Source organism: Haloferax namakaokahaiae (assembly GCF_042663225.1).
Classification (GTDB): Archaea; Halobacteriota; Halobacteria; order Halobacteriales; family Haloferacaceae; genus Haloferax; species Haloferax namakaokahaiae.
In genome coordinates, this window is the sequence record NZ_JBHTAA010000001.1 from 1046491 (window position 1) to 1091177 (window position 44687).

Genomic DNA, 44687 nt, shown 5'->3' on the forward strand with positions numbered 1-44687 from the left:
CTCTTGATGCCGAGGTGATTGGGGTAGGCGTGTCGCAGGCGAAGTTGGGTCGTGTAGCCGTACGGCACCCACATGACGGTCCCGTCCAGATTCTCGGTGAGTTCGGTCTGTTCCTGCGGGACGTAGTAGCCGTCGCCGCGAATCTCTTCGAGACCCAGCGCGCCCGACGCGGGCGCGGCGTACGCCAGCAGCGCGAGCATGACGAGACCGACGACGAGCGCGTTGTTTCGCATCTCGGCACCGCCGTCGGTGAGCGCGAGACGCGAGCGCGCCGACGTGGTCTTCGGCCAGCCAACGCGATTTTTCGGCCCGGAGAGGGCGGTTTCGAGACCCGCACCGAACAGGATGCTCAGACAGACCAGCAGCGGGTATTGCAGTTTCACCGGGTTGCGGAGCGACCAAACGGGCGGAAACACCTCGAAGAGGAACGTCGTCGCGCCGTACTTGGTCAGTACCATGAACGCGATGATGCTCCCGGCGATGCCGTAGTAGACGTGGAGACGGCGCTGGCGAACGGCGAGGAGGGCGATGCCCGGAATGACCAGGCCGACGAGCATCGCGGGGTCGGTGTTGTATCCGAGTTTGTTCATCGCCATCACGCCGTGGTTGCCCGCGAGGCGAGCGACCGAGAGGACGCTGGCTTCGGTGTAGTTCCACGCGAGGGTGGTCTCCAAGACGCTCTGGCCGGAACTGAATCCGAGCGCGCGCTGGAGCATGTGGTGGACGCTCGGCAGCGACAACAGGACGCCGAGCACGCCCGAGACGCAGAGTTTCAGGATAGTTCGCGGCGCGTCGCGGGCGCGGTAGACGAGGTAGCCCGCGAAGGGCGCGACCATCCAGAAGCCCAGCCACGGACTGACCGTCGTCGCCCCGAAGACGGCCCCCGTCTTCAGCGTCGCCTCCCACCCGTCGGTATCGACGATATCGTACAGGTAATGCAAGAGGAGCGGGAGTGCGGCGTAGCCGATGAGCGCCGCCATGCCGCCGTTGACGAACTCGCCGATGGTCAGCGGGTTGATGGCGTAGACGAACGCCGCGAGGTGCCGAACCGGAATCGACCCGACGAATCGCCGGGCGAACACCACGAACGCGAGGTAGCCCATCGGGAGGAACGACAGGAACAGGAGGTTCTGTGCGAGCACGCCGCCGACGAGCGTCACCGCGCCCATATAGAGCGGGAGGACGTGGTAGATGTACGAAAAGCCCAGTCCTTGTTCGACCCACACCTCGGTGAACTTCTCGATGCCACCCGTGCCGTAGAACGGCGGGAAGTCGCCGAACGTGTACAGTTGCCCGATGGTGATGCCGCGGAGCAAGTAGGCGTAAACGAGGAGGAAGACGGCGAAACACAGTGCGTGGACGTGTCTCGGAGCGATTCGAGGGTGTCCGCGCAAGTCGTCGAGTCGCCGGGTCATCTACAGGTAGCCGAGGTTCTTGAGTTTCTCTTCGACGGCCGCGTCGTGTTCGACGACGCGCTCGACGTTGCGGTCGGTGGGCACGTCCCGGCGTTGGCTGTTCGACCCGAGCAGACCGGTGCTCTCGCCGCGCATGCCTTCGGGGATGTCGATACCGAAGCCGTCGAGAATCGTCGGCGCGAGGTCGTAGAGTCTCGGTTCGTCGAACTCGACGTCTTCCACGTCCGGACCGCGAGCGGTGAGAATCCCGTTGCGGCGGTGGTGGGCGGTATTGTGGTGTCGCCAGTCGCCGTCGTACTCGAACAGCACGCCGGGCTTGACGATGTCGCTGATGCCGTAGTCGGTGTGTTTGATGACGAGGTCGGGCACCCGCACGTCGGCGTCGGGGTAGACGTTCTCGCCGTAGTACACCTCGTCGATGATTTTCTCGCCGTGTCTGTCGGTGACTTCGAGGAGTTTACTCCGAATCTCGTCCGCGACGGCTTTGTTTCGGGTGTAGATGAGCGGCGCGAGCGCGACGGCGTCGGCCTCCCAGTCGATTTTGTCCTGTAAGCCCTCCAGTTTCCGGTTCCCGGGCATCTGGCGAGCGACTTTTCGGAGGAAGCTCTCGGGGAGCGTTTCGAGGACGAGACCCGAGAGTCGGAGTTTCTGCATGAGCGCCAGCGACCGGTCGTAGTCCAGTCCGACGAGTCCGAACAGGTCGCCGAAGTCGAAGCCGTCGTCGTCGATGTGGATGTAGCCCTCCTGTTCGAGCCACGTGTTGAGGTAGAACCGCCCCTCCGTGTAGCCGAATCCGTGGTCGGACATGAGGACGACGTTCCAGTCGTCGCCCAACTGGTCGAGGAACCACGCGAGTTTCTCGTCCACCGACTCCCAGAACGACTTGCACACTGGCGAGTCCCACTCGGTGTGCTGGACCGTGTCGGTGAGATAGAGCGTCGTGTGGACGAAATCGGCCGTCTCGGTGAAGCCGAGCGCTGTCTGGAGTTTCGTCTCGACCGAATCGACCGCCTCGTCGATGTCGTCGGGGTCGCGCGAGAGGTAGTAGTCGGGGAGGATGGTGTACCCGTTGCGGTCGAGGGTGCGCCCGAGTTCGGCGGGGCGGGTGTAATCTTCCTGTTTGCCCGAGAAGGGACCGCTGATTTGCCACCCGTCGATATCGCGCGGCGGGTACGTCGTCGGCATGTTGACGACGGCGCTCTTGTGGCCGTGTTCGCCGAGGTAGTCCCAGAGTTCGCGCGTCGTGAACGACTCGTTCGTGACGGTCTTGAAGCGCTCTTCCTCGAAGTCGGGTTCGACGAAGGTGAACACGCCGAGGTCGCCGGGGTTCATCCCCGTCGAGTAGACCTTCCACGCCGGCATCGACAGCGGCGGAATACAGCTATCGAGCGTCGTCCGTCGCTCTTCGGCGAAGGACTTGATGGTCGGCAGGTCGTCGAGCCACGGGTCCAGTAGGTCCCACGTGGCACCATCGAGACCGACGACGCAGACTTTCATCCGCGCACCTCGGTCGGGTCGGCGGTAGTCGCCCGTGGGGTATTCGTCGTGCGGTTCTCGTGGGTGTTCGTCGTTCGGTTCTCGTGATTCGTGGTCGTGTGTTGGTGTTGCATTGGGTCGAAATTCAAACGTAGCCGAGGTCTTCCAGTCGCTGCTGGGCCATTCCCGAGACGCGAACGTCCGCTTGCTCGCCGTCCGGCCACGCGGGGAGTGCCTCTGTAAGTTGGCGTTCGACGTCGCTCGGAAGGTCTGTCGGCACTTCGTCGGGGAGTCGGAAGCCGACCGATTCGTCGTCGCGCCGCGAGACGACGAGTTTCCAGTCGGCCAGATAGGCGGCCTTCTTCTCGTAGCCGTAGCGGGCGCTCTCGACGAGCGCGATTCGGTCGGCGGGAACGCCCGACTGGAGCGGGACGCCGGTCGTCTCGAAGGCGTCCGAGAGCCCGGTCACATCGAGGATGGTCGGTGCGAGGTCGATGAGCGAGGCGAGACCGTCGTCGTTGTCGGTACCGGGGCTATCGTCGCCAGATTCGTCGTCGCCGGTCCCGAGGTCGAGACCATCGACTGCGAGGGGGACGCGAGCCAGCGACTCGTATGGCGTGCCGCCGTGGTCAACGCAGTAGGCGGGCCGGGAATCGACGAAGTGGTCCGCGTCGAACGCGGTGTGCTCCCAGAACGCTTCGCCGTGGTCGCCCGTCACGACGAGCGCGACGTCGTCGCCGAACTGGCGAGTGAGGGTGTGGTGGAGTCGAGCGAGTCGGTCGTCCACGTAGGCGAGCGCGGCCCGGTAGAGGCGCTTTCGGTGGTCGCGGTAGCGCTCGCCCTCGGGACCGGGGTCGGTGACCTCCTCGTAGTCCCACGTCGTGAGATGGGGAATCTCGCGGTCGATGTCGTACCGGCCCCAGTAGGGAAGCGGCGGCTCGACCGGTTCGTGGAGGTCGCCGACGTGAAGGTACGAAAACGTCCTGTCGCGGGGGCGTTCGTCGAGCCACTGTTCGTAATCGCCGAAGACCTCCTCGACGGCCGCCTTGTCGTAGACGGCGTGGGATTCGAACCGCCCACCGATGGCGAAAAACGGCATGTGGAACGCGAAACCACCGTAGGTGTCGTAACCCGCGCTGCCGAGTACGTCCGAGAGCGTCTCCCGGTCGTCGGGGAGTTTCGGCGGGATGACGAGGTCGGTCGAGCCCGTGTCTGACTCGTCGGACTGCCGAACCGCCCCGTGTTCGTGCGGATATTCGCCGGTGACGAGCGACGAGACGGCGGGGAACGTCCACGGTGCTGGCGTCACGAGGTCCCGCTGCAATCGTTCGTGGAGGAGCGGACTATCTTCCTCCGTGACGGCGTCCGCCCGGAGCGCATCGACGACGACGCAGACGACGTGACTCGGCGCGTCGGGAGCGGGGGTCCGCGACGGGAGTCCCCGCTGGCGATTTCGGTACTCGCGGTTCGCCTTAACCGTCAACACGCGGTTGTACGGGCCCACGAGTCGGCGTTTGAGGCTCTCGGGAAGCGACTCCATGAGACGGCGTTTCGCCGAATCGACGCCGTCGGCGACGACGGCCGAGGGGGGTCTCCCGTCGGTGGCGTCGCCCGTCACGGCCGACCACCCGAGTCGTGGCCGCTCATACGGCAACCCCCCGTACGACCACCTGCGGACTCATCGCGCAGTCACCTGCTCTCTGAGGAGCGAGACCATTCGCGCGGCAGTGTCGCTGATGGTGTAGGAAGACGCCGCTTCGGAGTTCGCGTGCGCGAGGCGCTGGAGGCGTTCGTGGTCGGCTTCGAGTTCGAGGAGCGTGTCCGCGAGTGCCGACGCGTCGCCTGGCGCGTAGAAGGCGGCGTCACCGCCCGTTTCGACCGTCGAGGTTCGCATCCCATCGACGTCTGAACTGACGACGGCCGTTCCGTAGGACTTGGCGAGTTGGAAGACGCCGCTGACGCCGGTACAGGTCTTGTAGGGCATCACGACGACCGAGGCGTCCTGCCAGACGCGGTCCATGTCGTCGTCTTCGATGTAGCCCGCGAACTCAACGCCCGGTCGGTCGCCGTACGTCGCTTCGAGGGTCTCGCGGTGGTTCGGAAAGCCCGGATGCGACCCGCCGGCGACGACGAGTTCGGCGTCGGGAATCGCCTCTCTAACCTGTGCGAACGCCTCGACGACCGTTTCGATGTCCTTGGTCGGACTGAGGTGGCCGAACACCATGACCCTGAACTGGTCGGGGAGCGTCGGCAGGCCACCGTCAGCGTAGGCGAACGTGCCGTGGGGGACGTGGTGGACGTTCGAGGCGTAGTAGCGCTCGTCCACGATTTCTTTGTACTCCGAAGAGGTAACCGTCGAGGCGTCGCCCATGAAGGCGACTTGCGTGGCGAGGCGAGCGCCGGCCCGTTGAACGAAGCCGAAGTCTTCGTCCACGGCGTCGGCTTCGACCACTTCCATCAGGTCGTGCATCGTCGTCAACACGGGGATGTCGTAGACGTTCGTGAGGAGTGCCGGAAGGGTGAGACCGATGAAACGGTGGACGTTCTCGTCGCCGAAGTACGTCATGTGAATGTTGAACTGGACGGCGTCGTAGTCGCCGGCGAGGAGTTCGTCGAGGAGGGCGCGGGCACCGTCGAACGAGTCGCGGTCCCAGACGCGCCGCACCTCGTAGCCACGGCGGAACTCGACCGGCGGGGCCGAGTCGCTCCGTTGTGCGAGGACGGTCACGTCGATGTCGTCGCGGCGGCCGTAGGCCCGGGCGAGTTCCTCGCCGTACTCGGCGAGGTGGCCGCGGGTCGGGGGATGTGACGTGACGAGCGCGACGTTGGGCGTGTCGGCGTCAGAGGAGCGAGGGGCCGACGGGCCGCGAATCGACGCTCGAATTCTGTAGAGCGACCGGAGCATGTCGGGGACGTCTCGCGTCGGCGAGACGCTGCTGTCGCCGGGGTCGTCCCAGTCGATGGACAGCTCTTCGACCTCGTAGCCGTTGTGGTGGACGCGAGCGACGAGTTCGGTGTCGAAGGCGAATCCCGTCTCGCTCATGCGACCGGCGACGCGCTCCCAGACTTCCGCGCGGAAGGCTTTGGCCCCGCACTGGAAGTCTTCGAGCGGCGCGTTGGTGACGCGTCGAGCGAGCGAGCGGTAGCCGACCGCGAGACACTGTCGGAGCGGGGTCTGTGTCTCTCGGCAGTCGCCGTCGAGGTCCCGAGAGCCGACGGCGACGGCCGCCGACCCGGATTCGACCGCGTCGTAGAGACGGTCGAGTTCGGCGACCGGGATGGCCCCGTCGGCATCGACGTAGCCGACGATATCGCCGTCGGCGACGTTGAGACCGTCGATGAGCGCGCCGCCTTTGCCGCGGCGGGCGTCGCTCACGCTGGTGGACGTTCCGGAGTCGGTCTCCAACGAGTCGAGCATCGCCCGCATCGCGTCGTCGGGGTCGTCCGCACAGACGACCACCTGATGCCACCCAGCATCGTGGAGGTCTTCGACGAGCGAGACGACGGTCGCAGGCGTTTCCGCGTAGACCGGTATTACGACTGACCGGGTGAACTGGTCAGACGGCGATTCGAACTGATTTGAGGGTTGTGTCGTGTGTAAACTCATGAGTGCACCTCGATGATTCCGAGGACAACGAGCGTCGCGTTGCCCGCGAGTAGGATGTGCAAGAACTGGAGCGGAGATGCGTGGAAGACTCCCATGAGAGCGATTTCCACCACCGAAATGAGGGTAAAGACGTAGACGAACCGGTTCCGCGAGCGGGCCAGTTCGAAGTTGAGGACGACGCTGGCGAGCGCGAACGCGAGTATCGAAATCCCGTACCACTGGAGCAGCGGCACCGCATCGGCGTACGCCGCGCCGTAGAACGTGGTGAGGACGAACTCGGGGACCACCCAGTAGGTCACAGCCCCGAGTCCGGCGATGACGGCCGTATAAAGCATCGCCCGGTTGAGCAACGCGTTCGTGGCCGTCTCGTCTCCTCGCTGTGTCGAGACCTTTGGGAACAGCGCGGTGCTGATTCCCATCGGCAGAAAGATGAGAATCTTCCCGAGCACCGAGGCCGCGACGTACAGCCCCGCGAGTCGGGAGGGGAAGAATGCCTTCGCTAAGAGGACGTCAACCGTCGTCGGGACGGTAACACAAAAACCGGTGAGGATAGCTGGAAGCGTGTAACGGTACGCCCGACTGAAGTCGAACGAGGACGTGGAAGGAATGGTGTCCGGCAGTCGCCGGCGGACGTGCAGCGTCGTCAACCCGAAGACCACGACCGAGGCGAGAACGAGTGCCGTGAAGGCACCGAACACGCCGTAGCCGAGGAGCACGAGCACGACGCCCGCTGCGAGTTTGACGCCGGCGAGCAGGACCTTGTAGCCGCCGAGTGGGGTGAACCACTGGACTCCCTGGAGCGTGCCGAAGTTCACGGTGAGCGCCAGACCGAACGGCGCGGTGCCCGCGATAGCGACGACGAGCAACGTCGGAGAGACGTCGAGGAAGTCGCTCAGAATGGGGGCGGCGGCGACGAGTGTGACGAAGATACCGATGCTGAACAGCATCGACTGGCGCAGGAACTTCCGATGGAAGGAAGCCAGCGCGGGGCCGTCATCGACGAGTTCTGCGGTGAACCGAGTGGCGCTGAACCGGATGCCCCGGCCGAAGACGTTGACGATGTAGAACAGCGCGAACAACGCGCCGAACACGCCGTACTGCTCCGGACCGAGCGCGCGGCCCATGAACACCTGAAAGGCGTAGTTGAGCGCCCCGCTGGCCACCGTTGCGATGGCGATGATGCTCCCGTGGGCCAGGAGGTCGTCGCCGAGGACGTGTTGACGGATGACGGTGACCGGAGACGTGGCGAACTGTCGAATGCCGAAGTCATCGGTATCCTGCGACATTACTTACCGACCGACGCCTCCGTCGAAGCCCCACCCGTAGTGGCGGTTGTCGTCCCAGTTGTCGAACCAGTGGTGACGAGCGTCGTTCCAGTGGTATCGGTCCTCGTACCAGTCGTGGCGGTCGTCCCAGCCACGGTGGTCGTCGCGGTCGTCGCCACGGTCGTCGTCTGAGTCGCCCCAGTCACGGTGGTCATCGTCTGAATCGTCCCAGTCGTGACGGTCGTTCCAGTCACGCCGGTCGTCCCAGTCGTTCCACCTGTGACGGTTCTTGTTCCACTTGTCCCAGCCGTCGCCCCAGTCGTGGGACGGACGGACGACTTCGAACTGGAACTCGTCGGAGACGAACGACGTTTCGTCGCCAGTATCGACGCCGACGCGACCGCTGAACGTCTCGCGGTCAAGCGCCGTCGCGTCGAAGGCAATCTCGTACTCGAACTCGGTGGCGTCACCGGTGCCGTAGCCGAATCCGTAGCCGTAGCCGTACTCACGGGTGAGACCCGCTCGCTCGTCGTAGCCGCTACGGTAGCCGTAGCCGTACGACGCGCTGTTCGAAACCGGCGTGATTTCGAGCGACTTGGTGAACTGTCGGATTCGGATATCGCCGCGGTTTATCGTGCCTCGTTCGGGCGTCACGTCGAGGACGGTCCCGTTCGGCGCGAACGTCACCGTCAGCGGTTCGTCACCGTCGGTGTCACTGGGTGAGAGCGTGAACTGGAACGCTTCGACTGGAACGCGCTCACCGTCCTGGAGGTCGATAGTCGCAGTGACCGTCATCCGGTCGTTGCGGTCAACCTCGTCTGGTCCGGTCACCGTCGTCTCGACTGCACTGGAGGGCATCGCGGCCGCGGCCAGTGAGCCGAGCATCAACACGGTGAGGACGAGACTCAGGAGCGTTCGTCGGTGTTCCGAGAGTGCTGATTCGAGCGTGTCTCGGTTCATACACTCAGCACCGCAGTTGGGTCGCTTCCGGTCGGAAGTCGAGAGCCACACGGTGAGTTCGCACTCGTCGAACGTCCGATGTGTGGGGTGCCGAGAATCCGCCCGGCGCGTCGGCTAGTGGTTCGAGTTCGCTCTTGCATAGTTATCGTATCACCATCAACTGAGCAGTGAGCGTCCGACACCATATTATTAATTCACTTACTAAAGAAAAATCACTAATTTAGTTGAAAAAGAGTGAGCAAATGATATTATTATGAACATAATATCACTTCATGAACCGAGATTCACACGATGTGCATCGTTTCACAGAGTGAACGGACGGTCTGTCACTGTGGCAACACTCCAGTCGGCACTGTCGCTCTTCCGTAGACTCGATGAGGAACAGGTGTTACGAACAGAGACGGCGACTGTCGGTGCTCAGTGAACGTTCGGGTCGGGATATCGCGCCTGCGTTCGGTACTGCTCGTACAGGTTACGACCCCATTCGACGGCGTCGGGGTTGTCGTTCTGGATGACGCCTCGAAGCGTGCCGTTGTCGTCAACGATAACGCACACCGCCTCGTCGGGTTCCTCTGCGATGAGTAGTCCGAAAGGAAAGGAGTCCTCGACGACGAGGTATTCGAGACCCGCGGCGATTGCTTCTTCGAGTTGGTCCTGCCAGTGGACGGACGTGTAGTCGAACACCGGCCGCGACGTGAGAATCTCCGCGTCGAGCGACCGAGAGGTCACCTGATCGTGAAACAGCATCGCGTATCGCTCCACGATGAACGGCGTGAACCCGCGGACGGTGGTGGCCCCGCGAACGAACGCTTCGACCTCGGAAATCGGTTTCTCGGGCGCAAACGGGACCGACTTGGTGTAGGTCGCTCCCTCCAGTAACGAATCGCAAATCGACGACGCATCGTCCAGTCCCATCAAGAGTTCGCGGTGGTCTTCCATATCGCCGAACTCCGAGAGGAACGAGCGATACCGTTCGAAGAGGAGTTCACCGTACGAGGTCACGACGTACCCACCCGTCGTCTCGGCGACGATATCGTGTTCTTGTAACTCCTTGAGGCTGCGGTGGACGGTCGGACGAGAGACATCGACGGCGTCCGTCAAACTGCGAATGTCGATTGGGCCAGCACGAACCTGTGCGATGACCTCGTCACGACGAAGAAAGAGCCTGAGAAGCGCTTTGGTCTCGGTCACAGCACTTATATTATTCAAACGCTAAAAAATATTCTGGCATCTGTTAAATCTATTGGCCGTTCGTCAGACATACGTACCGATTTTGTCAAAATAACCCGGAATACCCCGAGTGTCGGGTAGTTTTTCGCCGACAATATTCTGACTAGTCGAATTTCAATCAATTATCGGCCAAATGCTATTTATACAATTGTTTCTCGAATTGAAATGTATGAACGACCAACGGATACTGGTGACCGGTGGAACGGGATTCATCGGGTCGAACCTCGCCAACGCCCTCGCCGCCGACAACGACGTGATTGCCCTCGACGACGGCTACCTCGGGACGCCGGAGAACCTCGACGACGACGTGGAGTACGTCGAGGCGAGTGTCCTCGACGACGACCTGCCGACCGACGTTGATATCGTCTTCCACCTCGCCGCGCTGTCCTCCTACGCGATGCACGAAGACGACCCGACGACGGGCGTTCGCGTCAACGTCGAAGGGTTCGTCAACACGGTCGAACAGGCACGAGACGACGGCTGCGACACCGTCGTCTACGCGACTACCTCCTCTATCTACGGCAACCGAACCGAGCCGTCTCCCGAGTCGATGCCAGTGACCGCGAACACGGGATACGAGGCGTCGAAACTCGCCCGTGAACGCTACGCTCAGTACTTCCACAACCACTACGATATGTCGATGGCCGGGATGCGTTTCTTCTCCGTCTACCAAGGCTACGGCGGGGCAGAAGAACACAAAGGCGAGTACGCGAACCTCATCGCCCAGTTCGCGGACGACATCGCAAACGGCGACGCGCCGGTCATCTACGGCGACGGGACGCAGACGCGGGATTTCACCCACGTAGACGATATCGTTCGGGGGTTGATTGCCGCCGCCGAACACGAGTTACAGGGCATCTACAACCTCGGCACCGGCGAGAGCTACGACCTGAACACGCTCGTCGAGAAGTTGAACGCGGAACTCGGCCGCGAAATCGAACCCGAGTACGTCGAGAACCCGATTCCCGACGACATCTACGTCAAAGACACGATGGCGGACACGACGAAGATGCGCGAGGCGACCGGGTGGGAACCACGAATCTCGTTCGAAGAAGGGTTGAAACGAGTCTGTGCGCAGTATCAGTCGTCCTCGGTCTCCCACTGAGCGGGCTACTGCGCCGGTTCGGTCTTCTCGATGAGCGGGTGCTGGAGGTAGTCGTTGACCTCGATGTCGGCGAGCGATTCGAGACCGCCGAGTCGGGCCATCTTGCGGAGTCCTAACTCTCCCACCTCGTCGGGCGACACCGTGAGCACGTGGGCGACCATCCGCTCGATGTCGAGCTGTCTGGCGGCCAGCGCCCGGTGGTGGCCGTCCACGAGGAGCGTCTCGGCCCCGTAGGAGACGACGATGAGCGGTTCTGCGAGTCCGTTCTGGAGTTCGTACTTGCGGCCTTCGAGTTCGTCGCCGTACACCTCGCGTTGGGTCGGAATCAGCGACGGGACTCTGATTTCGCGCTCGGTGACGGAAATCGAGATGCTGTGTGTGCGTTCGAGCATCTCGCGGGTGCTCTGGACCTTCGAGGGCGTCGTGCGCTCGATTTGACTCCGGACGGCGTCGCCGTTCGAGAAGAGACCGAGGAGCGTTCGCTCGTCGTCCACGACGGGGAGGAACTGGTGGCCGGTCCGGAAGATGACGCGGGCGGCGTTCTTGACGGTCATCTCCGGGCGAACGACGACGAGGTCACGGCTCATGACCGACTCGACGCGCTCGCTCCCGTCCACTTCGAGGAGGTCGATAGCGCCGACGAACCCGAGGAGGTGGTCGTCGTCGTCCACGACCGGAAGCCCCCCGTACTGCGGGCCGGCTTTGAGTCGGTCCACCACGTCGGTCACCCACGCGTCGGGGTGGACGGTCTCAACACCGGTCGTCATGTACGCATCGACGCGAACGTCGTCGAGTTCCATCGGCGTCACGGGTGTGTTCCTCGCATGTCGGTCAGTGCTGGCCGTTCTGTCTCCACGGGCCTAAACGTACCTCAAAAATAGCGATGTGGGTCGAAGGACGCTTACTTCGCGTCTATCTTCCCGGCGAACGTCTGTGTGGTGATAACGCCGTCTTCGACGACGAACGTGTCCGTACAGAACTCGTAGACGTTATCGGGTGTCTCGCCGTGCCACGTGATGTAGGCGATGTCGCCTTCGACTTTCTGGAGGTCGATGACCGCTTCGGCCCCCTCCTGTCGGAAGTCGGCGAACAGCCCCTCGAAGAACCTCGGAATCTCGTCGAGTCCGCGATACGTCTCGTCGGGCGTCACGATAATCGAGTCGTCGTCGTAGTCGGCCAGTATCTCCTCTAAGTCGCCACCACCGAATGCGGTGAGATGGTGCTCGAGCACCGATTGTGTGGTCGTCATTGAAATCCACCACCACGGTATTCGTGACAAACAATCATTAACGTATGTTTCGGGCTAGACGCCCGGCTCTGCCTCCGGAGTCGGCGCGGGTGCTCTGGTCGTCACGGCGGCGACGAGTGCGATGACGCCCACGAACGCGGCCGCAATCGCCATCAGTGGCTCGTACCCCACGGCCGTCGCCGCGAGGGCGAACACGACGGGACCGCTCGCCCGCCCGAAGAACGTCGTACTGTTGCGTAACCCGAGGAGCGCCGCGCGATACTGCGTCGTCACTCGGTCGCTGACCGCGGCATCGACCGCCGGCATGCTGAGACCGAGTCCGAGTCCGAAGATGACCACCGACGGAACGACGAAAAACGTCGAGGGGGCGACGTACACCCCCGCGAGCGAGAGCGCATAACAGCCGAACCCGAGGGTGATGAGTCGCCCGTTCGAGAAGATGCGCGCCAACCGGCCGTTCGAACTCGCCGCGACGACGGCCCCGGCCTCCATCGTCATCAGCACCAACCCGATGTAGAACGGACTCACGCCGTAGTTCGCCGTCAACAAGAACGGGAGAACGGTCACGAGCGCGCCGAAGAGGACGAACTCCGTCAGGAACGCGACGGTGAGCAGCGACGCCACGCCGAGCGAGAGCGCCGCGAGCGCGCCGCGGAGGTACGCTCGCATGCCCGTGGTTCTTCGCACACCATCGGTTCCGTCGCTCCGACGCGACTCCCGGTCGGTCTCACGCGACGGTTCCGCCAGTGCGACGTACGCGAACACCGCGATGGGGAAGCCGAAGGCGTAGGCGAGAAACGGCGTGTTCCACGCGACGGTGGCGAGCGCGCCGCCGAGGACGGGGAAGATGGCGGCACCGAACGAGAGGACGGCGACGTTCGCACCGAGAACCGCGTTGCGCTGGACGCCCGCGAAAGCGTCGCTGATGAGCGTGACGGTCGTGACGAACAGCGCGGCGGCGGCCGTTCCCTGAATCGCCCGCAGTCCGAGCAAGACGAGATACGTCGGCGCGAAGAAGCTACTCAGGCCGGCGATACTGAAGACGAACAGCGCGGGGACGAGCACGCGCTTTCGGCCGATGCGGTCGGCGAGGACGCCGACGAACGGCGAGACGACGATACCGACGAGGAAGTAGGCGCTGACGAGCAGGCTCGCCGCCGCGTCGGTCAACCCGAACGTGTCGCGGACGAGCGGTAGCGCCGGTGCGACGAGCGGTACACCCAGTGGTGCCAGAAGCGTGCTGGCGAGGACCACCTGCACGGTTCGATTTCGCCACGGCACGTCGCCCGAGCGCAGTCGCCGGGCGAGACGCTCACTCAGTTTCATCGTCGCTCACCGACTGGAAGGTGAGGATGAATCATCCCCGTCCTAGACGCTGGCCCCCGGGTTGAACGCATCGTCCGCCCGGCGACAGTACAGTCCTGTGCGTGGGACGATTCGGCGGCGGCCGACGCCGGGAACCGAGTCGTTTTCTCGCTGCTCGGTCGATTCGTCGTATGGACCTGTTCCAGAACACGAGACAACCCGATTGGGACTGGTGGGGGCGACTGTGGCCGACGCCGGGTGAGACGCTGCGCCGCCTCGGCGTCACCGCCGATTCGACGGTGGCCGAAATCGCCTGCGGAAACGGCTACTTCGCACTCCCTGCGGCGCGTATCGTGGGCCCGAACCCGGTCTACGCGCTCGACATCGACGAGACGGTGCTGTCCGACCTCACACTCCTCGCCGACCAACAGGGAATCGGGAACGTCGTGTCCATCCACGGTGACGCGAGAGAGTTGGAGAGTCACCTCCCGGAACCGGTCGATATCGTCTTGCTGGCGAACACACTCCACGGCGTCGAAGACAGTACCGGTCTGGTCGAACAGGCGTTCACGTCGCTCCGTCCCGGTGGCGAATTCGTCGTCGTCAACTGGCACGACCGACCGCGAGAGACGACGACTATCGGCGGCAAGCCACGCGGTCCGCCGACCGAGTTGCGACTCTCACCCGACGAGACGGAACAGTGTGTAGTGGATGCAGTTGACCCTGTATCGAGTGAGTACATCGACCTCCCACCGTATCACTACGCACTCAGGTTCGAACGATAACCGCCGAACGAATCGTCGTAACCGCGTCCCTGCGGGTTGCTTCTGAGGAAATCACCTGTTAAATAATTAGGGATGATTTCTGTCATTTTACACTATCACAACACACTGCGTAAATAGTCGCTTGAGTCGTCAATCACCGGACATAGGTTCTATCAGATGTGATAAGTGAGTGCCAACTGATATTAGTGTCACCTCCAAGAATGTCCTATGGGAACCTCAGTAGAAAAAGTGGACATTCGTCAAAATCGAGCACAGGTATTGAAAAGGAAAATTCTGAACACACTCAAATACATCCCAAAGGGGAATTCGATTCCGGACGAGCGGTGGAAAGCCCGTCATCGAAATATTCTCATCTTCCTCGCGGCCCACGTCCCGTTCTTGTTCGCACTCGGGAGTTTCGACGGGACCGACCCGTATCTCACGGGGGCGACGTTCTCGGCGGTTCCGTTCCAACACCTCGTCGCGGGCGTCGGACTCGTCGTGGCCTTCGTCCTCGTCGCGGGGCTTCCGTGGCTTCCCCGTCGGGCGCGAAGTGCCATCTCGTCGATGGGGTTGATGACGGCCTCTGCAGTGTTGGTGTACTACTCCGGTGGGTTCATCGAAGCGCACTTCCACTTCTTCGTGGTCGTGGGCGTCATCGCCGTCTACGAGGACTGGCTTCCGTTCGTCGTCGGGATTCTGTACGTCGCCGGCGAGCACGCGCTGTTCGGGATGACGTACCCCGAAGTGGTGTACAACCACCCCGACGCCGTGGCGAACCCGATGGGCTGGGCGGTCGTCCACGCGACGTTCATCGTCTTCCTCTCCGGTGCGCTCGTCACGAACTGGCTCTCCATCGAGCGTTCGCGCGAAGAGACGCGGAAGCAACTCGCAAACGTCGAGGACAGCGAGAAGGCGAAAGCACGAGTCGAACGCCTCAACGAGCAACTCCTGATTCAGGCCGACGAACTCGCCGCGGCGATGGACGCCGTCTCGAACGGCGACTTCACCGCGAATCCGCCCGAAGGCTCCGATATCGAGGCTATCGAGGCAATTAGTCGGGCGTTCGTGCAGATGAAAGGCGAACTCTCGACGACTATCGTTGACCTGCGAGAGTTCGCACGCACCGTCGAACACACGACGCAGTCGGTCTACGACGACGCCGAAGCGCTCGAACACACCCAACAGCAACTCGCCGCGGACATCCGCGAGTTCGCCACGGCGGTCCGTGACCAAGCGCGAAACCTCGAATCCACGACCGACGAGTTGAGCAGCCTCTCGGCGGCCATCGAGGAGATTGCGGCGAACGCCGACGAAGTTTCGAACGAAGCGAGCAACGCCGCAGAGGCCGCCGCCGTCGGGAGCGGAACCGCGACGGAGGCTATCGAGGCCATCGAAGCCATCGAAGAGAGCGTCGGCGAACTCGCCGAACTCGTCGATTCGCTCGACACCCGGATGGACGACGTCTCCCAGAGCACCGACCTCATCGAGGGAATCGCCAGCCAGACGAACACGCTCGCGCTCAACGCCAACATCGAGGCGGCACGCGCCGAGAACGGCAGCGAAGGGTTCGCCGTCGTCGCCGACGAGGTGAAATCGCTCGCCGACGAGACACAGAGCCACTCCTCGGCGATTGGCGAGACGATTTCCGAGACCATCGAGGACGTCAACCGCGTCCAAGCAGAGATGGCGCAGACGAAAGCCGAACTGGAGACCGGGAAATCGACCACGACCGAAGCGGGCGAGGCGTTCACCGAACTCGCAAAGACCGTCGATGGCGTCGATGCCTCGGTCAACGAAGTCGCCGACGCGACCGACGACGGGGCGCGAACCACCGAGCAGGTCGTCGATGCGATTATCAACGTCGCCGAGCGCTCGCGCGAAGTCGCCGAGCAGAGCGAGTCACTCGCCGACCGGACCGAATCCAGAGCGCAGACGATTTCCAAGATTCGAGCGCAACTCGACCACCTCACCGAGCAGACCGGCTCCCTCCAGAAGCAACTCGACACGTTCCAGTGCGAGACGACCGACGACCGTCAGCCGATGACGCAGGTTCAGTAAACACCCTCGCCGTCGCCGCTTCGAAGCTTCGTTTTCACCCCAACAACTCGACTCCCTTGAGCCGTCTGGCGTTGATGGCGACGATAATCGTCGAGAGCGACATGAACACCGCGCCAAGAGCAGGTGAGAGGAGGATACCGATGGGAGCGAGAATCCCCGCGGCGAGCGGGAGCGCGAAGACGTTGTAGCCCGTCGCCCAGACGAGATTCTCCTGCATCTTTCGATAGCTCGCCTTCGAGAGGCGAATCAGTCGAACCACGTCGAGCGGGTTGTTGTCCACGAGGACGATATCGCCCGACTCGATGGCCACGTCCGTCCCCGACCCGATGGCGATTCCCACGTCCGCTCTGGCGAGCGCGGGCGCGTCGTTCACCCCGTCGCCGACCATCGCAACGAGTTTGCCGTCGGACTGGAGTTGTGCGACCGTCGTATCCTTCTCCGCGGGCAGCACCTCGGCGAAGTACTGGTCGATACCGAGTTCGTCGGCGACGGCCTTCGCCACGTCCTCCGAGTCGCCGGTCAGCATCGCCACCTCGATGCCCATCTCGTGAAGCGCGTCGATAGCCCGCCTACTCTCGTCGCGGACGACGTCGGCGAGCGCGAACGCCGCGACGATGGCCGACTCCTCGCGGACGAGGTAGACGACGGTCTGAGCGTTCGACCCCGCTTCGTCGGCGAACGTTGCGATTGCAGGGGGTCGCTCGATGCCGAGTCTCTCGACGAGGTTGGGGCCGCCGAGGTGGACCGTCTCGCCGTCGCCAGAACCCGAATCGGGTTCTGGTTGGCTCGACGGAGCGCCACTCTGTCGAACGCCGACGGTGGCCGTGACGCCGAGTCCGCGGAGGTTCTCGAAGTTCGAGACACGGGCGGGGTCGATGCCGCGGTCATCTGCGGCGGTTCGAATCGCCCGCGCAATCATGTGCTCTGAGTCGCCTTCGACACCGGCGGCGACTTCGAAGGCGCGCTGTTCGTCCCAGTCGCCCGCGGTTTCGACGCCGACGACGCCCTGTTCGCCCGTGGTGAGCGTCCCCGTCTTGTCGAACATCACCGTGTCCAAGTTGCGGGCTTCTTCCATGGCGATACGGTCGCGGATGAGCATCCCGTTCTGTGCCGCGGTGGAGGTGTTGATGGCGACGACGAGCGGCACGGCGAGACCGAGGGCGTGCGGGCAGGCGATGACGAGGACGGTGACGACGCGTTCGAGGACGGCGATGTCGAATCCGGTCGCCAGAACCCACGCGACGGCGGTGATGCCGGCGACGGCGAGTGCGACGTAGAACAGCCAGCCCGCCGCTCTGTCGGCCAGCAACTGCGTCCGCGACTTCGACTGCTGTGCCTCATCGACGAGGCGCATGATACCCGCGAGGGCGGTTTCGTCGCCCGTCTTCGTCACTCGAACTCGCAGGCTCCCGTCTTGGTTGACCGTGCCCGCGATGACCTCCGAACCGGGCTCTTTGTCCACGGAGCGCGACTCGCCCGTAATCATCGACTCGTCCACCGACGAGTCGCCCTCGGCGACTTCGCCGTCAGCGGGGACGCTCGCACCCGGACGGACGAGCACCACGTCGCCCTCGGACAGGTCGGAAACCTGGACCTCCTCTGTGTCACCGCCTTCCGTGACCCGCTCTGCCGTGTCGGGCATGAGCTTCGCCAACTCGTCGAGTGCGCCGGAGGCCTGCCGAACCGAGCGCATCTCCATCCAGTGACCCAACAGCATGATGTCGATGAGCGTCACGAGTTCCCAGAAGAACGGCGTCGTCCCCGGGAGGAACAGACTCGCAAGCGAGTAGGTGAACGCGACGGTGATGGCGAGCGAGATGAGCATCATCATCCCCGGTTCTCGATTCGAAAGCTCGGTGCGGGCCATCGAGAGGAACGGCACGCCGCCGTAGGCGAAGACGACGATAGAGAGGACGGGCGTAATCAGGAAACTCCCCGGAAACACCGGAGCCGCGTAGCCGAACACACCCTGAATGAACTCGCTGAAGAAGACGACCGGAATCGAGAGGACGAGCGAGACCCAGAACCGACGGCGAAACATCTGCTCGTGGCCCGTGTGGTCGGTGTGGGCTTTGTGGGCGTCGTGCCCGCTCCCGTGGGCGTCGGCGTCGGCGCCGTGTGGCAGTTCCTCCGCAGAGCGGTGGTCCTGCCCGTCGGCGTGGTCGTGAGCGTGCTGGTCGTGTGAGACGTGAGCGTCTGAACGCCCGTGGTCGGATTCGGTCATGAGTTATCACTGGGTGCCAGTAGACGGCGCGTCCGGAGGTCGGTGGTGACAGCCCCTACCACACCATACGCGTGCCACACTTATGCGGATTCGTGCTCCGATTCGGTGGCTGTGACCCACAGAAACCTTCGAAACCAAAGCCGGAGCCTACTCCCGCGACCGACCTTCGGACACGGGGACACTGTTCGGTCGGTGAACAAACGTCCACAAATCCCGGCTACTCACCCCGCTCGGAGTGAAATCCAAACAATCACTGTGGCGACACAATGCGTGAACTATACCAACCAGACCTACGACTGCTAGGACATGTCACACGACAGGGTGACGGTTTCGCTCGACGCCGACGCCCGGGCGGCGCTCGAAGACCTGACCGACCGCACCGGCGTCGGTCAAAGTGAGATGGTACGGCGAGCGCTCGCGTTCTACAATGCGAACTATCAGGCGGCCACGACGGACACGAGTGCCAACCTGCAGGCCTACTACGAGATGCTCTCGGGCGGCGAACACGTCTTGCTCGACGTCGATTTCCTCCACTGCTTTTTGGACTTCGTCGAAGGCGAAGACGGCACGCCGGACCCGGATTTCCTCGCGGACATCGACCAGGTATCCGACTACCACGCCTTCGAATACGAAGGCGAGTTCGAAACCCTCGGCGAGTTACTCGAATGGCTCTCGCTGTGCGGGTTCTTGACGGTTCGCCGGAGCGAAGAGAACACCTACCACGTCGTCTACCCGTCCGAGCAACTTCGGTGGTTCATGACCCGGTTTATCGAACGGAGCGTCGTGAACCTCCCCTTCACGCTCGAAGTCACAGAGGGCCTGACGAAGGTGTTGATGACCGAGAAACCGAAGTAGAGACGAGATTGTTACGGGTTCACACTCGTGCATAACAGTTCATACGGCGTAGGCCCGCCGTGAGACACGGTAACAAGAGACTATATAGCACTCCCCTATAGAGCCTGAGGCATGTCATCAGGAGACAGGTTCGTCGAAGAACTCAAACGGAGACGGTTCCTGCGCGCTGCGGGGCTTGCGGGCGTCGCGGGACTAGCCGGCTGTGTCGGACAGGAAGCGGTCCAAGAAGAAGGCGGCGGCAGCGGCGGCGACGGTGGAGACAGCGGTGGGGGCGGCGGCAGTGGCGACGACGAGACCACCGAAGAGATGGATGATACCGAAACCGAGGAGATGTCGTCCGAACCCGTCGATGTGGGTGTCGTCATCCCGTTCAGCGGCGACCTCTCGGACTTCGGTGGCCCGATGATGAACGCGCTCCGGATGGCGCAGAAGGACATCAACGAGGCTGGCGGCCCGCTCGGGCGCGAACTCAAGCTTCACGACGAGGACTCGGGGACCGACTCGACCCAGGGCGTGAACGCCGCGAACAAACTCGTCGATACCAACGACGTCAGCGCCGTCATCGGTGCGGTGTCTTCGGGCGTCACGATTTCCATCGCAAAGTCCGTCACCATCCCGAACAGCGTCCTGCACATCACGTCGGCGTCGTCGTCGCCGAGTATCAGCACGCTCGACGACGACGACCTCGTGTTCCGGACGCGGACGAACGACCGCTTCGTCGCCAAGGTGATGGCGAAAATCATCGAAGACGAGGGCGTCGAGAAGGCGTCGGTCATCTACATCAACAACGACTTCGGCGAGGCGCTCGCGGACACGTTCGAATCGTCGTTCTCGGGGACGACGACGACGACGGTCGGCTACGAGTCCGGCCAGTCGTCCTACCAGCAAGTGCTCGCAAAGGCGTTCGAGGACGACCCCGGATTCGTCGCGTTCGCGGGCTACCCGGAGAGCGGGACCACGATGCTCAGTCAGTGGGCCGAAGAGGGCTACGGCGGCAACTGGGTGCTTCACACCAGTCTGCTCTCCGAGGACGTCATCGACAACGTCGGCGCGGACGTGATGAACGGCATGTACGGCGTTCGGACCCAACCACCGAGCGGCGGCGCGACCGAGTCGTTCGTCTCGGACTACCAGTCGGCGTACCCCGACGCGCAGGTGTTCGACCCCTACTCGTGGAACTCCTACGACGCGCTCGTCTCGTACGCGCTGGCCGTCCAGAAGGCCGGGAGCACGGACGCGAGCGAAGTCAAGAACGCGATGCGCGAAGTGTCCAACTCGCCCGGCGAGGCCGTCAGTTACACCGAATTCGGCGCGGGCGTGGAGAAAATCGACGCCGGCACGGACATCGACTACAGCGGCCCGAGCGGGAACGTCAACTACGACGACAACGGCGACGTGGCCAGCGACATGGTCATCGTGCAAGTAGCGGACGGTGAGTTCGAGAACCAAGATACGATTCCGGCCGACGAACTCGTCTGAGCGAATGCCACCATCTTTCCGATATGCACCACACGGAACAGTTTCGACTGACGCGGAGGCCCCATGAATGAGGAGCGACGGGTCGGCGTCGATATCGGTGGCACGTTCACCGACATCGTCACCATCCACGACGGAGAGGTGAGCGTCTCCAAGACGCCATCGACCCCCACCGACCCCGACGAGGGCGTCATCAACGGTCTCGGAAAAGTCAGCGAGCGCGACGACTTCGCACTCTCGTCTATCGACTTTCTCGCCCACGGGACGACCGTTGCGACCAACGCCGTCCTCGAAGGCGAGTGGGCGGATACGGCGCTCGTCACCACCGAAGGGTTCCGAGACGTGCTCGAAATCGGCCGACAGGCCCGTCCCGACATCTACGACTTCCAAGTCGAGAAGCCGACGCCAGTCGTCGAGCGCGACCGCCGCTACGAGGTGCGCGAGCGCCTCGACGAGCGCGGAAACGTCCTCGTCGAACTCGACGAAGACGGCGTCCGCGACCTCGCGGCCGAACTCGTCGAAGCCGACGTAGACAGCGTCGCTATCAGCCTCCTCTACGCCTTCGAAGACGACACGCACGAAAAACGCGTGCGCGACATCCTCGTCGAGGAGGGTCTCGACGCGACGTACTCGCTTTCGAGCAGCGTGCTTCCCGAAATCCGAGAGTACGAGCGCACCCTCACCACGGCCCTGAACGGGTCGCTCAAACCGGTGATGGACCGCTACATCGGCCGTCTCGAATCGAGAGTCGAGGAGAAGGGCGTCGGCGCAGAGCTGAAAATCATGCAGTCGAACGGCGGCATCATCACCGCCGACATCGCCCGCGAACGCCCGGTCAACACCCTGTTGTCCGGTCCCGCCGGGGGCGTCCAAGGGGCGACCTACGTCTCCGGTCTCTCTGGGGAGTCCAACCTCATCACGATGGACATGGGCGGTACCTCCTGCGACGTCTCACTCGTCGAAGACGGGACGCCGCTCGTCTCGACCGACACCGACATCGGCGACTACCCGGTGTCGGTGCCGACCATCGACATCCACACCGTGGGTGCCGGTGGCGGCTCTATCGCGTGGATAGACGCCGGCGGCGCACTGCGCGTCGGGCCGAAATCGGCGGGGGCAGACCCCGGGCCGATCTGTTACGGTCGCGGCGGCGAACGACCGACGATTACCGACGCGAACCTCCTCTTAGGAAGAATCGACCCCGGCGCGTTCCTCTCGGGCGAACTCGACGTGGAGTTGGCGGACGTCCGCAGACTCTTCGCGGAGAACATCGCCGACCCGCTCGACATGTCGGTCACCGAGGCCGCACAGGGCGTCCTCGACGTCGCCAACGCGAACATGGCCCGCGCATTGCGGGTGGTCTCTGTCGAACGCGGCTACGACCCGCGCGAGTTCGGTCTCGTCGCGTTCGGCGGCGCAGGCCCGCTTCACGCCTGCAAACTCGCCGAGGAACTCGACATTCCGAAAGTCATCGTCCCCCGGACGGCGGGCGTCCTCTCGGCGCTCGGCTTGCTCATCAGCGACATCCTCTACGACTACAGCACCTCGCGGGTTCGCCCGTGGGACGCCGTGGCCCCCGAGGACCTGCAAGCCCAGTTCGACGAGTTCGCGGCGGAAGGTAACGACCGCCTCGCCGCCGAGCGATTGGCTGCCGAGGCGATGCAGTACGAGCGCACCGTTGACCTGCGCTATGCGGGTCAGGCGTTCGAACTCTCGGTTCCCGTCCCCGACGGCGACCTGACCGACTCGGCGATGGAGACGATTGCAGAGCGGTTCCACGAACGGCATCGCCAGCGCTACGGCCACGCGTATCCCGAGGAACCAATCGAACTCGTTACCATCCGTCTCCGGGCGCGCGGCGTGGTCGAAACGCCAGACCTCCGCCCGGCCGAAACCGGCGGGTCGGTCGAATCGGCCGTCATCGACACCCGCGAGGTCGTCTACGACGGCACGCCGACCGAGACGCCGATTTACGACCGCTCGGCACTCCCAGTCGGGGCATCCTTCGACGGCCCGGCGGTCGTGGGCGGCGTCGAGAGTACGGTCGTCATCCACCCCGACCAGCGGGTGTCGGTAGACGACTTCGGCAGTCTCCACGTGGAGGTAGAGCCATGAGCATCGATTCTGTCACCCTCGAAGTCATCAGAAACGCCTGTATCGCCATCGCCGAGGAGATGAACGCGAACCTCATCCGCACTGGCTACTCGCCGAACATCAAGGAGCGACGTGACTGCTCGTGTGCGATGTTCGACGCCGACGCGGAACTCATCAGTCAGGCCGAGAACATGCCCGTCCACCTGGGCGCGATGCCCTTCTCGGTCGCCGCCGCAATCGACCGTTTCCCCCCGGAGACGCTCGAAGACGGCGACGCAATCATCCTGAACGACCCGTTCCGCGGCGGCGCACACCTGCCGGACCTGACGCTCGTCACGCCCGTCTTCGTCGATGGCGACATCGTCGCCTACGCCGCGAACCGCGCGCACCACGCCGATATCGGCGGTGCTCGTGCGGGCAGCGTCGCGGCCGATTCGACCGAGATATATCAGGAAGGTCTGCGCATTCCGCCGGTGAAACTGTTCGCCGGCGGCGAGGTGAACGAACCGGTGATGGAGATGATTCTCTCGAACGTCCGCACACCGGACGAGCGACGCGGCGACCTGCGCGCACAGGAGGCCGCGAATCAAACCGGCAAACGTCGGTTCACCGAACTGGTCGAAAAGTACGGCACGGAGACGCTCTCGGAGGCGCTCGCCGAAATCAAAGACTACTCCGAGCGCCGCATGCGCGCCGAAATCGAGTCGCTTCCGGACGGCACCTACTCGTTCGAAGACGTGCTCGACGACGACGGCGCGGGCAACGAGAACCTGCCCGTCGTCGTGGAGTTAGAGGTAGAGGGTGACGCCGTCCACGTCGATTTCGAGGGGACGGCACCGCAGACGGACGGCCCGGTCAACGCCGTCTTCGCGGTGACCGCGAGCGCGACCTATTACGCGGTGCGCTGCGTGACCGACCCCGACATTCCACCGAATCACGGCTGTTACCGCCCCATCGACATTCACGCACCCGAGGGGACAATCGTCAATCCGAGGCTCCCGGCGGCCGTCGTCGGCGGCAACCTCGAAACCTCCCAACGCGTCACCGACGTGGTGTTGGGAGCCTTCGGCCGCGAGGTCCCAGAGCGCGTCGTCGCCGCCGGACAGGGGACGATGAACAACATCACCTTCGGCGGGACGGACCCGCGTGATATCTCCGCGAATGGAATGAACGGAGGCTCGTCGGACTCGTCCAGCGGTGGGTCACCCTACGCGTTCTACGAGACGCAAGGCGGCGGCTTCGGTGGTCGCGCGGGGAAAGACGGCATGGACGGCGTCCACGTCCACATGTCGAACACGATGAACACCCCAATCGAGGTGCTGGAGACGGCGTATCCACTTCGCGTGACGCGCTACGAACTCCGGCAGGATTCGGGCGGTGCGGGCGAGTTCCGCGGCGGACTCGGCCTTCGTCGAGACATTCAGGTGCGCGGCCACCGCGCCACGTTTAGCCTGCTCGCCGACCGCCACGTCAGCGCCCCGTACGGGCTTGCCGGCGGCGAATCGGGCGGGAACGGCGCGGCCTATCTCGTCGATGACGGCGAGGAGGAGAAGTTGCCGCAGAAATCGACGCACGTGCTCGAACCCGGCCAGACCGTGAGCGTGCGGACGCCCGGCGCGGGTGGCTACGGCGACCCCGCCGACCGCGACCCCGAGGCAATCGCCCGAGACCGCCGTCTCGGGAAGGTGTCTGCCGAGTTCGCACGCGACCACTACGACTACGAGGAATAACACATGAACAGCCCTGCACGCGCACTCCGCCTCACGCCACATCTGGCGATTGCGAGCGTCGGCTACGTGTTGTTCGCGTACGCCGCCGTCCCGGAGGCGACGATGGCCGCCTACGACATCGGCTTTACCGAAGTCGGGTTGCTGATGAGCGCGGCGCTCGCCGCGTTCGTGCTCGTGCAGGTCCCGGCGGGTCGCCTCACGTCGAAGGAGACCACCACGCGACTCCTCCTCTACGGGACCGCGGCCCACGTCCTGCTCGCGGTCGCACTCGACTTCGCTGCCAGCTTTACCGCACTGCTCGCGCTCCGGGCGCTGTGGGGACTCGCGGGAGGGTTCGTCCTCTCGGTCGGGGCGACACACGTCGCTCGTCTCCACGCGGGGCAGACGGCCACGCGCCAGCAGGGCGTCTACGGCGGGATGGTGACACTCGGCGGCGCGGTCGGATTCGCCGCGGCACCACGACTCGTCGAGGCGGGCATCCTCTATGCCCCCGGCGCGTTGGTTGCGCTTCCGGCAGTCGCTATTTTAGTACGAGAGCGTCACGACGTTTCGACGGCCCCGTCGAGGGAGGCATCACGAAGCAGTCTGGCAACCGCGTTCTCCCTCGCGGTCGCCCTCGCGTCGTTGTGTTACGTGGCGATTATCGCCTCGTACATCACGCTCTCAACGTTCATTACCGCATACGCGGCAGACTTCGGTATCGTCGGTCCGCTCAACGTGGCCGTGCTGGTCACCGCGACTGGCGCACGGATATCCGGCGGTATCGCAAGCGTTCGACTGCCGGTCAGCGACTCGTGGTTCATCGCCGGAGCCACGGCGCTCGCGGCGGTGAGTTTCGCGGGACTCGCCGTCTTCGAGACGCCGTCGGTCACGTCCCTGCTCCCGGTGGTGGCGATGTTGGCCGTTTCGGCTCCGTTCGGCGCGGTGTACGCCGTCACCGCGGACGCGACGCTCCACGAAGGTGCGGCCCTCGCTATCGTCGTCGCGGCGGGCAACCTCGCCGCGCTCGTCCTCCCCGCGATTACCGGCGCGCTGCGCGACGCCACCGGCACGTACACGAGCGGGTTCGCCCTGCTCGCCGTGCTCAACGTCGTCGCCCTCGGCGCGGCCGCCCTCCTCGGCACGAAACGGATTTCACAGGTTCAGTACCCATGACTCGGATACACAGACAGACGGACGAATCGCCAGCCGACGAGGTGGTCGGCTGATGGCATCTCCCGGCCTCCTCGACGCGCTGTTACAGGGACTCATCACGGGGTCGATTATCGCCGCGGGCGCACTCGGTCTCTCGCTCATCTACTCTATCGCCGAAGTGCCGAACTTCGCACACGGCGATATGATTACCATCGGGGCGTACCTCGCGCTCGCGCTGAACAGACCGGGTGCGATTCCGTTCGTCCCCGAGTTCGGCGGCCTGTCACTCGTCGCGGCCGGCGTCCTCGGTATCGCCGTCGCCGGCGGGACGGGTGCGGTGTACGAGATGACGCTCTTCCGGCGCTTCCGCTCGAAGGGTGCCGACCTCATCACGATGGTCATCGTCTCGCTCGGACTCGCGCTGGTGTTGCGAAACGTCGTGCTCTTCCTCGTCGGGTCGGGGAACATCTCCTACGAGACCGAGCGCGTCACCAACACCAACGTCGAACTCTACCTCACCGGGAGCGGCCTGAGCGTCCAGACCGTCCAACGACAGGCGGGCGACCTCGTGACGCTCGGCGAATGGGGGTACGGGTGGCTCTCGCTGCTCGCTATCGTCGCGCTCGCGGTCGCGGTCGGCGTCGCCGTCTATCGCTGGCGGAGCGACGACGCGGAGTTCGAGACGGTCCACCTCGTCTCGCCGCGCGTGCTCGGCGTTTCGGCGGGCGTTGCCGCCGTCGCCGTCCTCGCCACGGTGTTGCAGGGCGCACCGCAGACCATCGAGTCGGCGGCGTGGTCCACGAGCGTCGGCGTCAGCATCAAATACGGCGTCATCATCGGGTTGACGCTGGTGACGATGCTCGCCATGAACCTCCTGTTGAAAGGAACCAAGACGGGGCGGGCGATGCGCGCGACCGCCGACAACATGGCGCTCGCGGAGGTTCGCGGCGTGGACATCGACCGAATTCAACTCGTGGTGTGGGTCATCGCGGCACTGTTGACGGCGCTCGCGGGCGTCCTCACCGGCTGGTTCGCCAGCAACCTGAATCCGAACATGGGCTTTTCGCTCCTGCTTCCTATCTTCGCCGCGGTCATCATGGGCGGGATTACCTCCCCGTACGGGGCGGTGCTCGCCAGCCTCATCATCGGCGTCTCGATGGACGTCGGCGTCTATCTGCTGCCCGCGGAGTTCGCAACCTATCGAATCGCAATCGCGTTCGTCATCCTCATCATGGTACTACTCGTCAAACCAGAGGGCCTGTGGGGTGACGTCTGATGGCGCTCGCTGACTTCTTCATCAGCCTGCTCACCTTCGTCACCATCTACAGCCTCTTCGCGCTGGGACTCAACGTAAAGTTCGGCTTCACCGGCCTCATCGACTTCGGTCACGTCGCCTACTTCATGATCGGCGCGTACGTGACCGTCTTCCTCGCCATGCCCGCCGGGGTGTCCAACACCTACGAAGGCATCGCAGGGCTCGGTCTCGCCACCGCGTTCGCCGGTATCCCCGGCGGCGACCTACTCGGCTGGCTCGTCGCGCTCGTCCTCGGGATGGCCGCGGCCGCGCTCGTCTCGTTACTGGTGGGGATACCGACGATACGGTTGCGCGAGGACTACCTCGCCATCACGGCGCTCGGCATCGCAACCATCCTGAACGCCGTCTTCCACAACGAACGCTGGCTGTTCAACGGCTCGTTCGGGATTCGAGAGGTTCACGAACCGCTCTCGGGGGCGTTCCCCGTCGGTACCGGAAACTTCCAGTTGAACCTCTTGCTCTTCGGTCTGCCGTCGGTGGCCATCCTCGGCTACGCGGCGTACCGCACAGCGAAACTCGTCCGGCCGCTCGACGCTCGGCCCGCACTGCTCGGCACCGGCGCGACCCTCGCACTCGCTGGGAGCGTCGTCTTCGTCATCACGACCATGACGGGACTCGTCGTGGACCTCGGCGTGTTCGTCCTCAACGTGGACAACACCATCGCGTTTCTGTTGCTCGTCGCCGCCGTCGTCATGGGTCGGCAGGCACTCAGAGAAGCGAACGACATCGGCGCGTTGCTCACGCTCGCATCCGCGTTGCTCTTCGGTCTCTGGTACTTCGGCCAACCGCTGGTCGCGTTGGTCACGGAGGGCGAGACGGCCGGAATCCTGCTCAACCTGTTCTGGCTCTACGACCCGAGCGTGGGAACCGCAGGCGGGATGGACTACGACCGGTTCTTCTTCCTGTTCACGCTCGTGCTCCTCGCGGGGGCCTACTGGTGGGTCCAGCGCACCGTCAACAGCCCGTACGGGCGGGTGTTGCGCGCCGTCCGCGACGACGAAACCGTCCCGGAGGCGCTCGGCAAGCCGACGTTCCGCTACAAGATTCAGAGCCTGATGTTCGGGTCCGCGCTCGCGGGTGCCGCCGGCGGGTTGTGGGCGGCCAACATCGGCTTTATCGACCCGACGCAGTTCGCCGCGACGGTGACCTTCTTCGCCTACACCGCGGTCATCATCGGCGGCACGGCGAACAATCGGGGCGTCATCCTCGGCACCGCCGTGTTCTGGGTCATCAACTCGGGGACGCGCTTCCTCGACGACTTCTTCCCGAGTCAGTACGCCCAGCAACTCGCGGCGCTCCGACTCATCCTCATCGGCGTCATCCTCATCGTCATCCTCTACTACCGGCCGGAGGGGATGCTCGGCGAGCAAGACTACGACATCGACATCGGCCGGGGAGGTGTGCGCGATGACTGACATCGAAAACCCGATTCTCGACGTACAGGGTCTCGAAAAACGCTTCGGCGGCATCACCGCAATCGACGGGCTGGACGTGCGCGTCGGCGAGGGAATCACGGGCCTCATCGGACCGAACGGCGCGGGAAAGACGACGTTCTTCAACTGCGTCACCGGCGCGGTCACACCCGATGCGGGGCGCGTCTCGTTCGACGGTGCGGACATCACGGGCAAACGACCCTCGGCCGTCGCACAGGAGGGTCTCGTCCGGACGTTCCAGATTCCGCGGGAACTCCCCGAGATGACCGTCCGCGAGAACCTCCAACTCGCACCGCGCCAGCAGAGCGGCGAGCGACTCACGCAGGCGTGGCTCAGACCCGACGAGTTCGCCACCGACGAACTCCGCGTCCGCGAAAAGGCCGTCGAGATGGCCGAGTTCCTCGAAATCGACCACGTGCTCGACGTGAAAGCGGGCACGCTCTCGGGCGGCCAGCGCAAGTTGCTCGAACTCGCGCGCGTGCTCCTCACCGAACCAGACATGATTCTCCTCGACGAACCGCTGGCGGGCGTCAATCCAACCTTAGAAAAGAAGATTCTCTCCCGCCTGCACGACCTCGAATCGCAGGGGTACAGCTTCCTGTTTATCGAACACGACATCGACGTTATCATGGAGACGTGCCAACGCGTCGTCGTCATGCACCAAGGGCAGGTCCTGACGACGGGCGACCCGGCGGACGTAAAGAGCGACGACCGCGTCATCGAGGCCTACCTCGGGGAGGAGGTCTAGATGCTCGATATCATGCAGTTGGACGCCGGCTACGGCGACCTCCAGATTCTCACCGACGTGGACATGCACGTCGGCGAAGGCGAGTTCGTCACCATCGTCGGCCCGAACGGGGCCGGCAAATCGACCGCGATGAAGTCGGTGTTCGGTCTCACGACCCACATGGGAGGTGCCGTCACGTTCCGAGGCGAAGCGATACAGGGCATCGACACACCCGAAATCATCGGCCGCGGAATCGGGTACGTCCCGCAGACTGACAACATCTTCCCGACGATGACCGTCCGCGAAAACCTCGAGATGGGCGCGTACATCGACCAAGAATCGGCCGACGAGGCGCTCGAAGCCGTCTTCGACCGCTTCCCGATTCTCGAAGAGCGCCAGCGCCAACGCGCCGGAACCATGTCCGGCGGGCAACGCCAGATGCTTGCGATGGGGAGCGCGTTGATGCTCGAACCCGACCTGTTGCTCCTAGACGAACCGAGTGCGGGTCTCGCACCCGACCTCGTCGAAGAGATGTTCGACAAAATCGCCGAAATCAACGAGGCCGGGACGGCCATCCTGATGGTCGAGCAAAACGCCAAAGAGGCGCTTCGACGCTGTGACCGCGGCTACGTGCTGGTCAACGGTGAGAACGCGTACGACGGGCCGGGCACCGAACTTCTCGAAGACGACGAGGTGCGCCAGCGCTTCCTCGGCGGGTAACGTCGGAGAGCGGTCGTCCGAATCCCGCCGTGCGCACTACGGCGTGAAACGTGGAAAATTGTGCGCGTAACCGCCGTCAGCCGCCGAACCCATCGGTTCGTCGCAGTGGCCGACCTAAAGCGAGTCGCGGACCGACCCGATTGCGTCTTCGACGTCTTCGAGCGCGTCACTCACGTCTTCGATGGTCGAATCGAACGTCACGAGTTGTTGCGACGGGTCGTACGTGAGTAGTCCAGCACTATCGAGTTCTGGCAGGTCGATGTGGTGTAACGTCACCATCACCTCCTCGTCGATGATGCCGTCGTTAGACTCCGAGAGATTCGCCGCGAGGCTAAAGAGTGTAACCGGGCTACTTCGGTCGCTCAACTCGGCGATGAGGTCACGACGACGCTGTTGACCGAGCAAATCGAACAGTTCGTCGAGCGCAACTGGCAGGCGTTCGCTGGACCCCTTTGTGCTCATACATGTGCTAACGAACCTCAACTAAATAAACGGGTATTGAGACTACAACTGAAACAACAGGAATTGAATTAGTATATAATTCGTTATCTTCAACTATTCCTACTAATTCGTGAGAGAGTGTCGTTCTCAGTGTAGCGAACGGTCAAACACTCGATTCGCGTATACGACGCATGGTGACGTTCGACCGCGAGCGGGTAGAAGACAGGGCAATCGACCTACTGACGGAGCTTTCGTTATCAGATTACGAAGCGCGGACGCTCGTCGGACTGCTCCGTCTGGGTCGGGGGAGCGCACGCGAGGTGAGCGACGTGGTCGAGGTCCCTCGGTCGCGCGTGTACGACGCGGTCGAGTCGCTTCACGAGATGGGGTTGGTCGATATACGATACGGTACCCCGAAAGAGTTCATCCCGGTCTCCCGCGAGACGACGATTCGGAAGTTCGAGGTGAAGTACGAAGACCTGACCGAGGAACTGTCCACCACGCTGGAACGGTTGCTCCCGACCGAGTTGCGGACCGAGCAAATCGGGGTGTGGACGGTCACCGGTTCGGACAACGTCTCGCGGCGAATCGTCGAGTTCGTCAACGACGCCCAAGAGGAGGTGGTGCTCATGAGCAAAGAGGCACTGCTGACCGAGGAAATCGTCGATGCACTGTCGAGGGCCGAGGAACGAGGAATCGACATCTACCTCGCCGGCATCAACGGCGAGATACAAGATATCGATGCCGTACTCCCGGACTCGACGGTCATCGAGGCACTCTGGTCGTGGTCCGGGTCGCACATCTCTCGGTTGCTCCTCGTCAACGACGAAGTCACCTTGGTGAGCGTTGACCGGACGAGACCCGACCAGAAACCGGTCGAAGTCGCAATCTGGGGCCGCGGGACGAAGAACAACCTCGTCGTCGTCCTCCGAACCATCTTCGCCGTCCAGTTCGGGGAAGACCGCGAGGAGTTCGACGATGGGTCGGCAGGTTTCGAAACGTCGAACGACCGAGACACGGACGAAGAATCGACCCACTCCGAGTGAGTCACCCTCGAAAACTGGGCGATTCGAACGCGCTGTTATTCGCTCGCTGGAACGACCCGGAGTAGTCGGTCGTCGGACTGGATGGGATACGACTCGCCCTCGATTTCGGTTCGACCGTCTCGGTTACTCGTTGCGACGAGCAGCGACCCATCGGGGGCCTGGGTCACGTCTCTGATGCGACCGAGTTCGTCCTCGAAGAGCGTGTGTGCGACAGCGACGTATTCGTCGTCCATCCACGGGGCGTCGAAGACGGTTCCGCTGTCTGTCCCCGGAAGCGTCTCGCCTCGTGGTGCGAGTGTGACCACGTTGAGGCGCTGTGAACGCAGGCCGCCGATGACGAGGCGATTCTGCAACCCGGTGAGCGAACCGGTGTAGAACACACATCCCGGTGGTGCCCACGTCGTCTTGCCCGTATTGACCAGCGGTCGCTCGAACGTGGAGTCCGTGTATCCAACCTCACCGCGCTCTGTCGGGTCGATAGTCCCCCATCCGTAATCGCCGCCCGCGACGAGGCGGTTGACTTCGTCCGCACCACCCGGCCCGTGTTCGGTGACGAGCGGCGTTCCGTCGGGAAGCCACGTGATTCCTTGTGGGTTTCTGTGACCGACCGTGTAGAGACGGGGGTCCGCATCCGGACCGAAGTCGGGGTTATCACTCGGAGCCGAGCCGTCGGGTTCGAGTCGGAGGACAGCACCGTTCACCGTCGTCACGTCGGCCGCGTTCGACTCCTCGGCGGCGTCGCCAATCGTCACCCAGAGGTAGTTCTCGGGGCCGAACGCGACCCGGCTTCCGTTGTGCACGTTCGCTCCGAGGATGCCGTCGATGAGCACCGTCTCGGTCGCCGCGGGGTCGTCTGCGGAGACGTCGAAACACGACAACCGATTCCGCGTGCCGTCTTCGGCGTCGTAGGTGTAGAACGCGTAGACGACCGGAACGTCGGGGTAGTTGGGGTGGACGGCGATGCCCATCAACCCACCTTCGCTTCCCGCGGCCCACCACCCGCCTTCTCCACCGGGGGCTACCGGACTCGCTTCGACGACGTCGGCCGTCTCGAACGCCGTTTCGAGTTGGCTCCCACGGTAGTGGAGAATCCGACCGGGGCGTTCCGAGACGAACAGGTCTCCGTTGGGAGCGAACGTCACGTCCCACGGAATTTCGAGTCCTTCGACGACCGGTTCGACCGAGAGCGACGTCGGGGGTGCAGTCGTCGGAACCTCCCACGCGGTGGCTGTCGAGACGGGAGCGTGACCGACCGAAAGGTCGTACTCGTCGGTGACTGGTGAATTCGCTCCGACGTACTGTCCGAGACTATTCGTCGTTGCTTGGCTGAGACAACCGGAGAGAGAACCGAGGCAAAGTCCTGCGAGGAGTGACCGCCGAGAGAAACTCCGTTGTGACATACTAGGTTGGGAGACCCGACAGTAAGTGATAAGTTATTCTATTTTTAGGCAGGCCAAAAGCGCCCGAATAATCGAATCATAGACACGTATGCGGACAGATGGAGCTGTCAGAGTGACCACGTATGAAGTCACTCACGACGCTTGTGCGACGTTCGCGCCCACCCGAGACTCAGTTAAGATTGGACGGGCGCAGTTTATATAATAATGACAAAATATCCGACGCGACGGACGTTTCTCAAAGTCGCTGGCGTCGGTAGCGTCGCTCTCGCCGGCTGTCTCGGTGGGAGTGAGTCGCCCCAATCGACGACCGACTCCAGCGGTGGACAGGAACAGACCACCGACTCGACGACCGCCGATTCAGGAGGTTCGAGCACCGACAGCGCGTGGTTCACGACGGAACTCACCGACGTCAACTCCGAGGAGACGTTCACCGTCGAGGGTCTCCTCGACCGACCAGTGCTCGTCGAGACGTTCGCCGTCTGGTGTTCGAACTGCCTCCGCCAGCAGAAAGAACTCATCACGTTCCACGAGATGATGGGCGACGACGTGACGACGGTTGCACTCGACATCGACCCGAACGAAGACGCACAGTTGGTCCGCGAGCACACCGAAAAACACGGCTTCGACTGGCGCTATGCGATTTCACCAGGTCCGGTTACCCAGAGCCTCGTGGACGAGTTCGGGTCGTCGATGGCGAGTCCGCCCGTCGTGCCGATGCTCCTCGTCTGCCCCGACGGGTCGGTCACCCGCCTCAAAGACGGCCACAAGACGACTGGATTCCTCCGCGAGTACGTCTCCCAGTGCTGATGGCGCTGGCTCCGAAACTGCTCGAACTGTTCGTCCTCGGTGTCGGAACGCCCCTGACGGCGGCGTGCGCACTCCCACTGTATCCGGGCTTTCTCGCCTACCTCGCTCGACAGAGTCGCCACGGCGAATCGGCGGACGGGGGAACGCCCGAAAAGACAGGGCTACCCATCTCCGTCCTCGGCTTGCTCGTGACTCTCGGCGCGGTGTCGTTCATGCTGGTCGTCGGCGTCCTCTTCTCGCTCCTGCTCGAAGTGTCGCTGACCGCGGTCGTCGAAGTCGTCTCGCCGCTCGCGTTCGGCGTACTGTTCGTCGTCAGCCTCGCACTGCTCTCGGATGCCAAGATTTTCGCGCGAATCCCGACGATAGAGCCACCGGAGACGAAACATCCCGGCCTGTCGGCGTTCGCCTACGGCTTCTTCTTCGGCGCGATTATCCTCCCGTGCAACCCCGGTTTTATCGCGCTGTTCTTCGCTCGCGTGCCGGTGCTCTTCGATACCGCCGCCGAGAGCCTCCTCGGCTTTTTCGCCTTCGGACTCGGCATCGGCGCGCCGCTCCTCGTGTTCGCGCTCGTCTCCGAGCAGTACAGCAGGCAGGTGACGCGCTGGTTCGCCCGCCACACCACGGCCATCAATCGAGTGACGGGAGCGGTGATGCTCGTCGTCAGCGTCTACTACCTCTTCGTCGTCTTCGACGTGTTCGGCATCGCCGGCCCGGTGAGTGCGGCCTTCGATGCGGTGCTCGGTCTCGCCGGATAACTGACTTTATTTTCTCGCTTCCCCGAATGACGACCATGCCCATCGAACCCGGCGACCGCGTGGCGATGGAGTACGTCGGCCGCTTCGAGGACGGAAGCGTGTTCAACACCTCGCGCTACGAGGTTGCCCTCGAACACGGTCTCGCCGACGCGCAAGAACGCGACGAATCGGCGTATCGACCGCTCTCGTTCGTCGTCGGTGCCCAAGAGATAATCGACGGACTCGACGAGGCCGTCGTCGGCATGACCGTCGGCGAGAACGCGACCGTGACGGTTCCACCGGAGGACGGCTACGGCGCGTTCGACGCCGAGCGCGTCCGCGAGTACGACCCCGACGTGTTCGAATCCATGGTCGGCGACGAGCCGGAAGTCGGGGTTCACGTCCACGCGGAGAACGGACTCCACGGCGACGTGACGGCCGTCACCGACGACGTCGTCGAGGTCGATTTCAACCACGAACTCGCCGGGAAGACACTCGTCTTCGACATCGAAATCGTCGCCGTCGAGTAACCGTCGTCGAACAGTCGTTATCGAGTAACCGTCGTCGTGCAGTCGTTATCGAGCAGTCGCTGTCGCCGTCGGTGGCAGTTCGTCGCCGTCGAGAAAGCGAGACGTTACTCGGGTTCGACTCGCTGCGACCCGCCGTCGGCGTGGTCGAGTTCGACGGTGTGCGTGGTGTGGCGGGCGTGCGTTCGCGCCCAGCGCCGGGCCGACTGCTCGGAGAGGAACTGCTCGCCGTCGGGACACTGCCGGCACTTCACGACCCACGGCGAGACGTCGTCCGGGAAGTGACCGGTGTGGCGCCGATGGTCGAGCGCGAACTGCTCGACAGACTGGTTGCCGAGTCGTAACTCGTCGAGTTCGTAGCTGAGGTCCCACGTGTGCCCGCAACGAGAACAGGAGACGGTCGGCGTATCGTCTACTGGTGCACTCGGTGCCGGGCGTTCGAATTCGTCGTCGGAGGGGGCGGTCACATCCGTGGTTCGGCCGGGACCCTCTTGTAACTGAACTCCTGTCGAATCGTTCACAAGACAGTCACGAGTGAGCGCTCGCGTCGTAGCCCGCGTCTTCGACGGCCGCGACGAGGGTTTCCACCGCGGCCTCGCCTTCGACCGTCGCCGACTCGCTCTCGCGGTCCGCGGTCGCCGACGTGACGCCGGAAACCTCGCTCAGTGCGTCTTCGACCCGTGCTTCGCAGTGCTCGCAACTCATTCCGGTGACGGTGAGTGTGGTGCTCATCATATCGATGTAGGGGAACCACAATTTAGTGAATTTCTCTTTCGTGAGTGAGGCATTTCTGAGCTTCTACTTTCGAATCAAAAGTAGTTAGAGACGAACGCTTACTATTCTGCGACAACAAGAGTGAACCATGCGCGACCTCGACGAGACCGACTTGCAGATTCTCGAACTGCTCGCCGACGATGCGAGACGGCCCTTTAGCGACATCTCCGAGGCGGTCGATCTGTCGGCCCCCGCCGTCTCGGACCGCATCGACCGCCTCCGTGAGGAGGGCATCATCCGCCGCTTTACCCTCGACCTCGACCAGTCGAAACTCGCCGGTGGCACGCCGGTACTCGTTCGTCTGCGTGTCGTCCCCGAACACGTCGATTCGATTCGGAACGCGCTCCGAGACGCGGATTCGGTAGAACACCTCTTCGTCTCCGTCGATGGCGAGGTGACGTTCCACGCTCGATTCGACGAGACGGGCGTGCGAACCGCGCTCCGGGAGTTGCTCGACTTCTCACAGATACGCGAGTACGACGTGCAACTGGTCGAATCGGCCGAGTGGACGCCCACGGTCAACGGCACCGAGTTCGCACTCGAATGCGCCGAATGCGGGAACTCGGTGACGAGCGAGGGTGAGAGCGCCCGCATCGGCGGGACGTTGTACCACTTCTGTTGTTCCTCCTGTCTCGGGCGCTTCGAAGACCGATACGACCGACTCGAAGCGCGTGCGGACGCGACCGACAACTGAAGTCGTTTCGAACTCTCGCTTTCGAATCGAACGTTCACGTGTGCTTCGACGCCCGTTTTGTAAGTAACAACCCAGGTAAGAGTGGACCCCGTATGTAGGAACAACATGAGTGTACGGACCGCCCACCTCGACATCCGCGGGATGAGTTGTGCGAACTGCTCGCAGACAGTCGGCGACTCGCTCGAAGCCCTCGACGGCGTGACGGCGGCCACCGTCAACTACGCCACCGACGAGGCGAGCGTCGAGTACGACCCCGAGGTCGTCTCGCTCGCGGCGTTGTACGACGCCGTCGCCGACGCGGGCTACGAAGCGATTTCCGAGCATCGAACCGTCGGCATCTCGGGGATGACCTGTGCCAACTGCGCCGACGCGAATCGAACCTCGCTCGAATCGGTTCCGGGCGTCATCGACGCCGAGGTCAACTACGCAACCGACGAGGCGAGCGTCACCTACAACCCCGCCGAAGTCACGCTCGACGACCTCTATCGGGCCATCGAGGACGCCGGCTACGACCCGATTCGGGAAGCCGACGGGAGCGCCGGTGACGACGACGCCCGCGACGTGGCACGGCGCGACGAGATTCGGCGTCAAAGACGGCTCTTGCTCTTCGGCGTCGGGTTCTCGGTTCCCCTCCTCGCTATGCTCGCCGTCGAGTTGTTCACCGCGTCGGGTCTCCCCGAGACGATTCCGGGTCTCGGTCTCCCGATGGGGTGGCTGGCGTTCGCGCTGGCGACGCCAGTCCAAGTCGTCCTCGGCCGCGAGTTCTACGAGAACTCCTACACCGCGCTCGTGAAGAACCGCCGGGCGAACATGGACGTGCTCATCGCCATGGGTTCTTCGACGGCCTATCTCTACTCCGTGCTCGTCCTCCTCGGCGTCCTCGCCGGGAGTCTCTACTTCGATACCGCCGCGCTCATCCTGGTGTTCATCACCCTCGGCAACTACCTCGAAGCCCGCTCGAAGGGCAACACCTCCGAGGCCCTGCGGACGCTCCTCGAACTCGAAGCCGAGACGGCAACCCTCCTCGAAGACGGCGAGGAACGCGAGGTTCCGCTTGACGACGTGCAGGTCGGCGACCGGATGAAAGTCCGCCCCGGCGAGAAGATTCCGACCGACGGCGTCGTCGTCGATGGCGACTCCGCGGTGGACGAGTCGATGGTCACCGGCGAATCGGTGCCCGTCTCGAAAGCCCCCGGCGACGACGTGGTCGGGTCCACCGTCAATCAGAACGGCGTGCTCGTCGTCGAAGCCACCAAGGTCGGCTCGGAGACGGCGATTCAGCAAATCGTCTCGCTCGTCAAGGAGGCGCAGGGTCGCCAGCCAGCGATTCAGAAACTCGCCGACCGCATCTCGGCGTACTTCGTCCCCGCGGTCATCGCCAACGCGCTCTTCTGGGGCGCAGTGTGGTTCTTCTTCCCCGAGGCGCTCGCCGGATTCGTCCAGTCGCTTCCAGTGTGGGGTCTCGTCGCGGGCGGTCCCGCCGTCGCCGGCGGGTCGATTTCGACGTTCGAATTTGCAGTTGTGGTCTTCGCCTCTGCCGTCCTGATTGCGTGCCCCTGCGCGCTCGGACTGGCTACCCCCGCGGCGACGATGGTCGGAACCGCAATCGGCGCGCGCAACGGCGTCCTGTTCAAAGGCGGCGATATCCTCGAACGCGTCAAAGACGTCGAGAGCGTCGTCTTCGACAAGACCGGGACGCTGACGAAGGGCGAGATGACCCTGACCGACGTGGTCGCGGTCGGTCCCGCCGCGGACGGCGCGGGCGTCGTCACCGGCGACGAAGCACTCGGCGAGGCGGGCGTCCTTCGATACGCCGCGGCCGCCGAACGCGACAGCGAACACCCGCTCGCACGGGCAATCGTCGCGGGCGCGGAAGCGCGCGACATCGACTTCCCCGAAGCGGACGACTTCGAGAACGTCCCCGGTCACGGGGTTCGCGCGACCGTCGAGGGCAAGACCGTCCTGGTCGGCACGCGCGACCTGCTCTCGGACGACGGCATCGACCCCTCGCCGGTCGAAGACACCCTCCAATCGCTCGAATCCGACGGCAAGACCGCCATGCTCGTCGCCGTCGGCGGCGAACTCGTGGGCGTCGTCGCCGACGCGGACGAAATCAAGCCCTCGGCCGCCGACGCCGTCGCCGCGCTCCAGTCGCGGGGCGTCTCGGTCCACATGATTACCGGCGACAACGAGCGAACCGCCCGCGCCGTCGCCGAAGCCGTCGGCATCGACCCCGACAACGTCCGCGCGGAGGTTCTCCCCGAGGACAAAGCCGACGCCGTCGAATCGCTACAAGCCGACGGGAAACGAGTGATGATGGTCGGCGACGGCGTCAACGACGCGCCCGCGCTGGCGACGGCGTTCGTCGGGACCGCACTCGGGTCGGGCACCGACGTGGCCATCGAAGCCGCCGACGTGACGCTCATGCGCGACGACCCGCTCGACGTGGTCAAGGCGATTCGCATCTCCGAGGCGACGCTGACGAAGATTAAGCAGAACCTCTTCTGGGCGCTCGGCTACAACACCGCGATGATTCCGCTCGCCTCGCTCGGCCTGCTCCAACCGGTGTTCGCGGCCGCGGCGATGGCCTTCTCGTCGGTGTCGGTGCTCGCAAACAGCCTCGCGTTCAGAGGCTACGTGCCCGACCACGACTACCGTCTCTTCGACTTCCTCCGGGGCGAACGCTAGCCCCTCTCTTTCGGCTCGAACGACCACTCCGGGGCGAAGCGTTTTCTTCTGGGCTCGGCCCCCCGAGACGCATTTCGTTTTTTCTCCTCAGGGTGAGATATCACTCCTATGGAACGACGCGCAGTCAGAACGAACAGCAGTGAGTTGCTCACCCTCGCAGTCGGTGTGTTTCTCGTCCTCGTCGGGATTGCCTCTCTCGTCGGCATGCAGTGGCGCTACAGCGGCGGTGGTGTCGCAGTCGATGCACTCCAGATTCTCGCGGCGGTCGTGACGATTGCACTCGGCGGCGCACTCGCGTGGCTCGGCAACAGCGGACGTTAGACGTAGAATAGAATCCCGCTCAGTGCGGGCGTTTAGATTCAGTACCGCGACGGGAGGTACGCCATACCGAGCAGGAGTACGACCGTACTGAAGCAGACGATTGCGATGCCCCACAGCCCGTTCTCGGTCTGGTGGAACTCCTCGATACTGGCCGTCTGTTCTTGGTAAGACTCGAAGTTCGTCGTGAGCACCATCGTACTGTTGTCGGGGAAGTACGCGAGGTACTGCTGTCCGCCGACGGTGACGTTCGCTCGGTCACCCACGGAGATGGTCTGCTCTTCTGCGGCCGTCCATTCGAGCGTGACGCCCGACTGTTCGACGGCGGCGACGGTGGTCTGCTGGTCGTTGTAGGCCAGCGAGTCACCTTCGGCGACCGTTCGCGTCTCGTTCGCCGGGAAGTACTCCCGGGCGGGGACGAGCGTCGAACCGTTGATGACGACGTAGCGTTCGCCGTTACGCGTCACCGTCTGGTTGTCGGCGTTCGGGTCGTTCTGCAAGATTGCGGTGTCGTTGCGAATCTCGACGAGCGTTGCCTCTGTCGGGTTGGAGGTGTTCGGAACCTCAACGCGGTAGTTCGTGCCGTCGAGCGTGACCGTACTGCCGTTGTCCCACGTCTCGGAGAACTGGGCAGACTGGTTCACGTAGGCGATTTCACCGGAGCGAACGAGCGAACTCCCACCACCGTGGCCGCCCGACTCCACTTCCGCAGAGATAGACGACACGTTGTAGGTCTGGTCGCTGCCAGCGACGGTGAACTGGTCACCCTGTGCCAGCGAATACTCGGGATTCTCGAAACTGACCGTCGGCGTCGAGGCAGTCGCGATGAGCGAGTATGCGCCGACACCGATGACTAGGAAGAACACGACGGAGATAGCCGCGGCGCGTCGTTGCATGGTTGCGGCAAGGGCCACACGGCGTATAATGATTACTTTTCGGCCGAGAGACTACTCACCCCCACTCTCTCCTTGGAGACGTTCCGCAGATGCCGCCCCATGGGACTGACAAGCATTTTAACAGCGACTCACGAACGGTAGGTCAGAAATCCACTGTTTCAGACACGAGTCTGGAAGCGAGGAGCAGGAAATGACATTCGAACAAGACGACGAAGTCGCGTACCTAGAACTGGTCGCCGACAGATGTGACTTTCTAGCGACGCTCACTGGAGATTCGCTCGACAAACGCGAACTTACTGACACACTCCCCTACTCGCGGTCGACAGTCGACAGAGTGATTCGGGACCTGTCGGCCGCAGGACTTGTTCTCGACACAGACGGTGGCTACACCGCATCACTGAAAGGCCGCTATCTCACCACGTTGTTCGACTCGTATCGGCGCGACATCGCCGACATCCTCGAGATGGACGCCGCAATCGGCACCGAAACCGGGGAATTTCCACTCCCGGTCGAAGCACTACTCGGGGCGACGCAGGTGACATCGACGGCGCACGCACCACACCGACCACATCAGTTCCTCACCGAACGATTCGACCACGCCGACTACGCAACGGCAGTCATGCCTCGACTTCCGAACGACATGCTCTCCGAGCGGTTCGTCGAGTGGGTCTCTGCGGGTCACGCCTGCCGACTCATCCTATCCGAATCGACCGTCACAAACGTCTGGCGGGAGTTTCCCGAACTCATCGAATGTGTTCAGTCGGCCCCCGAGTTCGATATCCGGGTCGGGTCGGTCCCACCCTATGGACTCGTGTACACTGTGGCCGACGGTATTGGCCATTCGATGGCCATCTTGTACGACAAAGGCCGTATTCAGAGCGTCATCGCCAACAGCACCGACGACGCGGTAGACTGGGTTCGAACGTACACCCAGTCGCTGTGGCGAGAGGCGAGTTCGTTCGACCTCGGCGGTCATCTCGACACCCTGCTCGAAGACGATTCACCCGACCAGACAGGCGCAGAGCCCGCGACTACGAGTGATGGGTCGAACACACACGGTCTCTCGTCTGCGACACATCTATCGCTCCCGACGAAGTTGCAATCTCAGGGCTTCGTTCGGCTCTCTTCGGCCTACTTCGAGCGCGTCGGTGTCTCTCCGCCACTCGCCTGCTGGCGGACGGGATTCGACCTCGGCGAGGTTCGCGTCGGATACGCGCTTGACCGAGAGCGACCGACGGAAACCGGACGAGAGAACGTCACCACGGAGTTGTTTTCGTCGCTTCGCAATGCGACCGACCACGTCGTTCTCGGCCCACCTGGTGCAGGTAAGAGCACCGTCTGCATGTCCGTCGCCTGCCGATGGCACGACCAGCGACTCGGCCCCGTCCTATACCGCAAGAGTGGTCACCGAGACGCATTTTCTGCCACCCCTCACCTCGGGTCGTATCTCGCCGAAGCACCCGGACACACGCTCGTCGTCGTCGAAGACGTCACTCGGGCAGAGGCGAACGACGTGTTCGAACTCGTCCGCGAATTCGCCGACGACGACCAGGTGACGTTCCTATTCGACAGTCGGAAAAACGAGTGGCAAAGTAACCGACTCGTCGGTGCCGCACGACTCGAATCCCACAGAACACAGACCATCGAGACGTACGACGTCCCGCTGGTCGATGCGACAGAGCGCGAGCGTATCGTCGACCACTTCGAAGAGACAGTCGATAGTCCGGTCGATATCGACCCCGACGACCTCTCCGTCGGTGACGACGAGTTCGCACCCGGCGAGATGTACCTGTTCGTCCACCGACTCGCACGCCACATCGAACCATCGAGCACGGACGACGTCGGACCGACCAGCCTCCTCGAAGATATCGACGACGTCTACGAGGACTTACAGGCGGTTGGTGACCTCGCCATCGACGTCGGCGTACTGGTGAACCTTCTCAATGCCGCCGGTGTCGGCGTGGACATTCCACTCGCCTACGTGCTCGCCTCAACGAGAGCAGACGAAGCTATCGTCGAAGATGCGCTGAACGAACTGGAACGGTCGGTCCTCTACTCCGCGTTCGGTGACAACGAAGCCGAAAGCGTGCGGACCGTCCACGAGACGTGGTCTGCGCGATTCCTGCAACGACTCCTCGAAATCGAGTCCGAACGGCAGGCTCGCCGCCGATTCGAAGACTGTCTCGAAGCGCTGTTCTCACTCGTAGACGACCACACTGCTCGAACTTCCGTCCAGTCGGTGTTCGGTGGTACCGCAGATATCGTTCGAACCATCGAAGACGACCCCAGCGGTTGGGGTGACAACCTCGTAAAAAACGTCTTCCAACTCGGCGTGAACAACCCCTCGCTCTCCGCGTTGTACGCCGAGACTGACTACTCACGAGCAGTCGTTCCCGCCGCCTGTGACTCATCGCTCGCCCTAAACGTACGACGTTGGCGCGCACGAATGTTCGTCAACGGCGGTGAACTCGACCGGGCAAAACGCGAGTTCGAGTCGCTTGCGAGCCTCACTGCCGACGATGCCGACTCACACGAACTCACGGACGAGGAGTTGACCCGTGCACACGCAGATGGACTGGCGGGCGTCTCTGAGGTGTTGCGACACCGTGGTGCGTACGACGAGTCGAAAGATGCCGCCGAAGCCGCACTCGAACTGTTCGAGGAACTCGACGACGACCTCGGCCGGAGTGATGTGTTGAACACGCTCGGAACGATCGAAGGGCGACGCGGAGCATACGAGCACGCAATCGACTACCTCGAAGCTGCACTCGCACTGCGTCGGGACGTCGGACATCAATCGAAAATCGCTAGCACCCTCTCGAACCTCGCTGGAGCCGAACAGTTACTTGGGCGGTACGACGACGCGAAAGAACACGCCCACCAGAGTCTGGAGATTCGTCGAGAGCTTGGCTATCAGTGGGGCGAGTCGCTCAGCCTCTCGATACTCGGAATAATCGAGTTACGCACTCACAACTTCGATGAAGCAGAACAGTACACGCGTTCAGCTCTCAGTATTCGACGACAGATTGGCGATTCGATGGGAATCGCGTCGTCGCTAAATAATCTCGGGAGCCTCGAATTCGACCGCGGAAGAATCTCCGACGCTCACGCTCGGTACACGGCACTCGTCGACTGGTTAGAAGAGGAAAACCTCGAATTTGGCTGGATTAGAGGAAGTGCACACCACGGTCTTGCAAAGACACTCCTCGAACAAGGCGAGGCCAAAGCCGCCCTCGACCAGGTACAACTGGCACTCGACGTCATCGAAGACCGGAACGAACAGGTAGAACTTCAGTCGATTCGAGCAATCGCAACACTTCGTAGTGGCTCAGCCGACGAAGCGAGAGCGATAGCGAAGGACGCGTACGAGCAATCCCAAGAACTCGACGAGGAACAACAAGTACGTGCCAGCCTCGCGCTGGGCCAGACGCTCGTCGCCGTCGGTGAGGAAACACGAGGTATCGAACACCTCGAATCTGCAGTCGAACTCGCGTCGGACGACCTGCTCAAAGGCTACGCGCTCTCTACGCTGGGTGACGTCTATCACTCTCTCGGACGGTTAGCGGACGCTGTCGATTCGATGGACGACGCTGCAGCACGTTTCTCCGCCGTCAACGCCAGGGGTCACGTGGAGAGAACAGTCGAACACGCACTCGATATCGCGGACGAACTGGAAGATGATGACCGAATCGAGTCACTGACGAAGCAAACGAACCAGTGACCGAACTACACACCAGTCTCCTCGAAGAGTGTCGAGTTCGAATTGAGGCGGTGTACGCACTCTCGCGTTCTCGTTTTTTCTACCTCGCACGGTCGAGTCGCTGTGATGCCTCTCAGGCTTCGTGTTGGTCAGTCAGAAGAGCCAAGGGTCGGATTTGAACCGACGGGGGTTCCGCTCTGCAGGCGGATGCGTTGGGCCGAACTCTGCCACCTTGGCAACGGTTTACCCTATCGCTGTCTCGCGCTTAAGCCTGACGATGTGCGGGTTGTTCGGTCCGCGTCAAGAGACGTAATCGGTACGTAGCAGCCTTCGTTCGTGTAGTCTGCGTCGTCTCGATACTCGTCGAGCGCGTGGAGTCGCGGACTCACGTTGCGGTCGTGGATTCGTCTATTGGAGCGACGCCTGCGGCTCGACGAACCGAAAGTGGCGAGCCGTGACCGACTCGCTATAAATGAAAAAAGCCCAGCGGGCGCGAACGCGCCTGCTGGGCTGTGAT

Annotated in this window: 36 protein-coding genes and 1 tRNA gene (1 of these 37 running past the window's edge); 20 read left to right on the forward strand and 17 right to left on the reverse strand. The window is 63.2% G+C overall.

The window, feature by feature from the left end; genetic code table 11:
• The 7 genes from ACFQJC_RS05665 to ACFQJC_RS05695 all read right to left on the reverse strand — a co-directional run.
• Positions 1 to 1415 carry the 5' portion of a hypothetical protein gene (locus tag ACFQJC_RS05665; protein WP_390222275.1) on the reverse strand. Its footprint begins 1372 nt before the window's first position, so only the first 1415 of its 2787 coding nucleotides appear in the window; the start codon lies at positions 1413 to 1415; its stop codon lies off the left edge, out of view.
• Positions 1416 to 2912, reverse strand: coding sequence for an alkaline phosphatase family protein (locus ACFQJC_RS05670; protein ID WP_390222276.1), 1497 nt, complete (start codon positions 2910 to 2912; stop codon positions 1416 to 1418). It abuts the gene before it with no gap.
• Positions 2913 to 3036: 124 nt separating this feature from the next.
• Positions 3037 to 4509, reverse strand: a complete 1473-nt coding sequence (locus ACFQJC_RS05675; protein WP_390222277.1) for a sulfatase-like hydrolase/transferase — start codon at positions 4507 to 4509, stop codon at positions 3037 to 3039.
• A gap of 60 nt (positions 4510 to 4569) precedes the next feature.
• A complete protein-coding gene (locus ACFQJC_RS05680; protein ID WP_390222278.1) occupies positions 4570 to 6498 on the reverse strand; it encodes a glycosyltransferase in 1929 nt (642 codons plus the stop codon).
• The gene (locus ACFQJC_RS05685) at positions 6495 to 7784 is read right to left on the reverse strand and encodes an oligosaccharide flippase family protein (RefSeq protein ID WP_390222279.1); all 1290 of its coding nucleotides are present in this window, start codon (positions 7782 to 7784) and stop codon (positions 6495 to 6497) included. The genes ACFQJC_RS05680 and ACFQJC_RS05685 overlap by 4 nt, the downstream gene beginning before the upstream one ends.
• A 3-nt stretch (positions 7785 to 7787) precedes the next feature.
• A complete protein-coding gene (locus tag ACFQJC_RS05690; protein ID WP_390222280.1) occupies positions 7788 to 8723 on the reverse strand; it encodes a hypothetical protein in 936 nt (311 codons plus the stop codon).
• Positions 8724 to 9140: 417 nt separating this feature from the next.
• A complete protein-coding gene (locus ACFQJC_RS05695; RefSeq protein WP_390222281.1) occupies positions 9141 to 9914 on the reverse strand; it encodes a helix-turn-helix transcriptional regulator in 774 nt (257 codons plus the stop codon).
• Positions 9915 to 10122: 208 nt separating this feature from the next.
• Here ACFQJC_RS05695 and ACFQJC_RS05700 point away from each other — a divergent pair, with 208 nt between their 5' ends.
• Positions 10123 to 11058: an NAD-dependent epimerase/dehydratase family protein gene (locus tag ACFQJC_RS05700; RefSeq protein WP_390222282.1), complete on the forward strand. Its 936-nt coding sequence runs from the start codon at positions 10123 to 10125 to the stop codon at positions 11056 to 11058.
• A 5-nt stretch (positions 11059 to 11063) separates the two neighbouring features.
• Here the strand turns inward: ACFQJC_RS05700 and ACFQJC_RS05705 are convergent, their stop codons facing one another.
• From ACFQJC_RS05705 to ACFQJC_RS05715, 3 genes are all read right to left on the reverse strand, one after another.
• Positions 11064 to 11858, reverse strand: a complete 795-nt coding sequence (locus ACFQJC_RS05705; RefSeq protein ID WP_390222283.1) for a CBS domain-containing protein — start codon at positions 11856 to 11858, stop codon at positions 11064 to 11066.
• Positions 11859 to 11959: 101 nt separating this feature from the next.
• Positions 11960 to 12307 (reverse strand): nuclear transport factor 2 family protein, encoded by a 348-nt coding sequence (locus ACFQJC_RS05710; RefSeq protein WP_390222284.1) that lies wholly within the window; start codon positions 12305 to 12307, stop codon positions 11960 to 11962.
• A gap of 54 nt (positions 12308 to 12361) precedes the next feature.
• Positions 12362 to 13633: an MFS transporter gene (locus ACFQJC_RS05715; RefSeq protein ID WP_390222285.1), complete on the reverse strand. Its 1272-nt coding sequence runs from the start codon at positions 13631 to 13633 to the stop codon at positions 12362 to 12364.
• A 170-nt stretch (positions 13634 to 13803) separates the two neighbouring features.
• Between ACFQJC_RS05715 and ACFQJC_RS05720 the strand changes: the two genes are divergently transcribed.
• On the forward strand, positions 13804 to 14397 hold the full coding sequence (locus tag ACFQJC_RS05720) for a class I SAM-dependent methyltransferase (protein WP_390222286.1): 594 nt from the start codon (positions 13804 to 13806) through the stop codon (positions 14395 to 14397).
• 258 nt (positions 14398 to 14655) lie between these two features.
• Positions 14656 to 16437, forward strand: a complete 1782-nt coding sequence (locus tag ACFQJC_RS05725) for a methyl-accepting chemotaxis protein (protein WP_390222287.1) — start codon at positions 14656 to 14658, stop codon at positions 16435 to 16437.
• Between the two features lie 34 nt (positions 16438 to 16471).
• On the opposite strand, the gene ACFQJC_RS05730 is transcribed toward ACFQJC_RS05725, so the two are convergent.
• On the reverse strand, positions 16472 to 18478 hold the full coding sequence (locus ACFQJC_RS05730) for a heavy metal translocating P-type ATPase (RefSeq protein ID WP_390222343.1): 2007 nt from the start codon (positions 18476 to 18478) through the stop codon (positions 16472 to 16474).
• Positions 18479 to 18967: 489 nt separating this feature from the next.
• Between ACFQJC_RS05730 and ACFQJC_RS05735 the strand changes: the two genes are divergently transcribed.
• From ACFQJC_RS05735 to ACFQJC_RS05775, 9 genes are all read left to right on the forward strand, one after another.
• Positions 18968 to 19516: a ribbon-helix-helix protein, CopG family gene (locus tag ACFQJC_RS05735; RefSeq protein WP_390222288.1), complete on the forward strand. Its 549-nt coding sequence runs from the start codon at positions 18968 to 18970 to the stop codon at positions 19514 to 19516.
• A gap of 111 nt (positions 19517 to 19627) precedes the next feature.
• Positions 19628 to 20995, forward strand: a complete 1368-nt coding sequence (locus ACFQJC_RS05740) for an ABC transporter substrate-binding protein (RefSeq protein WP_390222289.1) — start codon at positions 19628 to 19630, stop codon at positions 20993 to 20995.
• A 63-nt stretch (positions 20996 to 21058) separates the two neighbouring features.
• A complete protein-coding gene (locus ACFQJC_RS05745; protein ID WP_390222290.1) occupies positions 21059 to 23107 on the forward strand; it encodes a hydantoinase/oxoprolinase family protein in 2049 nt (682 codons plus the stop codon).
• Complete coding sequence (locus ACFQJC_RS05750; protein ID WP_390222291.1) at positions 23104 to 24816, forward strand: hydantoinase B/oxoprolinase family protein; 1713 nt, start codon at positions 23104 to 23106, stop codon at positions 24814 to 24816. Before ACFQJC_RS05745 ends, ACFQJC_RS05750 begins: the two co-directional genes overlap by 4 nt.
• A gap of 3 nt (positions 24817 to 24819) precedes the next feature.
• On the forward strand, positions 24820 to 25971 hold the full coding sequence (locus ACFQJC_RS05755) for an MFS transporter (RefSeq protein ID WP_390222292.1): 1152 nt from the start codon (positions 24820 to 24822) through the stop codon (positions 25969 to 25971).
• A gap of 52 nt (positions 25972 to 26023) precedes the next feature.
• Positions 26024 to 27226: a branched-chain amino acid ABC transporter permease gene (locus ACFQJC_RS05760; RefSeq protein WP_390222293.1), complete on the forward strand. Its 1203-nt coding sequence runs from the start codon at positions 26024 to 26026 to the stop codon at positions 27224 to 27226.
• Entirely contained in the window at positions 27226 to 28680 is a 1455-nt protein-coding gene (locus tag ACFQJC_RS05765; protein ID WP_390222294.1) for a branched-chain amino acid ABC transporter permease, read from the forward strand. Before ACFQJC_RS05760 ends, ACFQJC_RS05765 begins: the two co-directional genes overlap by 1 nt.
• Complete coding sequence (locus tag ACFQJC_RS05770; protein WP_390222295.1) at positions 28673 to 29446, forward strand: ABC transporter ATP-binding protein; 774 nt, start codon at positions 28673 to 28675, stop codon at positions 29444 to 29446. The genes ACFQJC_RS05765 and ACFQJC_RS05770 overlap by 8 nt, the downstream gene beginning before the upstream one ends.
• The gene (locus ACFQJC_RS05775; protein WP_390222296.1) at positions 29447 to 30145 is read left to right on the forward strand and encodes an ABC transporter ATP-binding protein; all 699 of its coding nucleotides are present in this window, start codon (positions 29447 to 29449) and stop codon (positions 30143 to 30145) included.
• A gap of 114 nt (positions 30146 to 30259) precedes the next feature.
• Here the strand turns inward: ACFQJC_RS05775 and ACFQJC_RS05780 are convergent, their stop codons facing one another.
• The gene (locus tag ACFQJC_RS05780) at positions 30260 to 30607 is read right to left on the reverse strand and encodes a DUF7344 domain-containing protein (protein ID WP_390222297.1); all 348 of its coding nucleotides are present in this window, start codon (positions 30605 to 30607) and stop codon (positions 30260 to 30262) included.
• Positions 30608 to 30777: 170 nt separating this feature from the next.
• Between ACFQJC_RS05780 and ACFQJC_RS05785 the strand changes: the two genes are divergently transcribed.
• Positions 30778 to 31632, forward strand: a complete 855-nt coding sequence (locus tag ACFQJC_RS05785) for a TrmB family transcriptional regulator (protein ID WP_390222298.1) — start codon at positions 30778 to 30780, stop codon at positions 31630 to 31632.
• A gap of 35 nt (positions 31633 to 31667) precedes the next feature.
• On the opposite strand, the gene ACFQJC_RS05790 is transcribed toward ACFQJC_RS05785, so the two are convergent.
• A complete protein-coding gene (locus ACFQJC_RS05790; protein ID WP_390222299.1) occupies positions 31668 to 33032 on the reverse strand; it encodes a PQQ-dependent sugar dehydrogenase in 1365 nt (454 codons plus the stop codon).
• A 204-nt stretch (positions 33033 to 33236) separates the two neighbouring features.
• Between ACFQJC_RS05790 and ACFQJC_RS05795 the strand changes: the two genes are divergently transcribed.
• The 3 genes from ACFQJC_RS05795 to ACFQJC_RS05805 are packed head-to-tail and all read left to right on the forward strand — an operon-like array spanning position 33237 to position 35103.
• Positions 33237 to 33839 carry a TlpA family protein disulfide reductase gene (locus tag ACFQJC_RS05795; protein ID WP_390222300.1) on the forward strand — a complete coding sequence of 201 codons (603 nt, stop codon included), beginning with the start codon at positions 33237 to 33239 and terminating at the stop codon, positions 33837 to 33839.
• On the forward strand, positions 33839 to 34594 hold the full coding sequence (locus ACFQJC_RS05800) for a cytochrome C biogenesis protein (RefSeq protein WP_390222301.1): 756 nt from the start codon (positions 33839 to 33841) through the stop codon (positions 34592 to 34594). The genes ACFQJC_RS05795 and ACFQJC_RS05800 overlap by 1 nt, the downstream gene beginning before the upstream one ends.
• A 35-nt stretch (positions 34595 to 34629) precedes the next feature.
• A complete protein-coding gene (locus ACFQJC_RS05805) occupies positions 34630 to 35103 on the forward strand; it encodes an FKBP-type peptidyl-prolyl cis-trans isomerase (RefSeq protein ID WP_390222302.1) in 474 nt (157 codons plus the stop codon).
• Between the two features lie 104 nt (positions 35104 to 35207).
• On the opposite strand, the gene ACFQJC_RS05810 is transcribed toward ACFQJC_RS05805, so the two are convergent.
• Together ACFQJC_RS05810 and ACFQJC_RS05815 are read right to left on the reverse strand one after the other, a co-directional pair.
• Entirely contained in the window at positions 35208 to 35567 is a 360-nt protein-coding gene (locus tag ACFQJC_RS05810) for a hypothetical protein (RefSeq protein WP_390222303.1), read from the reverse strand.
• Positions 35568 to 35628: 61 nt separating this feature from the next.
• Positions 35629 to 35832 (reverse strand): heavy-metal-associated domain-containing protein, encoded by a 204-nt coding sequence (locus ACFQJC_RS05815; protein ID WP_390222304.1) that lies wholly within the window; start codon positions 35830 to 35832, stop codon positions 35629 to 35631.
• Positions 35833 to 35962: 130 nt separating this feature from the next.
• On the opposite strand from ACFQJC_RS05815, the gene ACFQJC_RS05820 reads away from it, so the two are divergent.
• The 3 genes from ACFQJC_RS05820 to ACFQJC_RS05830 all read left to right on the forward strand — a co-directional run bounded on the left by ACFQJC_RS05820 (position 35963) and on the right by ACFQJC_RS05830 (position 39577).
• Positions 35963 to 36568: a winged helix-turn-helix transcriptional regulator gene (locus ACFQJC_RS05820; RefSeq protein ID WP_390222305.1), complete on the forward strand. Its 606-nt coding sequence runs from the start codon at positions 35963 to 35965 to the stop codon at positions 36566 to 36568.
• A gap of 105 nt (positions 36569 to 36673) precedes the next feature.
• Complete coding sequence (locus ACFQJC_RS05825) at positions 36674 to 39256, forward strand: heavy metal translocating P-type ATPase (RefSeq protein WP_390222306.1); 2583 nt, start codon at positions 36674 to 36676, stop codon at positions 39254 to 39256.
• 108 nt (positions 39257 to 39364) lie between these two features.
• On the forward strand, positions 39365 to 39577 hold the full coding sequence (locus tag ACFQJC_RS05830; RefSeq protein ID WP_390222307.1) for a hypothetical protein: 213 nt from the start codon (positions 39365 to 39367) through the stop codon (positions 39575 to 39577).
• 38 nt (positions 39578 to 39615) lie between these two features.
• Here ACFQJC_RS05830 and ACFQJC_RS05835 read toward each other — a convergent pair whose 3' ends face one another.
• Positions 39616 to 40470 (reverse strand): hypothetical protein, encoded by an 855-nt coding sequence (locus ACFQJC_RS05835; protein WP_390222308.1) that lies wholly within the window; start codon positions 40468 to 40470, stop codon positions 39616 to 39618.
• A gap of 190 nt (positions 40471 to 40660) precedes the next feature.
• Here ACFQJC_RS05835 and ACFQJC_RS05840 point away from each other — a divergent pair, with 190 nt between their 5' ends.
• Positions 40661 to 44191, forward strand: coding sequence for a tetratricopeptide repeat protein (locus ACFQJC_RS05840; RefSeq protein WP_390222309.1), 3531 nt, complete (start codon positions 40661 to 40663; stop codon positions 44189 to 44191).
• A 139-nt stretch (positions 44192 to 44330) separates the two neighbouring features.
• Here the strand turns inward: ACFQJC_RS05840 and ACFQJC_RS05845 are convergent.
• Positions 44331 to 44407, reverse strand: a tRNA-Cys gene (locus ACFQJC_RS05845).
• Positions 44408 to 44687: the final 280 nt, after the last annotated feature.

What these genes read in the sequence shown, in the direction of transcription:
- ACFQJC_RS05670 (WP_390222276.1), bottom strand. Translation starts at nt 2,912, where the DNA reads ATGAAAGTCTGCGTCGTCGGTCTCGATGGTGCCACGTGGGACCTACTG.
- ACFQJC_RS05680 (WP_390222278.1), bottom strand. Translation starts at nt 6,498, where the DNA reads ATGAGTTTACACACGACACAACCCTCAAATCAGTTCGAATCGCCGTCT.
- ACFQJC_RS05685 (WP_390222279.1), bottom strand. Translation starts at nt 7,784, where the DNA reads ATGTCGCAGGATACCGATGACTTCGGCATTCGACAGTTCGCCACGTCT.
- ACFQJC_RS05690 (WP_390222280.1), bottom strand. Translation starts at nt 8,723, where the DNA reads ATGAACCGAGACACGCTCGAATCAGCACTCTCGGAACACCGACGAACG.
- ACFQJC_RS05700 (WP_390222282.1), top strand. Translation starts at nt 10,123, where the DNA reads ATGAACGACCAACGGATACTGGTGACCGGTGGAACGGGATTCATCGGG.
- ACFQJC_RS05705 (WP_390222283.1), bottom strand. Translation starts at nt 11,858, where the DNA reads ATGGAACTCGACGACGTTCGCGTCGATGCGTACATGACGACCGGTGTT.
- ACFQJC_RS05710 (WP_390222284.1), bottom strand. Translation starts at nt 12,307, where the DNA reads ATGACGACCACACAATCGGTGCTCGAGCACCATCTCACCGCATTCGGT.
- ACFQJC_RS05715 (WP_390222285.1), bottom strand. Translation starts at nt 13,633, where the DNA reads ATGAAACTGAGTGAGCGTCTCGCCCGGCGACTGCGCTCGGGCGACGTG.
- ACFQJC_RS05720 (WP_390222286.1), top strand. Translation starts at nt 13,804, where the DNA reads ATGGACCTGTTCCAGAACACGAGACAACCCGATTGGGACTGGTGGGGG.
- ACFQJC_RS05730 (WP_390222343.1), bottom strand. Translation starts at nt 18,478, where the DNA reads ATGTTTCGCCGTCGGTTCTGGGTCTCGCTCGTCCTCTCGATTCCGGTC.
- ACFQJC_RS05735 (WP_390222288.1), top strand. Translation starts at nt 18,968, where the DNA reads ATGTCACACGACAGGGTGACGGTTTCGCTCGACGCCGACGCCCGGGCG.
- ACFQJC_RS05740 (WP_390222289.1), top strand. Translation starts at nt 19,628, where the DNA reads ATGTCATCAGGAGACAGGTTCGTCGAAGAACTCAAACGGAGACGGTTC.
- ACFQJC_RS05745 (WP_390222290.1), top strand. Translation starts at nt 21,059, where the DNA reads ATGAATGAGGAGCGACGGGTCGGCGTCGATATCGGTGGCACGTTCACC.
- ACFQJC_RS05750 (WP_390222291.1), top strand. Translation starts at nt 23,104, where the DNA reads ATGAGCATCGATTCTGTCACCCTCGAAGTCATCAGAAACGCCTGTATC.
- ACFQJC_RS05755 (WP_390222292.1), top strand. Translation starts at nt 24,820, where the DNA reads ATGAACAGCCCTGCACGCGCACTCCGCCTCACGCCACATCTGGCGATT.
- ACFQJC_RS05760 (WP_390222293.1), top strand. Translation starts at nt 26,024, where the DNA reads ATGGCATCTCCCGGCCTCCTCGACGCGCTGTTACAGGGACTCATCACG.
- ACFQJC_RS05765 (WP_390222294.1), top strand. Translation starts at nt 27,226, where the DNA reads ATGGCGCTCGCTGACTTCTTCATCAGCCTGCTCACCTTCGTCACCATC.
- ACFQJC_RS05770 (WP_390222295.1), top strand. Translation starts at nt 28,673, where the DNA reads ATGACTGACATCGAAAACCCGATTCTCGACGTACAGGGTCTCGAAAAA.
- ACFQJC_RS05775 (WP_390222296.1), top strand. Translation starts at nt 29,447, where the DNA reads ATGCTCGATATCATGCAGTTGGACGCCGGCTACGGCGACCTCCAGATT.
- ACFQJC_RS05780 (WP_390222297.1), bottom strand. Translation starts at nt 30,607, where the DNA reads ATGAGCACAAAGGGGTCCAGCGAACGCCTGCCAGTTGCGCTCGACGAA.
- ACFQJC_RS05785 (WP_390222298.1), top strand. Translation starts at nt 30,778, where the DNA reads ATGGTGACGTTCGACCGCGAGCGGGTAGAAGACAGGGCAATCGACCTA.
- ACFQJC_RS05790 (WP_390222299.1), bottom strand. Translation starts at nt 33,032, where the DNA reads ATGTCACAACGGAGTTTCTCTCGGCGGTCACTCCTCGCAGGACTTTGC.
- ACFQJC_RS05795 (WP_390222300.1), top strand. Translation starts at nt 33,237, where the DNA reads ATGACAAAATATCCGACGCGACGGACGTTTCTCAAAGTCGCTGGCGTC.
- ACFQJC_RS05800 (WP_390222301.1), top strand. Translation starts at nt 33,839, where the DNA reads ATGGCGCTGGCTCCGAAACTGCTCGAACTGTTCGTCCTCGGTGTCGGA.
- ACFQJC_RS05805 (WP_390222302.1), top strand. Translation starts at nt 34,630, where the DNA reads ATGCCCATCGAACCCGGCGACCGCGTGGCGATGGAGTACGTCGGCCGC.
- ACFQJC_RS05815 (WP_390222304.1), bottom strand. Translation starts at nt 35,832, where the DNA reads ATGAGCACCACACTCACCGTCACCGGAATGAGTTGCGAGCACTGCGAA.
- ACFQJC_RS05820 (WP_390222305.1), top strand. Translation starts at nt 35,963, where the DNA reads ATGCGCGACCTCGACGAGACCGACTTGCAGATTCTCGAACTGCTCGCC.
- ACFQJC_RS05825 (WP_390222306.1), top strand. Translation starts at nt 36,674, where the DNA reads ATGAGTGTACGGACCGCCCACCTCGACATCCGCGGGATGAGTTGTGCG.
- ACFQJC_RS05830 (WP_390222307.1), top strand. Translation starts at nt 39,365, where the DNA reads ATGGAACGACGCGCAGTCAGAACGAACAGCAGTGAGTTGCTCACCCTC.
- ACFQJC_RS05835 (WP_390222308.1), bottom strand. Translation starts at nt 40,470, where the DNA reads ATGCAACGACGCGCCGCGGCTATCTCCGTCGTGTTCTTCCTAGTCATC.
- ACFQJC_RS05840 (WP_390222309.1), top strand. Translation starts at nt 40,661, where the DNA reads ATGACATTCGAACAAGACGACGAAGTCGCGTACCTAGAACTGGTCGCC.